The 57,671-nt window shown below is 43.7% G+C and carries 44 protein-coding genes and 1 pseudogene (1 of these 45 running past the window's edge); 38 read left to right on the forward strand and 7 right to left on the reverse strand.

Annotation, left to right across the window (positions count from 1 at the left end):
- The first annotated feature begins 8 nt into the window (after positions 1-8).
- From HW560_RS20340 to HW560_RS20365, 6 genes are all read left to right on the forward strand, one after another.
- Positions 9-836, forward strand: coding sequence for a carbohydrate ABC transporter permease (locus HW560_RS20340; RefSeq protein WP_064637560.1), 828 nt, complete (start codon positions 9-11; stop codon positions 834-836).
- 19 nt (positions 837-855) lie between these two features.
- Positions 856-3,114: an FAD-dependent oxidoreductase gene (locus HW560_RS20345; protein WP_179264475.1), complete on the forward strand. Its 2,259-nt coding sequence runs from the start codon at positions 856-858 to the stop codon at positions 3,112-3,114.
- A gap of 146 nt (positions 3,115-3,260) precedes the next feature.
- Entirely contained in the window at positions 3,261-3,827 is a 567-nt protein-coding gene (locus HW560_RS20350) for a helix-turn-helix domain-containing protein (protein WP_090899203.1), read from the forward strand.
- 218 nt (positions 3,828-4,045) lie between these two features.
- Entirely contained in the window at positions 4,046-5,278 is a 1,233-nt protein-coding gene (locus tag HW560_RS20355) for a CynX/NimT family MFS transporter (protein WP_179264477.1), read from the forward strand.
- 5 nt (positions 5,279-5,283) lie between these two features.
- Entirely contained in the window at positions 5,284-5,715 is a 432-nt protein-coding gene (locus tag HW560_RS20360) for a universal stress protein (protein WP_179264479.1), read from the forward strand.
- Positions 5,716-6,085: 370 nt separating this feature from the next.
- Positions 6,086-7,324, forward strand: coding sequence for a multidrug effflux MFS transporter (locus HW560_RS20365; RefSeq protein WP_090899194.1), 1,239 nt, complete (start codon positions 6,086-6,088; stop codon positions 7,322-7,324).
- A gap of 115 nt (positions 7,325-7,439) precedes the next feature.
- Here HW560_RS20365 and HW560_RS20370 read toward each other — a convergent pair whose 3' ends face one another.
- Positions 7,440-8,336, reverse strand: coding sequence for an AraC family transcriptional regulator (locus HW560_RS20370; protein ID WP_179264481.1), 897 nt, complete (start codon positions 8,334-8,336; stop codon positions 7,440-7,442).
- 127 nt (positions 8,337-8,463) lie between these two features.
- Between HW560_RS20370 and HW560_RS20375 the strand changes: the two genes are divergently transcribed.
- The 12 genes and pseudogenes from HW560_RS20375 to HW560_RS20430 all read left to right on the forward strand — a co-directional run bounded on the left by HW560_RS20375 (position 8,464) and on the right by HW560_RS20430 (position 26,463).
- A complete protein-coding gene (locus HW560_RS20375) occupies positions 8,464-11,859 on the forward strand; it encodes a tetratricopeptide repeat protein (RefSeq protein ID WP_179264483.1) in 3,396 nt (1,131 codons plus the stop codon).
- An 86-nt stretch (positions 11,860-11,945) separates the two neighbouring features.
- Positions 11,946-13,232, forward strand: coding sequence for a cellulase-like family protein (locus HW560_RS20380; protein WP_179265869.1), 1,287 nt, complete (start codon positions 11,946-11,948; stop codon positions 13,230-13,232).
- A gap of 342 nt (positions 13,233-13,574) precedes the next feature.
- On the forward strand, positions 13,575-13,940 hold the full coding sequence (locus HW560_RS20385; RefSeq protein ID WP_179264485.1) for a VOC family protein: 366 nt from the start codon (positions 13,575-13,577) through the stop codon (positions 13,938-13,940).
- 184 nt (positions 13,941-14,124) lie between these two features.
- Complete coding sequence (locus HW560_RS20390; protein ID WP_090899178.1) at positions 14,125-15,651, forward strand: response regulator transcription factor; 1,527 nt, start codon at positions 14,125-14,127, stop codon at positions 15,649-15,651.
- Positions 15,652-15,693: 42 nt separating this feature from the next.
- The gene (locus HW560_RS20395) at positions 15,694-17,517 is read left to right on the forward strand and encodes a sensor histidine kinase (RefSeq protein WP_256222096.1); all 1,824 of its coding nucleotides are present in this window, start codon (positions 15,694-15,696) and stop codon (positions 17,515-17,517) included.
- On the forward strand, positions 17,507-19,045 hold the full coding sequence (locus HW560_RS20400; protein WP_090899172.1) for a response regulator transcription factor: 1,539 nt from the start codon (positions 17,507-17,509) through the stop codon (positions 19,043-19,045). The genes HW560_RS20395 and HW560_RS20400 overlap by 11 nt, the downstream gene beginning before the upstream one ends.
- 226 nt (positions 19,046-19,271) lie before the next feature.
- Positions 19,272-20,945 carry a type 2 periplasmic-binding domain-containing protein gene (locus HW560_RS20405; RefSeq protein WP_090899169.1) on the forward strand — a complete coding sequence of 558 codons (1,674 nt, stop codon included), beginning with the start codon at positions 19,272-19,274 and terminating at the stop codon, positions 20,943-20,945.
- A gap of 105 nt (positions 20,946-21,050) precedes the next feature.
- Positions 21,051-22,016 (forward strand): ABC transporter permease, encoded by a 966-nt coding sequence (locus HW560_RS20410; RefSeq protein WP_090899167.1) that lies wholly within the window; start codon positions 21,051-21,053, stop codon positions 22,014-22,016.
- Positions 22,016-22,969: a carbohydrate ABC transporter permease gene (locus HW560_RS20415; protein ID WP_090899164.1), complete on the forward strand. Its 954-nt coding sequence runs from the start codon at positions 22,016-22,018 to the stop codon at positions 22,967-22,969. The genes HW560_RS20410 and HW560_RS20415 overlap by 1 nt, the downstream gene beginning before the upstream one ends.
- Positions 22,970-24,526 carry a glycoside hydrolase family 43 protein gene (locus HW560_RS20420; protein WP_090899161.1) on the forward strand — a complete coding sequence of 519 codons (1,557 nt, stop codon included), beginning with the start codon at positions 22,970-22,972 and terminating at the stop codon, positions 24,524-24,526.
- 50 nt (positions 24,527-24,576) lie between these two features.
- Positions 24,577-25,599, forward strand: a complete 1,023-nt coding sequence (locus HW560_RS20425; protein ID WP_179264487.1) for an endo-1,4-beta-xylanase — start codon at positions 24,577-24,579, stop codon at positions 25,597-25,599.
- A gap of 83 nt (positions 25,600-25,682) precedes the next feature.
- A pseudogene (locus HW560_RS20430) lies at positions 25,683-26,463 on the forward strand (family 43 glycosylhydrolase).
- A gap of 173 nt (positions 26,464-26,636) precedes the next feature.
- On the opposite strand, the gene HW560_RS20435 reads toward HW560_RS20430, so the two are convergent.
- Positions 26,637-27,947: an amidohydrolase family protein gene (locus HW560_RS20435; protein ID WP_179264489.1), complete on the reverse strand. Its 1,311-nt coding sequence runs from the start codon at positions 27,945-27,947 to the stop codon at positions 26,637-26,639.
- Between the two features lie 157 nt (positions 27,948-28,104).
- On the opposite strand from HW560_RS20435, the gene HW560_RS20440 reads away from it, so the two are divergent.
- On the forward strand, positions 28,105-28,533 hold the full coding sequence (locus HW560_RS20440; protein ID WP_090899152.1) for a MarR family winged helix-turn-helix transcriptional regulator: 429 nt from the start codon (positions 28,105-28,107) through the stop codon (positions 28,531-28,533).
- 243 nt (positions 28,534-28,776) lie between these two features.
- Here the strand turns inward: HW560_RS20440 and HW560_RS20445 are convergent, their stop codons facing one another.
- A complete protein-coding gene (locus HW560_RS20445; protein ID WP_090899149.1) occupies positions 28,777-29,430 on the reverse strand; it encodes a GntR family transcriptional regulator in 654 nt (217 codons plus the stop codon).
- 212 nt (positions 29,431-29,642) lie between these two features.
- On the opposite strand from HW560_RS20445, the gene HW560_RS20450 reads away from it, so the two are divergent.
- The 13 genes from HW560_RS20450 to HW560_RS20510 all read left to right on the forward strand — a co-directional run bounded on the left by HW560_RS20450 (position 29,643) and on the right by HW560_RS20510 (position 45,465).
- Positions 29,643-30,566: a phosphate/phosphite/phosphonate ABC transporter substrate-binding protein gene (locus tag HW560_RS20450; protein ID WP_179264490.1), complete on the forward strand. Its 924-nt coding sequence runs from the start codon at positions 29,643-29,645 to the stop codon at positions 30,564-30,566.
- Between the two features lie 33 nt (positions 30,567-30,599).
- Positions 30,600-31,367, forward strand: a complete 768-nt coding sequence (gene phnC / locus HW560_RS20455; protein WP_179264492.1) for a phosphonate ABC transporter ATP-binding protein — start codon at positions 30,600-30,602, stop codon at positions 31,365-31,367.
- 1 nt (position 31,368) lies between these two features.
- Positions 31,369-32,160, forward strand: a complete 792-nt coding sequence (phnE, locus tag HW560_RS20460; protein ID WP_179264494.1) for a phosphonate ABC transporter, permease protein PhnE — start codon at positions 31,369-31,371, stop codon at positions 32,158-32,160.
- The gene (gene phnE / locus HW560_RS20465; RefSeq protein ID WP_179264496.1) at positions 32,157-32,996 is read left to right on the forward strand and encodes a phosphonate ABC transporter, permease protein PhnE; all 840 of its coding nucleotides are present in this window, start codon (positions 32,157-32,159) and stop codon (positions 32,994-32,996) included. Before phnE (HW560_RS20460) ends, phnE (HW560_RS20465) begins: the two co-directional genes overlap by 4 nt.
- A gap of 44 nt (positions 32,997-33,040) precedes the next feature.
- Complete coding sequence (locus tag HW560_RS20470; RefSeq protein WP_179264498.1) at positions 33,041-34,036, forward strand: tyrosine-protein phosphatase; 996 nt, start codon at positions 33,041-33,043, stop codon at positions 34,034-34,036.
- A gap of 170 nt (positions 34,037-34,206) precedes the next feature.
- Entirely contained in the window at positions 34,207-35,730 is a 1,524-nt protein-coding gene (locus tag HW560_RS20475) for an AcpB/EbpR/MafR family transcriptional regulator (protein WP_257031386.1), read from the forward strand.
- 156 nt (positions 35,731-35,886) lie between these two features.
- The gene (deoD, locus tag HW560_RS20480; RefSeq protein WP_090899132.1) at positions 35,887-36,594 is read left to right on the forward strand and encodes a purine-nucleoside phosphorylase; all 708 of its coding nucleotides are present in this window, start codon (positions 35,887-35,889) and stop codon (positions 36,592-36,594) included.
- Between the two features lie 45 nt (positions 36,595-36,639).
- Complete coding sequence (locus HW560_RS20485) at positions 36,640-37,956, forward strand: purine/pyrimidine permease (RefSeq protein WP_179264500.1); 1,317 nt, start codon at positions 36,640-36,642, stop codon at positions 37,954-37,956.
- A 2-nt stretch (positions 37,957-37,958) separates the two neighbouring features.
- Entirely contained in the window at positions 37,959-39,140 is a 1,182-nt protein-coding gene (locus tag HW560_RS20490; protein WP_090899127.1) for a NupC/NupG family nucleoside CNT transporter, read from the forward strand.
- 515 nt (positions 39,141-39,655) lie between these two features.
- A complete protein-coding gene (locus HW560_RS20495) occupies positions 39,656-40,693 on the forward strand; it encodes a branched-chain amino acid aminotransferase (protein ID WP_090899125.1) in 1,038 nt (345 codons plus the stop codon).
- A gap of 318 nt (positions 40,694-41,011) precedes the next feature.
- Positions 41,012-41,860 carry a BglG family transcription antiterminator LicT gene (licT, locus tag HW560_RS20500; RefSeq protein ID WP_090899122.1) on the forward strand — a complete coding sequence of 283 codons (849 nt, stop codon included), beginning with the start codon at positions 41,012-41,014 and terminating at the stop codon, positions 41,858-41,860.
- Between the two features lie 136 nt (positions 41,861-41,996).
- Entirely contained in the window at positions 41,997-43,919 is a 1,923-nt protein-coding gene (locus HW560_RS20505) for a beta-glucoside-specific PTS transporter subunit IIABC (RefSeq protein ID WP_090899119.1), read from the forward strand.
- A 76-nt stretch (positions 43,920-43,995) separates the two neighbouring features.
- Positions 43,996-45,465, forward strand: coding sequence for a glycoside hydrolase family 1 protein (locus HW560_RS20510; RefSeq protein WP_179264502.1), 1,470 nt, complete (start codon positions 43,996-43,998; stop codon positions 45,463-45,465).
- Positions 45,466-45,632: 167 nt separating this feature from the next.
- Here the strand turns inward: HW560_RS20510 and HW560_RS20515 are convergent, their stop codons facing one another.
- The gene (locus tag HW560_RS20515) at positions 45,633-46,766 is read right to left on the reverse strand and encodes a LuxR C-terminal-related transcriptional regulator (RefSeq protein WP_179264504.1); all 1,134 of its coding nucleotides are present in this window, start codon (positions 46,764-46,766) and stop codon (positions 45,633-45,635) included.
- A gap of 160 nt (positions 46,767-46,926) precedes the next feature.
- Between HW560_RS20515 and HW560_RS20520 the strand changes: the two genes are divergently transcribed.
- Positions 46,927-47,670 (forward strand): SDR family NAD(P)-dependent oxidoreductase, encoded by a 744-nt coding sequence (locus HW560_RS20520; RefSeq protein ID WP_090902403.1) that lies wholly within the window; start codon positions 46,927-46,929, stop codon positions 47,668-47,670.
- Between the two features lie 614 nt (positions 47,671-48,284).
- On the opposite strand, the gene HW560_RS20525 is transcribed toward HW560_RS20520, so the two are convergent.
- Positions 48,285-48,686, reverse strand: a complete 402-nt coding sequence (locus HW560_RS20525) for a VOC family protein (protein WP_090899110.1) — start codon at positions 48,684-48,686, stop codon at positions 48,285-48,287.
- Between the two features lie 330 nt (positions 48,687-49,016).
- Between HW560_RS20525 and HW560_RS20530 the strand changes: the two genes are divergently transcribed.
- Both HW560_RS20530 and HW560_RS20535 read left to right on the forward strand, forming a co-directional pair.
- Positions 49,017-49,817 carry a GNAT family N-acetyltransferase gene (locus HW560_RS20530; protein WP_179264506.1) on the forward strand — a complete coding sequence of 267 codons (801 nt, stop codon included), beginning with the start codon at positions 49,017-49,019 and terminating at the stop codon, positions 49,815-49,817.
- A 353-nt stretch (positions 49,818-50,170) separates the two neighbouring features.
- Entirely contained in the window at positions 50,171-51,469 is a 1,299-nt protein-coding gene (locus tag HW560_RS20535) for an NCS2 family permease (RefSeq protein ID WP_179264508.1), read from the forward strand.
- A gap of 73 nt (positions 51,470-51,542) precedes the next feature.
- Here HW560_RS20535 and HW560_RS20540 read toward each other — a convergent pair whose 3' ends face one another.
- Positions 51,543-52,295: a MerR family transcriptional regulator gene (locus tag HW560_RS20540; protein WP_090899098.1), complete on the reverse strand. Its 753-nt coding sequence runs from the start codon at positions 52,293-52,295 to the stop codon at positions 51,543-51,545.
- Between the two features lie 22 nt (positions 52,296-52,317).
- Positions 52,318-52,929 carry a CPBP family intramembrane glutamic endopeptidase gene (locus tag HW560_RS20545; RefSeq protein WP_090899095.1) on the reverse strand — a complete coding sequence of 204 codons (612 nt, stop codon included), beginning with the start codon at positions 52,927-52,929 and terminating at the stop codon, positions 52,318-52,320.
- Between the two features lie 225 nt (positions 52,930-53,154).
- Here HW560_RS20545 and HW560_RS20550 point away from each other — a divergent pair, with 225 nt between their 5' ends.
- From HW560_RS20550 to HW560_RS20560, 3 genes are all read left to right on the forward strand, one after another.
- Complete coding sequence (locus HW560_RS20550) at positions 53,155-53,694, forward strand: cysteine hydrolase family protein (RefSeq protein WP_090899092.1); 540 nt, start codon at positions 53,155-53,157, stop codon at positions 53,692-53,694.
- A gap of 352 nt (positions 53,695-54,046) precedes the next feature.
- Positions 54,047-56,347, forward strand: coding sequence for a stalk domain-containing protein (locus HW560_RS20555; protein ID WP_179264510.1), 2,301 nt, complete (start codon positions 54,047-54,049; stop codon positions 56,345-56,347).
- A gap of 184 nt (positions 56,348-56,531) precedes the next feature.
- Positions 56,532-57,671 carry the start of a preprotein translocase subunit SecA gene (locus HW560_RS20560; protein ID WP_090899086.1) on the forward strand. Its footprint extends 1,146 nt past the window's final position, so only the first 1,140 of its 2,286 coding nucleotides appear in the window; it begins with the start codon at positions 56,532-56,534; its stop codon lies off the right edge, out of view.

Genomic DNA, 57,671 nt, shown 5'->3' on the forward strand with positions numbered 1-57,671 from the left:
GCTGGCCTATGTTTAGAACAACGAAGACACGCTCGGTTAAGCTTTCTGTCACGATCCTCATGTTAATTGCAGGGTTGTTTATGATTGTTCCTTTTCTATGGATGCTCAGTACTTCCTTCCAGACCCCGAGTGAAGTATTCCGTCAATGGCTTCCTTCGAAGCTCGACTGGACCAGCCATAAGCGAATCTGGACGGGGAACTATAATTTTCTCCCTTATTATTTGAACTCCATTAAGATTGCTGTGATTGGTACAGCTGGTGCTGTTTTTTTGTCGGCCTTTGCTGCTTATGGCTTCGCCCGTACGGAATTTAAAGGACGTAATACTCTCTTCATCGTGTATCTATCCATGATGATGATTCCTCCTCAAGTCGTTTTTGTTCCGAAGTTTATCCTGTTTAACTGGCTTCATATTTATAACACACATTGGGCATTAATTCTGCCAGCCATGTTCTCGATATTTGGTGTATTTATGCTCCGTCAATTCTTTCTCAGTATTCCGAACGAGATTACAGAATCTGCATTACTCGATGGTGCGGGTCATTTTCGGATTTTCTTCAAGCTGGTGTTACCGTTAGCCAAACCAGCGCTTGCAACGTTTGCGATTATCGATTTTTCCTGGCAGTGGAATGATTATGAGAATGCTCTGGTTTTCCTGCAGAGTCCAAAGCTTTATACAATTCCGCTTGGTTTACAAAATTTCGTTCTGGAAAACAACGTTGACTATAACGGCATGATGGCAGCTTCTTCCGCAGCGATTATCCCTATGATTTTAATCTTTCTGCTTGGTCAGAAATATATTATTCAAGGCGTATCCAGTTCAGCTGTAAAAGGCTAATTCAAAGGAGGCTTATATAATGAGACGCGAAAAACTATTATTCGATGTTACGGTCATTGGCGGAGGACTTTCCGGGATTTGTGCCGCTATTGCAGCGGCAAGATTAGGTCAAAAGGTTGCACTTGTGCATAATCGTCCTGTACTTGGCGGCAATTCCAGCTCCGAGGTACGTGTATGGGTATGCGGTGCAACGGGGCATGGCGTGAATCGTTATGCACGGGAGACCGGCATTATGGGTGAATTATTCATTCAGAATCAACAACGGAATCCGGAAGGCAACCCTTATTTGTGGGACGTTACTTTGCTGGAGGCAGTAAGAGCCGAACCTAATCTCACTTTGTTTATGAATACAGATGTTAGAGAAGTAGAAGCAGACGGTGAGAAGGATGCAAGGATAATTCGTAGCGTGAAAGGCTGGATGATGGGCTCCGAGCGTGAGATTACGTTTGAAAGTGAGATGTTCCTTGACTGTACAGGTGACGGACTCGTCGGATTTCTCGCTGGAGCAGCATACCGGATTGGCCGTGAAGCCCGTCATGAGTTCGGGGAAGAATGGGCACCGGAAGTTGCTGATGATATTACGCTTGGCAGCACACTGCTGTTCTATACGAAAGATACCGGAAAACCGGTACGGTTTGTAGCCCCATCGTTTGCTAAAGACATTACGACAACCCCCATTCCGCTAAAGCGTGTGATCCGCAGTGGAGATTCGGGCTGTCATTACTGGTGGATTGAATGGGGCGGAGAGCTGGATACGGTACATGAGAATGAGCAGATTCGGGATGAGTTATGGTCTGTTATTTATGGCGTTTGGGATTATATTAAGAACTCCGGCAAGTTTCAGGCCGAGGAGATGACGTTGGAATGGGTGGGCTCGATTCCAGGCAAACGCGAATACCGCCGCTTCCTTGGTGATACGATTCTGACGCAAAATGATGTTATCTCTCAACGCCCATTCGACGACCGCGTCGCCTTTGGCGGTTGGTCCATCGACCTGCATCCCCCACAAGGGATGTATGCAAGCGAGAGCGGCTCCAAGCATCTGCATGCAGATGGCATTTATCATATTCCGTTTGGGAGCCTGTATTCCCGCAATGTCAGCAATCTGCTGTTTGCGGGACGTAATATCAGTGCATCGCATGTTGCATTCGGAACAACCCGCGTCATGGCAACTTGTGCGGTAATGGGAGAAGCCGCAGGTGTAGGCGCTGCCTTGTCGGTAATTAAAGGTATCACGCCTCGTGAGCTGCGTGAGCAGCATTTAACCGAATTGCAGCAAACGATGTTGCGGACCGATGCCTCAATTATAGGACTGAGAAATATGGATTCCGCTGACATTGCGAGAAAGGGGACCATCACGGCTTCAAGCACGATGACCCGAATTTCGATCAACGAACCTTCGGAGGAGTACCGGCTGGTCGCTGACGTTGGATGGCTGTTCCCGACCGAGGGTGGAATTGAAGGATTTAGGCTGTTGGTCTCTGCCCGAGAAGCGACAAGTTTGACTATTGAACTGTGGGACACAGGTCGCCATGAGAATTATGTACCGGCAAACTTCAAGCAAGCTTTGGACATCCAAGTCGATGTAGGTGAGGAGCAATGGTTGGATGTGCCTGCAGACAGTGCAATGATTGGAGGCGATCCTTGCAATGTATTTGTCATTGTTCGGGCGAATGAAGCAGTTAGTCTCTACACATCAGCTGTCCCGATAAGTGGTGTCCTCGCCTTTGAGAGAGGGGTCAAACCAATAGTCAGCTCCGATCTGGAGGATCATCAGCCAAATCAGCCAATTATCGAATGGTCGATGAAGCGCCTTGTCCGAAAGCCATTTTGTTTTGCAGTTGAGACTGGCGCGTATTCACCTGATAAAGTCATCAACGGCTATGTTCGTCCGTTTGGCGGTCCACAGCTGTGGGTATCAGAACCCATCGCTAATGGCCGTGAAGAATGGGTTGAAGTCAACCTTCCAGAACCAGTGGATATTCGGGAAATTCACCTTACTTTTAATGACGATGTTAATGAGGATTTGATCAATTTGCATCATCATGAAACACCGTTTCTGACCATTCCGGAGTTGGTTAAGAGCTATGAGGTGCAGGCTTATATTAATGGGCAATGGGAACGTATTGCTGGTGATAACCATAACCTTACTCGCAAAAAGATTCATCGTCTTGAGAATCCGATACTATCCAAACGGATTAGGGTCATCATCAAGGAAACGCACGGGGGCGATCGGGCAGAAGTGTACGAAATTCGACTATATGTTTCTCATAGATGACGGCCCCCGTTTTCCGCAGGTAGCATCCATAAATTGATGGTTGGCCGATATCTCGCCTTCTTCTCCTGAATTCTCATCGTATGGAAAAGAATCTTGATAAACGATATACTAGCTTATAATTGCTTTTTTGTTGAGGTGAATATCAAATGGAAGAAGTCGATGAATCCAAACAACTTGTATTACAAATTGGTGCTGCCTTAAAAAGGTACAGAAAAGAAAACAACATGAGCTTAGATGACTTAGCGGAATTGACAGGCGTGAGCAAACTTACTTTGGGAAATATCGAACGTGGAGAGACAAATCCAACTTTGGCGATGATCTGGAAAATTTCCAAAGGCATATCTTTACCACTCTTGGCTTTGTTCAAATCAGAAGAGCCTGTAAGTTTGTATCGAGCCGGCGAAGGACTGCGTTTTTCTAATGAACAAAAAAATTGGGTTATTGAGCCCGTCTTTAAAAATGCTAGCAGCGATATTGAAATGTGTCGGGCTTACATACAGCCCAATAGCTCCTATCACCCTGAAGGACATCATGTGAATACAACTGAAATTGCGACCGTAATGACGGGATCTATTGAAATTCAAGTCAATGAAGAGATTCACACATTGAATCAATACGATACGATTAGTTTCCGTGCTGATTCTCCACACTCTTATACCAATCATACCAATAGTGAAACCGTGCTGCATATAGCCTTGAAGTATGGTTTCTAAAAGTAGCATATTTTCGCTTATGAAAACAACTCCGAATTCCATCACCGGAATTCAGAGTTGTTTTTGTTTTTCAGAAGATTAAATTATAATATAAAATACTTATTGTAAATAATGATATATTATAATATACTTTTGTTGTCCGCGCGGATCATATTACAACATTTTTATAATCAGCAGAGAACAAATAGTACCTGTAATTTCAGGAAGGAGTAATGGAGATGCTGAACAATCAAAATACAAAAGCCCTACCATCCTCTATAGGGTTTATCATTCTTGGCATTATTTTTATTGCTGCTAATTTACGTACTCCCTTAACATCAGTGGGTCCTTTAGTGAGTCTAATAAGGGATGACGTTCATATTTCAAATACATTAGCGGGCTTGATAACGACTTTACCCTTGCTTGCCTTTGCTTTATTATCACCTCTAGTACCCAAATTAGGCCGAAAATATGGGGTGGAACGTATCATTTTGCTTGCCCTAATTTTTTTGACAATTGGTATTGTAATACGTTCTTTATCTGGTGAAGCCAATCTGTATATTGGAACAGCCATTCTCGGATTTGCAATTGCCATATGTAATGTATTATTGCCAAGTATAATCAAAAGAGATTTCCCTAATAAAATTGGCTCTATGACAGGTCTCTACTCTGTTTCAATGTGTTTATGTGGAGCCATCGCATCAGGAATCAGTGTACCGCTAGCAGTGAACGCAGGTCTTAAATGGCAGGGAGCGTTAGGAATATGGGGGATTCTAAGTTTTGTAGCCATTCTCTGTTGGTTACCCCAATTAAGAAATCAATCGAAGCCAACAGTCACGACAAGTCAACAGAGGGCCAGTAACGATGTGAGTGTTTGGCGTTCCCCTCTTGCATGGCAAGTAACCTTGTTTATGGGTATACAGTCTATGGTTTTCTATGTGTTAATCGCATGGTTACCTGAAATTTTAAAGCAGCAAGGAATTGATTCGACCCAATCAGGTTGGTACCTCTCGATAATGCAATTAGCACTGCTTCCATTTACATTTATTGTTCCTGTTATTGCAGGGCGCATGTCTAGCCAACGTTTGTTAGTGGTTATCACTACCATTTTGCTTTTGACGGGAACGCTCGGGCTTCTTTACGGAAGCTCCAATATCATATTATTGTGGATCATATTACTGGGAATTGGTGGGGGCTTCGCCTTTAGTTTATCCATGATGTTTTTCGGGTTACGCACTGAAAATGCACATCAAGCTGCGGAACTGTCTGGCATGGCGCAATCGATCGGATATCTTCTTGCCGCAATTGGTCCTGCCCTTATAGGATATCTGCATGATGCGACAAATAGTTGGGATATGCCGCTTTTCATTTTGCTTGGCGCTTCGGTCTTACTCTTGTTAGCCGGAATGGGGGCAGCAAGAAACCGTTTTGTAGGTAGCGGAAGTAGTTATGAGCTGCCACGGAAAGGATGATAACGATGTTTAACAAAATTATTGTGGCCATTGATCAAGCTGAAATAACGAACAAACTTCTCAATGCAACCGTTGAAATAGCCCGAGACAAACAAAGCCAAGTTACCTTGGTTAATGTTAGTCAGGAATATGTATCGAATGGTATGACCTATTTACCAGAGAATTTCTTGGAAGAAATATTGAACGAAATGAAGAAAGCGAGTCTGGAAAAGTTGCAACAAGCCAAATCCAAATTAAAATCTGTGGGGATTAACTCAGAAACAGTTCTTCTTAAGGGAGATCCTTCACATGAAATATTAAAATATGCAAAGGATACTGAGCAGCAACTTATTATAATTGGAAGCCGGGGGCTAAGTGGCATAAAAGAAATGATGCTTGGAAGTGTCAGCCACAAGGTTTCACAGTTGTCAAAATGCCCAGTCCTCATTGTGCACTAAATCATTAGAAAACTGCAAGGCTGATGCATTAATAGTCTCGCCCCCTACTAGAGCAAAACTATACTTTGTTCTAGTAGGGGGCGATGATTGTTTTTAAACGAACTTTGGTTTCATTATGAAGCGGATAAGCTTATCCAGTGGTTATGCGCCCAACCCCCTTTTTAAAATATATGATTTGACTTACAGTTAACTCTATGTCTTATACTCCGATTAGGAAAGAAAAATAAGTGGCTTTTCTGGAGTAGGGCATTTACAATTTGTTAGGATAAACAGGATGTGGGGTGTGAACAGGGGATAGGTAATGCTAAATGGATTGTAATGACGATTCAAATAAACTAAATCACGTAATGAATTGGAGATTTAATCAACAATGATGAAGAGCAAGAGCAATAATTGGAATGTATTTGGCCTGGCATTGCTGCTGGGTTTATTTTCAACATTAGGTCCATTTACGATTGATATGTATTTACCGGCTTTCCCTGAGATTGCAGGGAATTTCAATACAAGCGCATCACTTGTTCAGTTTAGTCTTACTGCTTGTTTATTAGGGTTAGGTATGGGACAACTCGTTATGGGTCCTTTGAGTGATGCTCACGGTAGACGCAAACCGTTGTTAATCTCCATGGCGGCCTATATTATTTGCTCCTTGGCGTGCGCATATGCTCCTAATATCGGGCTCTTGATTTTGTTTCGTTTCACTCAAGGATTTGCGGCCTCAGCAGGGATTGTCATTTCTCGTGCGATAGCTAGGGACCTTTATAGTGGACATGAACTTACTAAATTCTTCTCTTTGCTGCTGCTTGTAGGGAATTTAGGGCCCTTGGCAGCACCGATCGCTGGAAGTGGTATTCTTTCATTCACGTCATGGATTGGTGTGTTTATCTCACTCTCATTTTTGGGCGTTTTCTTATTAATAATGACCAAATGGAGTTTGAAAGAGTCCAACCCGCCTGAACGACGTATGGCTCCCGACTTCAAGCAGCAGTTGGGGAATTACAAAACGCTTCTACGTGACCGCAAATTTGTTGGTTATATGCTGGCACAGGGAATCATGACGGCTGGCGTCTTTGCATATGTAGCGGGAACACCATTTATTTACCAAAATATTTATGGAGTCACACCAACTGTATTTGCTATATTATTTGCCTCGAACGGGATCAGCTTGATTATCGGTTCTCAAATCGTGGGACGGTTGGCACAACGTATACCGGAGCAGACCCTTCTATTAGCTGGACTCTGGCTTGCTTTGGCGGCAAGCGCTGCTGCATTGGTGGTAACTATAGTTCATGGTCCGCTGTTCGCTTTGGTCATTCCATTGTTCTTCTTCGTTTGCTCCATAGGGATTACGTCTACTGCGGCTTTCCCGCTTGCCATGGAGAGTCAAGCCAAGATGGCTGGAAGTGCAGCAGCACTGCTCGGAGTTGTTCCTTTCCTTCTAGGTGCCCTCGTTGCTCCTCTGGTTGGTATCGCAGGTGAAGACACTGCTGTCCCGTTAGGACTCACTTTATTAATGACGAGTCTTGTTGCGATTCTTACTTACTTCCTACTCGTTAAAAACATCTCGCATCAAACCCCACAACATGCTCAGTCTGATCCTGACTTTAATTGAGAATATGAGGGTTCCACCCTGTTGAATACAGAAAACCGTTGAACTTTAATTTAAAGACTCAACGGTTTTTCTATTGTGTGTAATGAAGGAAAGACGGCAAAGAAATTTCGAAAGGTTAGCCCTTCGGGATCTTCCGATAGCTGGAAGGGGAGTATCCCGATATTTTTTTGAAGAGGCGGGAGAAATAATAGGGATCACTAATGCCCACTGCATAGCTGACTTCCTTAATACTCAGTTCGGTAAGATCCAGAAGATGACCAGCCCGCTGAATCTTGAGCCGGAGGAAATATTCGATCGGAGCGACACCCGTTTCAGAATTAAACAGAAAGATCAGGTGCTGCTTCGATACCCCGACATGCATAGCCAACTCTGTAAGAGAAATAGAGTCGCTCATATGTACATTCATGTATTGAATTGCCTGTTCCAGGTAAGATTCACGTTTCTTCTCTTGTGCTGATTTGACGGCATTTAAGCCAATCCCGGAAAGCAACTGTCTTGTCGTTTGGGCCACATGTATGTGGGTAATCAGAGCATATGTCCGCTCGGCCAGCATTTCATAAGTAGGGACGAACCATTCCATTAAACGGGCTTTGCCGCTTGGCGATAAAGAGAGAGAGGCGTTAGACAAACCAAACATCTTCACCAATCGATTCGCATGGCTGCCTTTGAAATGAAACCAGTAGATACTCCATGGATTCTTCTGCATTGCCCCGTAACAATGTGCAGTTTCGGGTGGGATGATCATCATATCTCCCTGCTGCATCATCATTCGCTCTCCATGATTCAGCTCAACCCATCCTTCTCCCGCTTCACAAAAAATGAAAATATGTGATGGACTGCCTTCCAGACGTTCCCTGAAATGATACTGAGCGTTGGGAAAATAGCCGATATCCGTAATGAATAAGGTAGAGGTCAGTTCTTCTTGTTCCAGTTCTTTCATCCAATATTCCGGAAGTACATATAGCTTCTGCTCTTCAAATCCCTCACGCTTGCGAATATGGGCTGGCCCCATTCCAGTTACCCCCGTAATTCATAATTAGAATAAGAATATAATCCATCAATACCCGCATTTCGTCAATTGGAACCTGCCTTGCCAGCATATACAGTATAACTATCAAGACAAGGGAGGCAGTTCTGACATGAAGCATGAGGCTGTGGATCATAAGCTGGAGGTGGGTCCAACCGGGTCCAATCAGGTACAAGTGTGGGAAACCAGCGTGTTGATACCAACGTATGAGGCGGGTGAAGCTGACCCGAATCCTATGTTTCTGGAGAAAAGAGTTTATCAGGGAAGCTCCGGTCGTGTATATCCGCATCCAGTGATCGAGAGTATCTCGGATGTGAAGCATAATAAAAATTACAAATTGGTTATTCTGGAGAATCCATATATCCGTATTGAGATCATGCCGGAAATCGGCGGCAGAATCTACCGCGCGCTTGACAAGACGAACAATTATGATTTTGTCTATTATAACCGTGTTATTAAGCCTGCGCTGGTGGGCCTTGCTGGTCCTTGGATCTCCGGAGGAATTGAATTTAACTGGCCTCAGCACCACCGCCCTAATACATTTGGTCCGGTTGAATACAAATACGAGGAAAATGACGATGGCAGTGCTACAGTATGGGTAAGTGAGATTGACCGGATGTACGGCACAAAAGTAACGGCAGCCTTCAAGCTCTATCCAGACAAAGCCTACTTGGAGATCCATGCTCAATTATACAACCGGACACCTGAGCCGCAGACCTTCCTGTGGTGGGCGAATCCGGCTGTAGCGGTTAATGAATATACGCAATCCGTGTTTCCTCCAGACGTAACGGCTGTATTTGATCATGGCAAAAGGGATGTCTCGCGTTTCCCAATCGCGACCGGGACCTATTACAAACAGGATTATTCGGAAGGCGTAGATATTTCACGGTATAAAAACATCCCGGTTCCGACTTCGTACATGGCTTATAAATCCGATTATAATTTTGTCGGCGCATACGATCACGGCGTAGAGGCCGGATTGCTGCATGTGGCGAATCATCATATTTCTCCTGGCAAGAAACAATGGACCTGGGGAAATGGGGAGTTCGGTCAGGCGTGGGACCGTCAATTGACCGATGAAGACGGCCCGTACATTGAACTCATGACTGGAGTGTACACAGACAATCAGCCCGACTTTACATGGCTGCATCCCTACGAGGAGAAGACCTTCACCCAGTATTTCATGCCCTACAAAAACATCGGTGTCGTAAAAAATGCCTCCATCGAAGCAGCCATCAATCTGGAAGTGGATGCTGAAGCCGGAGAGGCAGTAATCAAGGTATATGCCACATCTGAACTTGAACATGCCCTTGTGGAGTTAAGCGGAGCAGCAACCCGATATCTACAGGAAACGCTTGAATTGTCCCCGGTAAAGGTTTACCAGAAGGTTATACCGCTGGAGAGCGGGGAGCAGGAGCATGATTTGAAGCTTTCTGTCCGAAATAGGGAAGGCAGGCTGCTGATTTCCTATCAACCGAAACGTAAGGATATTGAGCGCGTCCCTGATGCTGCCAGACCACTGGTGGCACCGGAAGAACTGCATTCAACCGAAGAACTGTACTTGGCTGGTCAGCATCTGGAGCAATATCGTCATGCTACGTTTGAGCCTGAAGCCTACTATCTGGAAGGCTTGAAGCGGGACAACGGAGATATCCGGTTGAATGTAGCTTATGGAACGTTACTGCTTCGCCGTGGATTATATATAGACAGCGAGCCGTATTTCCGTAAAGCGATGGAGCGGTTGACCTGGCGTAATCCGAATCCTTATGACAGCGAGGCATACTACCAGCTGGGGGTAGCACTGCGTGGCCAAGGCCGTTTGGATGAAGCGTTTGCTGCTTTTCACAAATCGGTATGGTCGGCAGCATGGCAGGATGCAGGGTACTTCTCACTTGCTCAGATTTCCACCTTGAAAGGCCAGTACGTCGAGGCAATGGAACAGGTTGAGCGTTCACTCATCCGCAATTCCCGAAACTACAAAGCGCGTAATCTGAAAGCCGCATTGCTACGCAAGCTTGGGTTGTTTGATAAAGCAAAGGGCTATGCACTTGAAACCCTGGAATTGGATGTTGCGGATTTTGGAGCTTATAATGAATTGGCATTGGCTTATTCAGCCTTGGGAGATAAGGATGCTGCACAGGGTATTTTGTCTGAATTACAGCAATTGATGAGAAATGATGCTCACAACTACCTGAATGTCATCGCAGACTATATGAACAGCGGTCTCTACGAAGAAGCCATTGAAGTAGGGGAAAGAATAGTGAATCCGGAGAATTCCGTCTATCCGATGCTGTATTATGCACTCGCTGCATTATATGAACGTACCGGACAACATGAGCATGCTCAAGAAGCTCGCCGTAAGGGACAATGGGCTGATCCAATCTATTGTTTCCCGAACACGTTGTTTGAACATGAGCTGCTGGTAAGTGCAGTTCATGCTAATCCGGAGGACGATAAGGCTCATTACTATCTGGGAAATTTCTATTATGACAAGAAACGGCCTATCGAGGCGATTGCCAGCTGGGAGCGGTCCCGCGAACTCCGCAATGATTATCCGACGGTACACCGCAACTTGGGGTTGGCCTATTACAACAAGCAGAACAACCCGCAAGCGGCCCTAACTTCGCTTGAGATGGCCTTTGCTTGTGCACCGCATGATGGTCGTATCTTCTATGAACTGGATCAGCTGCGTAAGAAGCTCGCATGGTCAATAGACGAACGCCTAAATATGCTTGAAGAGCGGCGAGATCTGGTTGAGAAGCGGGATGATCTGTATGTGGAATACGTAACCTTGCTAAACAATCTTAAACGTTATCAAGAGGCAATCGCTGCCTTGTCTCTGCGCAATTTCCATCCGTGGGAAGGTGGAGAGGGGAAAGTGACCGGGCAATATAAGTTGGCTCATACCGAGCTTGGTAAACAAGCGCTGCAAAACGGTCATTATGAAGCAGCAGCTCAGCATTTACAACAAGCATTAGTCTATCCGTTGAATCTGGGAGAAGGTAAGTTGGAAGGAACTCAGGAGAATAATATTTATTATTATCTCGGCATGGCCTACGAAGGTCTGCAGCGGGAATCAGAAGCCATCGCTAGTTACACCATAGCTTCACAGGGTTTGGCAGAGCCGACAAGTGCGTTGTTCTACAACGATCAGCCGCCAGAAATGATCTTTTACCAAGGGTTGGCCTGGTTGAAGCTCCGTAACGAGAAGGAAGCCAAGCGTCGCTTCAATAAACTAATTGATTATGCTGAAAAGCATATTTTTGACGATATCCAAATGGATTATTTTGCTGTATCCTTGCCGGATTTCCTGGTATTTGAGGATGATTTGAACCAGCGCAATGTAATCCATTGTCGATACATGAGAGGCTTGGGACTTCTGGGGCTTGGCCGTGACGAAGAAGCCGGAACCGAACTTGAGTTGGTTCTGAAAATGGAGCCAGCTCATCAAGGGGCAATGGTTCATAGAGGGTATCCCCGGCAATGGCGTGAAGGATTTCAACCTTGATGATTCCTCAAATAACATTGTCCATTGGTTGGGTCACAGAGGGAAAAATCTGTATTGCTAAAAACTAAAAAGAGGGTGTAATGATAATGGATGTAGCGCTTAGCAAGTTACCAAGCAAACTAACCATCACAATGTGGGATTTCTCCTGGTACACCATGACCTTACCGGGAGAACCATACAGCGACCTAGAGACGAGATTTAAGGAAGCGGTAGAGAGGGGCTACAATACGATCCGAATCTGTGCGATGCCCTTCTTATTGTTTACGGCGGAAGGCAAACGGTCGGGCCCGTTACACTTCGGTAGTCTTGGTGAGATCGGACAGCGGACACGCTGGTACAGCTGTCGGGGCGGCGCCGAGCTGGATGGGCATGCGCATTTGCTGGAGTTGTTCAGACAGGCCAAGGCCCATGGCTGTTATATCATGCTGTCTTCGTGGGAATATCAGCAGAGCCCCAGCTTTCTGGCTTTTCCCGGGTTGCGCGATGAGCTGGCTGCCATAGCTCCGGAGGAGCGATTTATGGCTATTGCGAGATCCATGGATCAGCTTATCCGGTATATAAAAGCAGAAGGATACGATAAGCAGATCGTCTACGCGGAGCTGCATAATGAGGTGGAGTTCGGGCAATTGACCGAGATTGGAACCGCTCAAGGTATTGCCCCGTCCAATGTACCGGCACTAGTGGAAGCCATGCAGCCTTATATTGAAGAGGCCGTAGGTTATCTTAGAAGTGTGCACCCGGATATCCTGATGACAGCAAGCTATACACTAAATGAAGCCTATCCCAAATCCTATGTAGCGGGAAATTTACAGGTTGCACATTTTCATCTCTATATCAAAGGGGTATTGAGTGAATTAACCGAAGCGGCAGGACTTGAGGGTGACCAGGCACCTTTTCCCGGCGCATTCGTCCAATCGCTCCTGCGGGAGGATGCGCCTCCATTTGAAGAGTACTCGCTACCCCGTGGCCAAGAATGGAGGATGGAAGGAAATCCGGTAGGGCTTAGACTGCTTTATCTGCATGACTGGGTGGAGCCAGACCAATGGGATCTTTTTTTATATGACAATTACAGTAAACATAAGCTGGCAATGCTGCAAAAGGCAGATATGCGCTTGGAGGAAGCTCATGAATGGGCGGCTCATTCCGGGTTGCCAGTCGTTATAGGGGAAGGATACGTTGGTTATACGCCGCTGTTAGCGGGATTCGAGGAGGGGCCTGTGGGGAAATTTATTGCAGAGTACGCGCTGCGAAAAGGAATGGCTCTGGGCTTCTGGGGAATGACTCTATGCTCTAACTGTGCACCGCATCATCCATTCTGGGATGATATCGCCTGGCAACAGAAATGGAACCGCTATATTCTTGATTCGAAATAGCAGTTATATTAGGCAGGAACCAAACTTGATCTGCGCCTCTTATCAGAAACGTCGTACATCAGAGGGAATACTTAACTATATTCGTACACTACGACTAAAGGAAGAAAATAAGAAAAAAAAGTCACTCCCCTAGATTTTCATCTGAATTAATTTCTTATTATTGGATTGGCCAAAATTTATGATTTCATAAGGGCTACATCCCACTTTTGCATTATCAGGTTAGCCAGAATCTTCTGGTTAGCCTTTTTGTCGATTGAATAACATGGTACTAGATGATAATGTGAATTAAGGGAGAGGCTTCCTCAATGGAGGGAATATATTATTTGAATCGAGGTTCTGAATATGAAGGTAAAACGAATTGTTACCAATATTCATACGGAGAACGTTGCAGCAGCAAAAAGCTTTTATCAGGACGTGCTTGAACTTGATTCATTGATGAATCAGGGTTGGATTGAAACCTACGGATTACTTGGGGAGGATAACGTTCAAATAAGTATTGCCACACAAGGTGGCTCCAATACACCTACACCTGATCTTTCGATTGAAGTCGATGATGTTGATGTAGTGTACGAACGCATGAAAAGCGCTGGTTATACAATAGAATATGAACTTACGGATGAGCCTTGGGGAGTTCGTCGATTCTATGTCCGTGATCCATTTGGTAAGTTAATCAACATTCTTGCCCATAGACATGGCTGTTCAAATTAAATCATTTTCTTTAAAAAGTATTGTTTATTGGCTTGAAGTATTGGTATTCTTTTCTTGGATGTTATGATTTAATAAATATCTTAATTTCGAGGAGTACGCTGACACATAATTGAAACAGAGAGATTAATGTTTGTGTCCAAGGTAAAAGCAGATTATTCATCACTATTAACGGGGGGAAACAAGAATGATGAATGTTTTGTTGGTGGATGATGAGCCATGGGTACTGGAAGGTCTACGAACAATGGTAAATTGGAACAAATACGGTTTTCAAATTTGTGGAGAGGCCGAGAACGGAAATGCTGCTTGGGCCATTATTGAGGATCTTCAGCCAGACCTGGTATTTACAGATATTCATATGCCTTCCGTTAGTGGACTTGAGCTGATTGGCCGTTCGATGCAAAAACTAGCCAAACCGCCGCGATTTGTCATATTAAGCGGATACGATAGCTTCGATTATGCGAAAACAGCGCTGGAACAGCGTGTGGAGGATTATTTACTCAAACCCATTGATGAGGTTGAGATTGAAAACGTATTAGAACAGATGAGTCTTAAAATTCAGAACGAGCTTGTCTCAGAGAAATTGCATCAACACGAGCGTACTTTATATGTAAATTGTTTGTTCAACCGCCTGTTTCAAGGGGAGGACAGCAGCGAACTGCAAGCCGAAGTGGAAAGTTTATTGCAAATGGAGGGTCATGAGAACATGGCCTGTCTTTTAATTGAGACGGATTCATGCAATGAGGAAATACAGTCACACGTACAGCGTTTTGCAAGCGATCATCACTATGAATTTTTTATGGATGCTGAAGGAAGAATGGGTGTGTTTGCTGCTGAAATTGAAGATTCTTTGAGCTGGCTTGAGAGGTTAGGGGGAAACCTGTTTGAGATGTACTCCGATCATGCATCGATCATTATGGCATTTGGATATCATTCAGGTGGAGTAGGCGCTATGCGGACGGTATATGAAAAAGCATTATCTACGCTAAAATGGAAGCGTTATCAGAAAGGGAGCGGTATTTTTCACGATCAAGATTTGCCACGAAATGGTAGCATCGCAACCGTAAACCAAAAAGCTTTGACTAATCTGTTTAGAACTATTTTAACAGGTGAAGAGGATGGGCTGGAGAGAGGCGTGCAAGAGCTGCTTGCGAATCCAGACCGGGGGTTACCTGTGTCGGATATAGAATATGTTCGTGTACAATTGCTCGCCCTTGAAATGGGAGTTCTCAAGCAGCTGAAGGAGCTGGATGGAGATGTTGACAGGTTTGTGTTGCAGTTGCAACCTATGTTAGGAGGCTTAACTGATATTGACTCTTATCCTGCATTTCGGGAATATGCGCTTATATTAAGTCTCAACGCTTTGAGAGCTCTTCAGGAGCAGCGGAAAGAAAAAGAATGCAGCACGATTTTTCGTGTGGTGCAATATGTTAACCAGGAGTTTCGGGAGAAGCTGCAGCTCCAGGAACTTGCACAGAAATTTCATATGAATGCCAACTATTTGGGGCAAGCCTTCAAACAGCAGACGGGTAAGTCTTTTCGGGAATATCTGAATGATAAACGGATCGAGGAAGCCAAGAGGCTGCTTCGTCAGAGCTGTTCCAGCATAGCCGAAGTTGCGGTCCATTCAGGGTACCCCAATGCCGATTATTTTGTAAGTCAGTTCAAACGAATGACGGGGATGGCTCCTTCTGCATACCGGAAACAACTGTAGATACACTCGACAAGTAACAAATGAAGGATGGCGATGGAAGATATGCTTAAAAAAATCCGATTTCGCGGCATCGTGAACGATATTCCTTTGAACTACAAGTTTATGCTGATCTATGTTTTTGGTATTTTGCTTCCAATCATAGCAAGCAATTATTTGTTCATGGATCGGATGTCGGGGCTAATCAAGGAGCGGGAAGAACAGAATTTGCAAATCTCACTGGGGCGGGCCAGAAAGGATATTCACACCATGATTGACGGGGGGGTAGCTGTCAGTCACGCCTTAATCACGGACAAGCTGTTGTCTGAATCTATGGATCGTGTATACAATGGCCAGCTGGATTTCTACAATACATTCGACGAGCAGCTGCGCCATCGGATGACTTCCTATATTCCCGTGAACAATCAGATTCAGCGAATCGGCATCTACACGGATAACCCAACCATTGTGTCAGGAGGGGACTATTATTATCTGGGCAGCTCAATGAAAACCAGTGCCTGGTACAGACAATGGGAAAAGGCAGGGGAAACACTAAGTGTGCTCGCTTATCGCGATCAGGCGGTGAATGATCGCGCGGCGACCTCGTCTTATTTTAGCGTGATTGAAAAAATGGACTATTACAACGCAGACAACTCTTACAAGAAGTTGGTACGCATTGATTTTTACCTGAATCGGTTCTATGACGTTATTGCAAGAGAGAAAAGTTCGCTGGACCTGTATCTGGTCAACGCCGAGAATCAAATTATCGTGTCCACAGATGACAAGTATCAGGGCGAGGTAGGTAGTGATTATGCGTTATTCGATACGAGCAAGGCGGCAGACCAGGACCTACATATCGTCCCGATTGGCAATGCCAGCTATGTGAAAGGTTGGAAGCTCATTGGCGTGCCTCAGGAAACACGTGTCAAACAAGCAATGCTTTCCATGAAACTATATTACGGCATGCTGGCCGGTATCATTACTTTGGTTACCTCCATCTTCATCTATGTCATGCTGCGTTCATACAATTATCGAGTGAAGCGTCTGTCCAGACATATGCAAAAGGTGGGTAACGAGAAATTTGATCTGATCAACATTGATGGTGGACAGGATGAAATAGGTCATCTGATTCGTAATTTCAATATGATGACCGCACAGATCCATTCCTTGATCAATAATGTGTACAAGCTTGAAATTCAGCAGCGGAGCCAGGAAGCTGAGCGCATTCGCGCTGAGCTGAATTTGCTGCAAAGCCAAATGAATCCCCATTTTTTATTCAATACGCTCAATGCGCTGCTGGTGGTCAGCACCAAAAACAATTATGCGGATGTTAAGGATATTATCAAGGACCTATCCAAGCTGCTTCGCCGTCTGTTGAATTGGAAGGACGATGTGGTCACCCTGGAAGAAGAGATGAGTTTTACGGTCATGTATCTGGGAATTGAAAAATTCCGTTTTCGAGACAAGTTTGAATTTTACATTGATATTAGCGATGAGGCGAGTCAGTATAGAATTCCCAAAATGAGTATCCAGCAATTGGCCGAGAATGCATGTAAACACGGAATTCAGGCTATTGAGGGGCTCGGCTATGTGAAAATTAAAGCGGAAGTTGTGAGCGAGCGCCTGCGCGTCGTTGTATCTGATAATGGTAAGGGCATGAACAAGGAACGGTTACAAGAGGTTCTGTATCATATGCGAAGCAAGGAGGAGAGCGGGGAGAGTAATATTGGCATACGTAACGTATATCGCCGTCTTGAATTGTATTATGACGATAAAGTGAATTTTAACCTGGTGAGCAGAATAGGTGAGGGGACAGAGGTCTCATTCGAAATACCGTTGCAACTGCTAGAGCATCAGGGTAAAGAGGGAGGTAGAGACAATGGCATTTAAAGTGCTGCTGATTGATGATGAACCATGGGCGCTAGAGGGCTTGGAGCTGGTGATTCCATGGGAAAGTCTTGGCTTTGAGGTAGGCGCTTTGTGCGGCAATGGTGCGGAAGGATTAAAACGAATGGAAGAGCTAAAGCCCGATCTTGTTGTGGTGGATATTCATATGCCAATCATGAATGGACTTGAAATGATTGAAGAATGGCGGCGTAGAGGTAACTGGTCGACCAAGTTCATTATTCTTACGGGGTACAGCGATTTTGAGTTTGCGCGAAAAGCGCTTAAATTCAAAGTTTCCGGTTATCTCTTAAAGCCATTGGACGAGGAACAGGCGGAGTCCGAAATTCGTATGATGGGCAAGGAACTGATGAAGGAGCAAGAGCAGCTTTATATTGGGCAGATCGCATTGAGAGAGCAGGAGATTTTGACAATGAAGGAGGCTTTATTAGGCAAAGTGCTGTCAGCAGAAGGGACTCAATTAATGGACTCACTGTCCCGGTCAGCTGAATCCTGGAATGTCTGCCTGGTTCAGGTGTCGGAGAAAGACTTTGGCCAGTGGAGCAGTCTTGCTTCAGAGGTTATGAACGGACGGCATGTTATTTATATCATTCGTATGCGAAATGATCTCGTATCTATTGTGTTCGGCGATGTTTCCCCCGGGCCGCAGAGAACGAGCGACAATTTAAGAAAACAATTAGAAGCACTGGCTCGCCGTCTGGCGGGCTTTCGTACATATATGGCGATTGGCTCAACCGAATCCTCTCTTCATCACATCAGCAACTCCCGTATAACAGCAGAGAAGGCGCTGCTGCACGCCTTTTATGAAGTGGAAGGGAACAGCATATTGGATTATACCGATCTCCAGAACCATGATTTTCAAAGGCATTACCAACAGGTTGAACTGATTGAGCGAGTGCTGGGAGCACTTCAGCTCATTGATTACAATAACTACCAGTCCGCTGTGGAGTTTATAGAGCAATCTTTTCGACAGATGCGGGTCCATCCGGATGAGGCTCGGAAATTTGTAATTTACCTTCTTCATGAAATTCGGGCTTACATGAGGGCGCAAATGGCTGAAGATTCAGAGAATTACCGTTTGTTCGAAATCCCGGATCTGGATGAAGCACTGTTAACCTTTGATGATTTGATCGGCATGCTGCATTCGTGCGGTAGAGTCTGCTTTGAGTTATTGCTTAAAGAGAGCGTATTCGAAGCGCAGGGTATTGTGCAGGATATCAACGACTACATACATGCGCATTTCCGGGAGGCATTGACGATTAAGATGCTGTCTGAACGTTTCTTCCTGCATCCGGCTTACTTAGGGCAACTGTTGATACGCAAAAATGGAATCGGCTTCAATGAACTGCTTCATAACCTGAGGGTTGAGGAGGCATGTCGGTTGCTACAGATGAATCAGTACAAAAATAGCGAGGTCTCGGAAAAGGTTGGATACGCCAATTACCATCATTTTTTAAAACAGTTTGAGAAACGCATGGGAATGTCTCCTACCGAATATAAGAAAAACGTCTAGCAACGTACCTTCTAGGAAGCCAGACCGCGTATCGTAGAAGTTTTTCTTGATATGTCAGGAAGCATTGCTCTGAAGTTTAACCATTTCAAGATATGATAAGAAAACCTGAGCTTTTCTCGGAAAGAGCTATAATTCGAATATAGTTTCCATGTAGATGTAAATTTATAATTAAATTATTCAAATGAAAGGGCTTTCATGCAGTAAGACCAAACTTTGGAGGTGCTTTATGGGGGACAACAAAAAATCATTCTTCCGTATGGGGGCAACGTTGTTATTGTCGTTGAGCGTTGTGCTAGCAGGTTGCTCAAGTGGCAATTCAGGCAGCGGAGAAGAGAGCAGTAAAGGTAGTGAGGTGGGGGCTGACAATCCGTTAGAAATCTCGGTATTCCTGAACGAGGCCGGACAACAGCCAACTGCTGACAACAAAATTTACAAAAAAATCAAAGATGAGCTTGGCGTTACATTCAAATTTGAATTTTTGGCCGGCGACAAAAACCAGAAGCTCGGCGTCATGATTGCAGGAGGAGATTATCCGGATCTCATCTCTGCGGATACCAAGCTGACAGCAGCCGGCTCGGTCATTCCGTTGGAAGACCTGATCGAGGAGCATGCGCCTAATCTGAAGAAGCACTATGAGAAGTACTGGAATCAGATGAAGGACCCTAACGATGGACACATTTACTACCTGCCAAACTACGGCGCATACAACGGCGAAGTGGCGGATACTTACTACAGCGGACCTGCCTTTTGGATTCAAAAAGCCGTGTTGAAAGAGTTCGGTTATCCGACGCCAAAAACACTGGACGAATACTTTGACTTGATCGCGAAATACAAGGAAAAGTATCCAACTATTGACGGCAAACCGACAGTCGGTTTCGAGGTATTGAACTATGATTGGAAAAACTGGGGCTTGCTGAACCCGCCGCAGCATTTGATCGGTCATCCGAATGATGGTGGAGTGGTCGTCAACGATGGCAAGGCAGAGATCTTTGCAGACAAGGATTATGCCAAAAAATACTATCAGAAGCTAAATGAAATCAATGCCCAAGGCTTGCTTGATAAGGAAGCGTTTGCACAGAACTACGACCAATATATGGCCAAATTGTCCAGTGGGGCCGTACTCGGCATGTTCGATCAACACTGGAATTTCCAAAGCGCGGAAGATTCACTTATAACGCAAGACAAAATTGAACGCACTTATGTAGGTTTCCCGCTTGTGTATGACAGCAGCACCAAAGACTATTATCGTGACCGCGCAGCACTGAATCTCAACAATGGTTTCGGTATTACCGTGAGTGCCAAAGACCCTGTAAAAATCCTCAAAGTGCTCGACAAACTGATGGAGGAAGAATGGCAGAAAACACTCACTTGGGGCATTGTGGATGAAGACTATTATGTCAATGAAGAAGGCCGCTTCATGAAGACACAAGAGCAGCGCGACAATGCAGCAGATGCTGCCTGGAAACTGGCCAATAAAGCAGATGCTTTCTATGGAACCGCACCGAAGATGGAAGGTTACTTCAGCGATGGCAACGCGACTTCAGCAAGCAATCAGCCGGAAGAATATCAAGCCAGCTTGAGACCGTTTGATAAGGAAGTTTTGGACGCCTACGGTTTCAAAAGCTATGTCGATTTCTTCAGTGCTCCACCAGAGAATCCGGTGACTTACCCTGCTTGGTCTGTCGATGTGGTAGAGGGATCTCCAGCCAAGATTGCCAATACGAAGTTGAACGAGTTGTCAACCAAATATTTGCCGAAAGCGATTTTGGCTAACACGTCTGAATTCGACAGTGTATGGAGCGAATACGTTTCCGAAATTCAAAAGCTGGATATCAAAACGTATGAAGATCGTATCAATGAAGTATTGCAGTGGAGAATCGATAACTGGTCTGTAAAGTAAGAAATTGCTGTCAGGAAGGAAGGATACCTTCCTTCCTGATTTTTTGAAGAACATATCGCTGGACGTTATTCCTTTCAATATAAAGATGGATAGGAGCCTGATATTATGGAGGAAATTGTAGTGGGTACCAAGCCGCTCCGCCCGAAGAAAAAACCGAAAATTAGGCGGATTACTTGGCAAAATATCAAAGCACAGAGACAGCTCATATGGATGTCGGTTCCTCTGCTTGCGTACATTATCATCTTTGCTTATGTACCTGTCTGGGGTTGGACGATGGCCTTTCAGGATTACAAACCGGCCAGAAGTTTCTCGCAACAAACGTGGGTAGGGTTCAAGCATTTTCAATTTTTGTTCACTGATGACAATTTCTTGCGCGTGCTTCGCAATACGCTTGCCATGAGTATCATCAACATGATTTTAGGTTTCGTTACAGCCATCGTTTTGGCCTTGTTACTCAATGAGATCAAGAAGATCATGTGGAAGCGGACGGTACAAACCATCTCTTATCTTCCTCACTTCTTATCATGGATTATCGTTACCGGCATCGTAGCGACATCGCTTGCTTCTGACGGCATTATCAACGATATCCTCATGAAACTGCACTTAATCAACGAGCCGATCTTGTGGCTGACGGAAGGGAAGTATTTCTGGGGCGTTGTTGCAAGTTCTCATATTTGGAAAGAAGTCGGATGGAGCACCATTATTTATTTGGCGGCCATGGCCTCTATTGATCCGGCACAGTATGAAGCTGCCGATATTGATGGAGCCAATCGATATCAAAAAATGTGGAATGTCACCTTGCCAGGAATCAAGCCTACCATTGTCATCCTGTTGATTATGTCGATTGGACATATTCTAGAAGCTGGCTTCGAGGTTCAGTATTTGCTGGGTAACGGGTTGGTTGTTGACTGGGCAGAAACGATTGATATCTTCGTGCTCAAATACGGGATTGCACAGGGCAACTATTCGCTCGCAACTGCAGGCGGAATATTCAAGACCGTGGTCAGCATTACAATGTTACTTGTAGCGAATTGGACCGCCAAGCGGCTTGGGGAAGAGAGGCTGTTATAATGACGAAAAAAACACCATTGTCTGGTTTAGGAAATACAGCGGCGCTTTCCGTTCGCCGCCCGGGTGGCAGAGGCATTGAACCGTTTCTGTTCAATACCTTTAACACGATCTTCATGGTTCTGTTGGTAATTGTGACGTTGTATCCATTTTTGAACACGATTGTGGTTTCGTTTAATGCAGGGAATGACACCATTCGAGGAGGCTTATATTTGTGGCCCCGCGATTTCACCATGCAGAATTACAAAGCCGTATTTGCATCAGGCACAATCTATAACGCATTTTTGGTTTCCGTTGCACGTACAGTACTATCTACCATTCTGAACATTTTCTTGACCACCATGCTGGCTTACACGCTGAGTCGGCGTGATTATATTTTCCGCAAGCTGATTACGACCATTTTTGTGCTGACGATGTATTTCAATGCAGGGCTAATTCCGGGGTACTTCCTGATGAAGGATCTGCATTTGATTAATTCCTTCTGGGTGTATGTCCTGCCTTCATTGATTAGTGCGTTTAACCTGATCGTCATTCGTACTTATATATACACGATCCCCGAAAGCTTGATTGAATCAGCCAAAATCGACGGAGCAGGAGATTTCAGAATTTTCTGGAGAATTATTTTTCCACTGTGCAAACCTGTGCTGGCGACTATTGCGCTCTTTGTCGCGGTCGGCGCGTGGAATTCCTGGTTCGATGCATTTCTGTACACGTCATCACGTCAAGAGCTCAGCACATTGCAATACGAACTGATGAAGCTGTTGTCTTCCAGTATGAACGCCAACAGTAATCCTTCCGTTGCCAACGGTGTGGGGGTGGAGCATTCAACACAGGTAACGCCAATTTCCATTCGTGCTGCTGTTACAATTGTCGCTTCTGTTCCGATCTTGCTGGTGTATCCGTTTATGCAAAAATACTTTGTCGTTGGACTAAATGTAGGGAGTGTGAAGGAATAGATGTCACAGATTCAATCACAACTGATCCGTTATGCCAATCCGATTCTTCCCGGATTTTATCCGGATCCCAGCATCGTGAAGGCGGAAGAATATTTTTACCTCATATGCAGTTCATTTGAGTACTTTCCCGGAGTGCCGATCTTTCGGAGCCGGGATCTGATTCACTGGGAGCAGATTGGTAATGTATTGGACCGGGTCAGCCAGCTGGATTTGACCGGACAGAAAAGCTCGGACGGGATTTATGCTCCTGCACTGCGTTACCATAAAGGTACATTTTATATGATTACGACAGATGTGAGAGGCATCGGCAATTTCTACGTGACGGCAACCGACCCTGCAGGCCCCTGGTCCGATCCAATTCGCATTCCATTTGGTGGAATCGACCCTTCTCTGTTTTTTGACGACGACGGCAAAGTATACGTGACCGCTCAACAAGGCGCCGATTACGATTCTCATGCCATCCAGTACGAGATTGACATCACCACAGGTGAGGCGCTCTCTGAACCACAAGTTGTCTGGCATGGGGATGGAGGGCCATGGACCGAAGGACCGCATCTATACAAAATCAATGGGTTGTATTATATGATGTCTGCTTCAGGCGGGACGGCGAAGGAGCATCGTGAGATCATCGGTCGAAGCGATCGACCTTATGGTCCGTTCGAACGCTATCCTGAGCCCATCCTGACCCATCGCCATCTGGATCATCCCATTCAGTATTTGGGTCATGCCGATCTGGTGGAGGATCATCAAGGAGACTGGTGGGCCGTTTTCCTTGGCGTGCGTTTGACGGAGGACGGGTATAGCGTGCTTGGACGTGAAACCTTTCTCGCACCGGTCGTCTGGAACGATGGGTGGCCCCACATTGATAACAATGAAGGAATAGTGAGTCTGGATATGAAGGTCCAGCGTTTGCCAATGGCATCACCTTCTTTGTCCCAGAGTCATACAGCCATCGTTGTCGGAAGGGACGAATTCGACGGAGAACTTGGGCCGCAATGGATGTTTGTGCGCAACCCTTCAGAAGGGACATGCTCGCTTACGGAAAAACCAGGTTTCCTAACGCTGTATGGTCAGGCAGGAGGGCTTGGAGACGTAGGTCAGATTACGTTTGTTGGCCGCAGGCAGCAGCATATTCATGCCAGCTTTACGACCTGTCTGACATTCATGCCGGTTGCGGATGGAGAAGAAGCGGGACTGTGCGTTCGACGGGATGAGGATGCACACTATGAGCTTGGCATAAGCAGGTTGGATGGGCGAAACGTACTCTTTGCTCGCTTAACGGTGCGAGGAGAGTCGAACATGGTGCATGAGCGCGAGATTGGGACGGAGCAGTTATGGCTTCGAATTGAATCGACAGAGAAGGAATACAGATTGATATATTCTGAGGATGGACAGGACTGGACATTCTTGTGTGCAGGCTCGGCACGTGCCATATCTCCGGAGGATTTTGTACACAAAATGTGCTTTACCGGATCGGTGGTCGGACTATATGCTACCGGCAATGGTCAGGCAAGCAGCACACCTGCGTATTTTGATTGGTTCGAGTACTCAGTCTGATTCAGTCGCTAATAAACGATGCGAAAAAGGGAATTCAGAGGAGGGAAATCATGAGTTCGTTTCGAGAAGAGGCACCACTGAAGGAATTGTACAAGGATGCGTTCCACATTGGAGCAGCGGTGAATCCGAAGACGATTGAAAGCCAGCGTTCATTGCTTGCCTATCACTTCAACAGCCTGACGGCAGAAAATGAAATGAAATTCTCCAGTGTGCATCCACAGCAGGAACGGTATACGTTTGAGGATGCGGATATCATCGCTTCTTTTGCCAGAGAGCAGGGCATGGCGCTGCGCGGTCACACGCTGGTCTGGCACAACCAGACTCCGGATTGGCTGTTCGAGAATGAAACTGGGGGACAGGTGGAGCGAAGTGTATTGCTGGAGCGATTGAAGGCTCACATTCAAACCGTCGTTGGCAGATATAAGGACGTTATCTATGCTTGGGATGTTGTAAACGAGGTTATATCCGATGATGCGGATGACGAAAACGCATTCCTGCGCCCATCCAAATGGCTGGATATCGCCGGAGAGGATTTTATTGCCAAAGCGTTCGAATTCGCCCATGAAGCAGATCCGCAGGCGCTGTTATTCTATAACGATTATAACGAATCTGATCCGCATAAGCGGGAACGCATCTATCGGCTTGTTCGTTCATTACTCGATCAAGGCGTGCCGATTCATGGCGTTGGTCTGCAGGCACACTGGAATCTGTATGATCCGTCCCTGGAAGATATACGCGCCGCGATTGAGCGGTATGCGCAGCTTGGCCTGCAGCTTCAACTCACCGAACTGGATGTGTCGGTATTTCGCTTTGAAGACAGGCGTACAGATCTCGTTCAGCCATCGCAAGAAATGCTGGAATTGCAAGCTGAGCGATACGAATCTATCTTCCGCCTTCTCCACGAATATAAGGAACATATTAGCGCTGTGACCTTCTGGGGGGCTGCCGATGATTACACCTGGCTCGATAATTTCCCTGTCCGAGGGCGTAAAAACTGGCCATTCCTGTTCGATGAGCTGCATCGTCCGAAGGAAGCCTATCAGCGCGTTGCGCGAATCGCTGTACCCAAGTGAGGTGAACGGATTAATATCGTTTAACCCCTAGCAGTCTCGAAGAACTGTCCGAGGCTGCATATCTTTTGGAAGGAGCTATTTGTATGAGCGAATTGCCTAAACCGCATCAACCTTTAGTTACGCATATATTCACTGCTGATCCTTCAGCGCATGTGTTCGAGGATCGCATTTATATTTATCCATCCCATGATCTGGATCACGACGGTCCGGTGAATGACAACGGAGATCAGTACAAGATGGAGGATTATCATGTGCTGTCTATGGCGGATATAGATTCACCCGTGACGGATCATGGCGAAGCGCTGCATGTGAAGGATGTCCCTTGGGCGTCCAGTCAGATGTGGGCCCCGGATGCTGCGTATAGAAAAGGCACCTATTATTTGTTTTTCCCGGCTCGGGATCATGATGGCATTTTCTGCTCCGGCGATCGGACCAAGAGTTGCGAAGCTGAGTGAAGATATGCTCTCAATGGCGTCGGAGGCGTTGGAGATATCCATCGTGGATCAGGAAGGGCAGCCGCTGACCGCTGGGGACGAGGATCGCAGATATTTTGAAGGACCATGGATGCACAAGTATAACGGGAAATATTATCTGTCTTACTCCACAGGAACGACGCACAAGCTGGTGTACGCCATCGGTGACAATCCCATGGGGCCGTTTACATTCCAAGGCACGATTTTGCCTCCGGTCATGGGCTGGACAACGCATCATTCGATTGTACAATTCCGGGAGAAGTGGTATTTGTTTTATCACGACTGCTCCCTTTCCGGCGGCATCGATTACAAGCGCTGCGTAAAATTTGCCGAGTTGACGTACAACCCGGATGGCACCATTCGCATGATTGAACCATACCCAGAGAAGTGAAATGGGACCCCGTGTCCTTTCACTTAACCGTAGATCCGTGCTGAAACAGCAGTGATATTGTATCGTACCTTACAGTTATAATTGGGAAAGATTCCATAAAGCAATTAAATTAACTAAAACTCCGTGCCAAAGCACGGAGTTTTAGTTTTATTATGAAAGTAGGTTGAATCAGATTAACCTGGTTGCTGCGAACCATTAAACCACACGGATTTGATCGACAAGGTATCCGAGATATCAGTGGTTGGATCACCTTCTACGAGAATAAGATCAGCACGCGCACCTTCGGTAATACGGCCGCGATCGTGAAGACCAAAGCAACGGGCCGGTTTCGAAGTGGCCGACTGAAGAGCTTCGATCGGAGTGAACCCAGCCTTGACCAGCAGCTGCATTTCATGGTGGACACTTGCCCCATGAGCAAGGCCGCCAAGGTTTGGAACGGGAACTGGCGCGACATCCGTCCCTACCAGAATATCAACACCGGCTCGGTGAAGGTCCATCACATTCTGAAAGCTGTTCTCCATATTGCCCTGAGGGAACGTATTGAAGCTTGAGTTCAAAATATCGATCCAGTCTGGGCTTAATTTGGAATGAACACGGGGATCATTGGCCAAGTCGGATGCCGGATTTCCGATAATCGATGAATTCAACACCAAGCACGGTGTAACAAAAGCGCCTGAACCAGCTATGGATTTCACTAACTCGGAGGTGTACTCCGGTCTGTCGATAAACAAGTGGCCCAAACCGTCGACCCCAAAATCAATGGCTTGTTGCGATGAAAGGGCCGTCAAGACGTGGGCGATGACCAGCTTCTCGAACTTGTGGGCTTCGGTCACGGCTGTTTTTAGAATCTCATCGCTTAATACAGGCAGGCCAGGTGCACCCATGACTGTTCCTTCTTCAATCATGATCTTAATATAGTCGGCCCCATTCTCTACTTGGGTATGGACATGTTTAATCGCTTCTTCGACTGTTGTCACTTGCGGTATTTCATCGTGATCGTGAGCGTATGCAGCTAACATTGCTTCGCGATCTTCTTCCGATAACTTCTCTAGTTCCTTTAATACAAATTCAGGTATTTCATCTCCATCCGGAAGTAATTCATCCGGATGTCCGCCCGGAGCGGTGATCGCTGTGCCAGCAGAACGGACATCTGCGATGTCATTCACGTTTTTCAATTGAATTTCGCGCCCTCGTTTAGTAAAATCACCGTTCATTTCGAGTTCAGTGGTAACGCCGAATTTTAGAGCATCTCGTAAACCGCCGATGGAAGTGTGGACATGCGCATCAATCAGACCAGGCATTAAAGTCGCATTTTCTCCATCGATAATCGTTGCATCATCCGGAAGGTCTCCACCGACTGAAACGATAGACTCCCCTTTAATGACGACATGTCTGGGCGCAATGATTTGCTCTCCATCAAAGATACGTACATTTGTAATCGCCGTAACTTGTTCTAACGCAGCATTTTGAGTTACCTTCTCCATTTGAAATCCTCCCAAGTGTTTGTTTGTGAACAATTCGAATCATAACTGTTAGCTTTCTAACTGTCAACAAGCTAATGTTTTTTTGACAAGCCAATAGGATCGCTGTATAGTTTATTTACTTACAATTAGATTCCTAACAATCACTGGGGGGACGATTATGAAATCCCGAAAGGAAACACCTTATCTGGATTTATTTCAGATTATCGGTCTTAAGTTAAAGAAAAGAGCGGACGAGAGTATAAAAGAGCTGGGCTTAAACGCTCAACAAGGGAAAGTAATCGATTATATTTACGAAAACCAAAATAGTCATATTATTCAAATGGATCTCGCAGATCGGTTTCATCTAAGTCGGCCCAGCATTACAAGTATGCTTCAAGCTCTAGAGCAAAAAGGGTTAATCGAGCGTAAAATCCCTGCCAATAATGAACGACAAAAAAACATATACGTACTGCCAAAAGCGGTTGAACTGATTGAAGACTTCCAAGACTCTTTCCAAAAGGTGGAGGAAGAAATCGTCCAAGTCCTTACCGACGAAGAGAGGCAAGTATTAAAGAAATTATTGATCAAAATTAATGAGACGATATAAAGAAGGCGATATTTAATTCGCTTGTATTGCGCTCCAACAACCGTCTCTGGTTATCGTCAATGAAATGATTATCCGCCTATTGATCCCACGACCGGCAAAGTGACCCCAGATAGAACGGGTCGGACTAAACTCAGCCTTAGTGAAAGCTCGTTACTGCATGCAAAAAATGAAAAGGGGCCAAGATGACATTATGGTTTACCATAAAATGTCATCTCGGCCCCTTCTATACGTCTCCCACAGTTATTAAAAATGACCAGATGTGAGCATTCGTTCTCTGGAAAGACGTGTGAGCGATAGCACAACTTCCTGTGCGGAGTCATAATCCTGATTCGACAATGCCTTCAGCGTATCCCTATTAATCCCAATGGCACTATAATGTTTGATATGAGGAGTAAGCTTGAAACGTACGATGGCATACATACACAGCTTATCTTTAAAGGAATCAAATGTACTGAGCATTACGCCGTTTCCGAGTGATGCTAGAATTTCTCGCATAAATAAAAAATGATGCTCTATATAAGAGGCATAGTCATTATTTTGTTCTGCGACCCGTTGTAATTCCACATGGACAGAAAGTGATTCGAGATTGACATTAATGTCTCTTTTCTCATCTTTCATTGCCTGAAAACAGTAAAAGAGCATCGATTGAATTTGTTCATTGAGATCAAGAAATTCAATTACGCTCACTTCCTTGACGAGCACTCCACGATTTTTGAGCGCAACAATATATCCTTCCGATTCAAGACGGGCTATAGCATGACGGACGGGTGTTCGGCTCATTTGAAATTCTTCTGCCAGTTCATTCTCTGAAAGCAATGTTCCCGGCATTAGCTCGCCGCTAACCATTCGTTCACGAAGAAGCAGATAAGCTGTATCTGCCAGCGAGTTTGTTTTCATATATGTATTTCCCTTCTATCCTGACGTAGATTCACTTTACCAGTCTTCTTAAAACTAATCTGTGCTATTCCATAGTAACAGTACATGAAGAGGGGCTGCAACCTATCTGAACATTTTACAAATTTCCTGATATTGTGACACATTCTTCTTACATTCAACTTGTATCCTACTTGTGTACCGATAAATCAAAACATCGATTTTAGGAGGCTCACATGTTGGAAACGAATAAACGCAAAGGTCATCTAGGTTTGATTTTTTCTCTTGTGCTCATGCTTGTCATCCTGTCTGGTTGTGGAACCACCGCAAATTCAAGCGAAGGTGAGGCTGGAATGCCGGAAGTGATTCGAATCGGAATTATGCCAAGCGAAGAAGGCGAGATGAACCGTTCACAGGAACAACTTGCAAAAGATATTACCGAAGCAACCGGTATCCCTGCTGAAATATTTGTAGCTGAAGATTATAACATGGTTATTGAAGCCCTGCGTGCAGGCAAGATCGAAATCGGACTAATCGGACCATTCGGGTACATCATCGCTACGGAACGCGCCAATGCGAAACTGCTCGTTCGGTCTGAGAGTGATCAGCAATCCAATACCGTAATCCTTGTCCGTAATGACTCCCCTTATCAAAGCGTAAAAGATCTTAAAGGAAAGGATTTCTTGTTTGCAGATCCGGCATCAACATCGGGAAATTTGTATCCACGTGCCACACTGATGAAAGAGCTTGGTTTATCGAATAAAGAATTGGATTCCTTTTTTGGCAGTGTAGCGTTCTCAGGTGGACATGACAAATCGCTGCTTGCACTGGCTAACGGCAGTACTGACGCAATCGGTACATCGAGTCTCATGCTGCCAATGATGGCAGAATCGGGACTGGTAAAAGAGGAAGATTTCCGTGTCATTGCTGAATCCGACCCTATCGTTGGAGGAGCACCATTACTATATCGTCAAGACTTGCCAGAGGAATTAGTTAAACAACTGCGTGAGCTTATGCTGGAATATCACACGAAAAATCCTAGTTTCTTGGAAAGTGTGGGGGCCGCCCGTTTTGTAGAAGGAAGTGATAGTGACTTTGATCCGATTCGACAGGTTGCCAAAGATCTCGATATGTCTCCTGAGGAGCTGCTGAGAAAGTAGAGTTCAGAAATGAGAGATAAGGAGGATTTTAGTATGACACTTTTACAAGTGGAAGGGTTATCTAAAGTATATCCCGACGGAACAAAAGCGCTCGATAACATAAACCTGCAGATCAACCAAGGTGAGTTCGTCGTTGTTATTGGACCAAGCGGTGCGGGGAAGAGTACGCTGCTGCGCAGCCTGAACCGCATGATCGAACCAACCAACGGAAAGATCCAGTTTAAAGGCCGTGAAACCGTAGGAATCAAAGGCAAAAAGCTGCGTGAACTGCGTCGCCACATGGGCATGATTTTTCAGGGATACAATCTTGTTACTCGTGTGTCCGTTCTTAAAAACGTACTTCATGGCCGATTAGGATACATGAATGCATTTAAGGGAGCCCTGGGCTTATACTCCAAAGCAGATACGGAGGCCGCAAAGGGGATGCTGCAGCGTGTCGGCCTATTTGAGCAGATGTACAAGCGGGCAGATGAGCTTAGTGGTGGTCAGCAGCAGAGGGTGGGCATAGCCCGGGCTCTCTCCCAAAAACCGGATTTGATTCTGGCGGATGAACCCATAGCGAGTCTGGACCCTGCTTCCTCGGAGACGATTATGCATTATTTGTATACGATCTGCAAAGAGGAAGGGATTGCCTGCCTATGCAATTTGCATCAGGTGGATATCGCCAAGAAATACGCTACTCGTATTATTGGTATCCATAAGGGGACGAAGGTATTTGACGGAACACCCGAAGAGCTTACGGACGATATGATCCGGCTAATCTACAACCAGACCAGTCCCAAAGTGAAGGAGACAGCCTGACATGAATGCGGTACAGATACAATCCGCCCGAAAAATGAAACGTACTCAGACGATATTGTTTTTTATTGTGTTACTGGGTCTCATTATTTGGTCTTCAATAGGTGCAGAATTTTCGTTTGGTGCCCTGTTTTCAGGGATAGGTGAAAGCTTCCGTTTTATATTTTTCGATTTTCTTCCACCTGATTTTTCATCGCTTTCCCAGCTCATTGAACCTGCCTTGCAGACCCTTTATATGAGTGTGGTCGCGATGGTAATTGGATCGGTTATCGCGGGGATGTTGTCTTTTCTTGCAGCGGCAACAACAAGTCCTCATCCTTACCTGCAAATAGGTGTTCGAGCAGCTACCTCGCTGTTTCGGAATATTCCGGTACTCATCTGGACCATTTTGCTGGTGGCAGCATTCGGATTGGGTGCAGTTGTTGGCACGATGTCCCTGATTCTAATCTCAATCGGTATGCTGACTCGTTCCTTTGCCGAGGTGCTTGAAGAGATTGACATGGGGCAGGTGGAAGCAGTTCGGGCAGCTGGTGGGAGTTATTTTCAAGTGTTGTCTCAAGCTGTAGTTCCTCAATTTTTACCCGGATTTATCGGCTGGAGCCTGTACAACTTTGAAATCAACGTACGCGCCTCTACGATTGTCGGAATGGTTGGAGGTGGAGGTCTCGGATTTATTTTGCAATCGAAATTGAAATTGTTCCAGTACCAAGAAGCAAGCATGGCGGTTCTACTCGTGCTCGTTATCGTCCTCATCGTTGAAATGATCACCAATCGCGTAAGGGAGCGAATTATATGAGTATGCAAATGAATGATTTTAAACCGTCCTTTACTGTGCTCACTTCAATGGCAGAACCGCCTAAGCCGAAAAAAAACAAGCTGGTTATGATTGGGCTCCCGCTTATCGCCGTTCTGTTTGTGTTCAGTCTTGTTCAGCTTCATTTCGACTATTCCAAAATCGCACAAGGCTTTACGAAGCTTGGCGGTTACATGGGTACCATGTTTCCTCCTGATGTCTCGGCTTGGCGCCATGTTTTGCTTGCTGCTATAGAATCGTTGCAAGTTGCCATTATCGGATCGGTGCTTGGAATTGTCGTCGCTTTCTTTCTGTCCTTTTTAGCTGCGAGCAATTTGACGCCACATCCAATGATCGCCTGGATCATCCTAAGCGCTGCATCTCTGCTTCGGGCGATTCCTACGATCGTGTGGGCCCTTATATTTATCGTGTCCGTCGGTCTTGGTCCGCTTCCTGGTGTTCTTGCGATTGCCGTTTCTGCATCAGGCATGCTTGTTAAGGTGTTTGCCCAGTCACTTGAAGAAATGGACAAAGGCGTGCTCGAAGCTATGCAGTCTACTGGTGCGAGCTGGCTGCAAATTGTCATGCAAGGCATTTTACCTACAGTAAAAACAGCTTTCATTGCCTGGTGTGTGCTGCAGCTGGAAGGAGGTATCGCTGAATCTACTATTCTAGGCGCAGTTGGTGCGGGCGGTATCGGATATGAAATGACTCATGCGATGAAATCATACAATTTCGCAGCCGCTTTGTTTGTGGGCTTGGTCGTTTTTGTTATGGTATTCAGTGTTGAATTCGTGGCAAACCGCTATAAAATGAAACTCAAAATACGACAGAACTAAGTTGAAATATCATCACAGAAGCGAAAGCTCTACGAGGAGGAAATATGATGTCAACATCTAAACCACTTTTACAAGGTCCACTAGTACAGGCAAAATACAGCGATAATAACGTATTTACCCTTGCTTGGAATACAGCAGAGAATGTAAAAGCAGAGGCGATCTACCATTCCAATCATCCGGAATTCGATGAACTGAGCAGTACGTTGCTGGAGGTACGTATAGAGCCCATTGGAGCAACTTTCACAAGAACACTATCGCCAGGCCGCAGCTATTATCACGTGAAGTTCAAGGACGGTTCTGTGTCTACGATACAAGATCGTATGATTTATACGGATGGCATTATTAATTTCCGTGATATGGGCGGATATCACACAGAAGATGGACGAACTACCCGATGGGGCATGCTGCTGCGTTCTGCTGATCTGCATGAGCTCGGTGACCAGGATCTTCAGACTGCTGAAGCTCTCGGCATAGATTGGATTTGTGATCTGCGTAGCGAATTCGAAGTGGCGAGTCGTCCAAGCCCTGTAATCGGAAAAGCAATGAACTCGAACATTCCTTTTATGGCAGAAGCAAACCCGGAAGAAATGCAGAAGATTGCGTTTGACTTAAACGTAGGCTATAAAGCTATGATTTTAAATACGGAAAAATGTTCGCTTATCCTTCAGGAGCTATTAAAAGAAGGCCGCAGCACCTCCTTGTTCCACTGCGCCGCAGGTAAAGATCGGACAGGTGTAGTATGTGCAGTTATCCTTCTTACCTTGGGCGTACCTCGGGAGGTAGTTATTGAAGACTACGAGCTAACGAATCTAGCGGTGGACGGGCTTATGCAGCGCTTCCTGTCGGATACTAACAAAGTGTATATGGACCAGATGCCTGAATTAGAGGGCAATATTCCGGATATGATGAAAGCAGCCTTTATACAGGCTGCACTTGAAGCCATTGATGAGAACTATGGTTCTTTCGAAAAATATCTTCACGAGGGACTTGGCATCACGGAGCAAGAAAGAACTACGCTTCAAAATAGATATTTAGTTTGATAGTAGATTTAACGCTATGCATACCAGTAGCAGACTTTTCCCCTTCTTACCGAGAAGGGGGGGAAGTCTGCTACTGTTGGATTGAACTAATGAGTGGGATAGTTTAAGCTTATTCACACTGGTTTATTATAGATCGTATTTAAACACATTAAAAAGCCGATTCTTTCCTTATGGAGGAATCGACTTTTCTTTATCAAAAAAACTCTTTATCAAAAAAACATGATGACAATCCAATTAAATTGAAACAGGGTGGGGAAATGGATAAGGGATTTACATTAGCCAGTCAACTATTAACGCTGCTTGATACAGAACAAAGATGGTTTACTTTGGCCGAAGTTGAAAAGAGTCTAGGTATCTCAGATAAAACCATACGTAAGATGGTTGAAGAAATCAGCAAGCAATTACCCCCTACGGTTACCATAGAAGTTTCTAGAGGAAAGGGAATCGTTCTTCGGCGTGATGGACGAAGTGAGACGATGAGTGAAGTCATTTCTACGATGTTCAGACAAACCATTTTTTATCGACTGATGAATGTATTGTTCACGAATATGGATCGACTGTCCGTGGAGGAGCTAGCCGGAGTTATGTTTATGAGTACCTCATCGTTGAAGAAACTGATTGTACAATTAAATAATAATGACCTAAAAGCGTATAAGTTACGCATTACGTATTCAACCCCGACAATTAAAGGGAATGAAATGAATATTCGATATTTCTATTGGAAGTTATATTGTGATGCGTATGAGTTCACAGGATGGCCTTTTGCGAATGTCGATTTTGCATATATCAATCAATTAATTACGAATACAGAGAATGAGAAAAATATTGTGTATTTTATCAATTCCAAACGGAGATTGTCTTTTTTGTTGGCCATTGTTGTGGAAAGAGTAGCTAAAGGGAAATGCTTAAAAATCGACGAAAGTGCTTACCCCTGGGAAAAGGGAATGTTTTATATGCCCGTGAAGACCCTCGCCAAGAGTCTTGGAGATAAGCTTTCCATTGATTTTCCCCATAGTGAAATTTACTTTATGCAATCCCTGGTCAGTCTCAGCCAATATCATTATTATGAAGGATCAGAAATAACGCCGATGAAAGAAGTTGAATTGCATAAGGACAAAGAAGAATATCAAATGGGTAATCTGCTTCTAAGGCTACTAGCCAAAGTATACCCTAACTTGGAGATGGAAGAACGATTTCTATTGGAGATATACGCATTCTTTGACAAGTTATTAATCGATAATGCAATTCCTGAATGGATGATGATATCAAAAAGTAATTTAACGGCGTACGTTCAAAAGGAATGCCAGCAGCTTTATCAAGAACTGCAAACTTGCATGCAAACGTGGAGTAAAGCTTATCCTGCCGTCTTGTATAATCATTTTCATTTAACCAAGCTAACCTTAATTGTTCGTTCAAGTTTACGTTATAAAAGAAAAAGGGCCTTCTTGGTGATTGGAGAAGAATTTTCAATTCGTCATTACATAGCGGATTTGATCAAGAAGGAAATTGGGGATCAGCTGATCATCAATACTTCCATAATGAAAGGGCTCTCCGACGAAATGATGCAGAAACATCAGATTGATTTTGTCATTAGTAATATCCCGGTAACATTGCAGACCGTGCCTGTTGTTATTATTTCTACGATCCCGTCTAAAAGAGATCTGGACAATATTCGTAAAGAACTGCTTTTATAATTTGATCAATTATTTCCCGTATCCTCCGTAAGATTTTGGTCTAGTTTGTTATGCTGAAAAATCTTATGCTCAATGTACTTTCCGAACTGATTTTCTGAAGACAACGGAAGAGATTTCGGTAAGACGGGTTCAACATTGAAAGTAGGAGGCAGAAATATGAGTAGGCATTTAGGCGCAAAAAAAGGAGATATAGCGGACATCGTTTTGCTTCCGGGAGATCCTTTGCGTGCAAAATTTGTAGCAGAACACTTTCTAGATGAGGCCAATTGTTATAACGAAGTAAGAGGAATGTACGGGTACACCGGATTATACGAGGGGAAACGCGTATCGGTTCAAGGGACAGGGATGGGAAATCCATCGATGAGTATCTATGCAACAGAATTAATCGTCGATTATGAAGTGAAGAAATTGATTCGTATTGGTACATGTGGCGCGATGCAGAAAAACATTAATATCCGCGATATTATAATAGCCCAATCCGTGTCTTCGGATAGTAATATGACGGATAAGATCTTCCATGGCTGTAATTATGCACCTACAGCAGATTTCTCATTGTTAATGAAAGCGTATCAACAAGCACAAGCTAAACAAGTAAATGTCTTTGTCGGCAATATCTATAACTCCGATGAATTCTACCGTGAGAGCTTAGATCGACTTCACAAGTTTATGGATTTTGGTGTATTAGGAGTTGAAATGGAAAGCACAGCCTTATATACGTTAGCCGCTAAATATGGTGTGAGAGCGCTATCCATTTTGACAGTAGGCAGTCAACTGTTAACACAGGAGCACTTAACTCATCAAGAAAGTGAACAATCATTTTATGAAATGGTCGAAATCGCTCTTAACACAGCCATTGAGAGCTAATCTATCAATACGAGTACGGGTGCAAGAAAAGAGAGTGAGTAAGAAATGAAGGAAATACTATCTGGATTGCAGTGGATGATGTTTATGATCGCAGGTGCAATTGCTGCGCCAATTGCTATCGCAGATTTATATAACCTAACACCTTTGGAGGCTTCTGGACTCATCCAGAGCACACTGATTACTTTAGGAATAGCTGGATTTTTACAAGGCGTCATCGGCCATAAATTCCCTATTCATGAAGGTCCAGCAGGATTATGGTGGAGCATTTTCACCATTTACGCAAGTTTAGTGGGGGGATTGTATTCTTCGAGTATTGCTGCCCTGCAAGCTTTAAGCGCGGGAATGATCTGTAGTGGAGTTTTATTTATCCTAATCTCAGCATTTAAGCTAATGGATAAAATCGCTCGTCTATTTACGCCAACGGTCACTTTTATATATTTGCTCTTATTGATCTTTCAATTAAGCGGTTCTTTTATGAAAGGTATGATGGGGATCACGTCAAGCCACACCTTGTTAGATGTTAAAGTGTTCGTGCTGAGTGTGATTGTGATTTGCATTACCTTTGGGTTAGGGAACAGTCGCTTTGTTTTGCTGCGCCAATTTTCAGTAATAATCAGTATATCGATAGGCTGCTTATTGTTTATCATATGCGACAAGATGCCGGTGATTTCACCGGCGGATACGCTATTTAAACTGCCCCAAATATTTCCTTTTGGAAGTCCAAGATTTGATAGCGGGACAGCCACAACTGCCTTTCTATTAACACTATTATTAATAACCAATGCGCTTGCGTCTATTCGGTTGATGGAGACCGTTATGAAACAAAAGAAATTGGATTATAACCGTTATTTGCGTGCCGGATTTGCTTCTGGCATTACCCATTTTATTGGTGGCAGTTTCGGAGCGATTGGTTCAGTGCCTATTTCAGGAGCGGCGGGATATGTTGAACAAACAGGAATGAGGGAACAGAAATCGTTTTTAATTGGATGCATCTTAGTCATCTCTGTATCCTTGTTTCCGCCAATAATGAACGTAATATCCGGTATCCCAGCGCCTATAGGTTATGCCGTTACATTCGTCATCTTTGTGAAGATGGTTGGATTATCGCTGAAGGAATTGAAGAAGGTTCTGCATGAAGAACGAACATGTATTGTTAGCGGAGTTTCTCTTCTAGTTGGTGTGGGTTTAATGTTTATTCCTACATCCGCTACGAGCCATTTATCTCCGATTGTAATAGCCATTTTGAATAATGGGTTAATTTGCGGAAGTCTATTGGCGATTATTTTGGAACAAGCGTTAATGTGGAAAGATGCAAATCGATATGAGGATTGCAAAAAAAGTATCGATAATTTGGAGGGTTAATTATGCATTATCTAATTTCTGTTGTTGGTCTGGTTATTGTTCTATTATTGGCCTGGCTTGCGAGTAATAATAAGCGGAAAATCAAATATCGTCCAATCATCATAATGATTGTTATTCAGTTAGCTTTGGGATTAATTATACTAAAAACGAGTATAGGCGAATTCTTAATCAAAGGGTTTGCCGATAGTTTTTCGAAATTACTCGGATATGCCAACGAAGGAACGAACTTTGTTTTTGGTGGGATTGCCAATGAAGGAGCTCATACCTTTTTCCTGTTTGTGTTGATGCCAATTGTCTTCATGTCAGCATTAATAGGAATCCTGCAACATTACAAAATACTGCCGTTCATTATCAAGTATATTGGTCTGGTGCTAAGTAAAGTAAATGGCATGGGAAAATTGGAATCTTATAATGCGGTTGCAGCCGCAATTGTAGGACAAAATGAAGTATTTATTTCTGTGAAAAATCAACTTGGATTATTGCCAAAACATCGCTTGTATACATTATGTGCATCTGCAATGTCGACGGTATCGATGTCCATTGTTGGTTCATATATGACGATGCTGGAACCTAAATATGTAGTAGCTGCATTAATATTAAACCTATTTGGCGGCTTTATCATTGCATCCATCATTAACCCGTATGAAGTTACAGCTAAAGAAGATATTGTTGAAGTTCAGGAAGAGGGCAAACAAACGTTTTTTGAAATGCTGGGCGAATATATTATGGACGGCTTTAAAGTAGCCATTGTAGTGGGAGTAATGTTAGTTGGTTTTGTTGGAATCATTGCTTTAATTAACGGGGTCTTCAGCGGCATATTTGGTATCTCGTTTCAAGGAGTTCTAGGGTATGTCTTTGCACCAATTGCCTTTATGATCGGAGTGCCATGGCATGAAGCGGTTCATGCGGGGAGTATTATGGCAACGAAGCTGGTTGCGAATGAATTTGTTGCGATGCTTGACTTTGTTAAGATTCAAGACGGTTTAAGCGGGCGTACTACTGCCATTGTTTCCGTTTTTCTAATCTCATTTGCTAACTTTGGGTCCATTGGTACTATCGTGGGTGCAGTAAAAGGGCTGAATGAAAAACAGGGGAATATTGTTGCACGTTTTGGATTGAAGCTGTTATATGGAGCCACACTTGTAAGCGTTTTATCTGCTATAATTATCGGAATTATATTTTAAGGTAAATCATTTTTCTTTTGAATACAAGTGAACTCGAAATAAGATTGTTCCAAAAGGACGGTTGATGTCGAGGGACACAAAAATTATCACATTACTTAAAAGCCGCGTAACTGCGGCTTTTTTATATATTGATGTTAAACCGTAGGACAAGAACATGAATCGTTAGCCGGGGGGATTATAGAATATGACTCTGGGTTTCAAGACAGGGCATGAAAGAAATGAAACGTGATATTCTCTTCATGGAGCATGATTTGCGAGAAGAGGCAATGGTTTAGAAATTTGATGAAGTAAGCTAAGTGTACAACATTTTACTCGTTGGAGTATAAATTAACAATTATGTAAAATAGCTAGAAAAACTGTTTTATCTAAGAATGTTCGAATAAGGACATCTGGTGAGCAAACAGTAATTTTTATTTCGATTTTTATAAAACTGCTCTATACTTAATATTATTTTGAATTTATTATGAATTGAGAAGAGATTACATTATTCGATAAAATAAAGGTATGGTGACAAAATGGAAAAGCAAAACTTGGACTGGAGTAACCTCGGATTCAATTACAGAAAGACTGAGAAACGATATGTGTCAAATTTTATAGACGGAAAATGGGATGATGGAATTTTAACAGAGGATACCAATGTAGTCCTCAACGAATCGGCAGGCGTTCTTCAATATGCGCAGACATGTTTTGAAGGTTTAAAAGCCTACACCACCCAAGACGGACAAATTGCAATTTTTCGTCCCGATTTAAATGCACAGCGCATGGAGGATTCCGCCACAAGACTTCATATGCAGCCCTTTCCAAAGGATAGGTTTATAGATGCTATTGTCGAGACCGTAAAAGCAAATGCATCATATGTACCACCGTATGGCTCTGGTGCCACACTATACATACGGCCTTCTCTATTCGGAAGTGGCCCTGTAATTGGGATTAAACCTTCTGAAGAGTATCAGTTTAGAGTGTTTACTACACCAGTAGGTCCTTATTTTAAAGGAGGAGCTAAGCCCCTTACCCTCTGTGTTAGTGATTATGATCGTGCTGCGCCATATGGTACAGGACATATCAAAGCAGGATTGAATTATGCCATGAGTCTTCATGCGCTAAGAACAGCCCAACAAAATGGCTTTGATGAAAATATGTATTTGGATGCTGCAACCAGAACCAAGGTTGAAGAAACAGGCGGGGCCAATTTTATCTTTATAACCAAAGACAATAAAGTTGTTACACCCAAGTCGGAAAGTATTCTTCCGTCCATCACCAGACGTTCTTTGATGGTAGTTGCTGAGAAATATCTTGGCCTTGAAGTGGAGGAAAGGGAAGTTCTTTTCGAAGAGGTAAAAGATTTTGCAGAATGTGGTTTGTGTGGAACAGCAGCTGTTATTTCTCCTGTCGGTAAAATAGATGACCATGGTAAAGAAATTTATTTCCCAAGTGGGATGTCCGAAATGGGGCCTATTTCAAAGAAACTGCTTGAAACTCTTACTGGTATCCAGATGGGAGTTCTCCCGGCACCAGAAGGCTGGATTAAAAACATTACTATTGGCGGGGCTTGATTCCCTGCTTTTTTCCATTTAAAGGTAGGGGGCGTAGAAGAATTGCTGAGTGCTGCACATGACGTGAAAACTGTACATGTACACATTGAAGCAAAATCGTGTAAAAGGATGTAAACCAGTGGGATTGTCATGTATTCAATACTTATTTTGAGTTACACGTATTATTTATTTGACAACGATTACATGATTCGTTACAATACAGCTAAATAAGGAGTGTCACTGATTCGATCAGGCACCACCTCAGTCTCCATTTCACAAGTGTATACTTGTGTTCGAAGACGATGGTGGTGCTTTTCTCATATAGGGGGTGAAGGCAGCATGAAATTCAAAAAGTCACTGAACAACAATATCGCCCTTGCAGAAGATGACGAAGGTTGCGAAGTCATTGTAATAGGTACTGGCATTGGTTTCAAAAAAGCGAAAGGGCAACCCCTTGATCGCGACAAGATCCAAAAAATGTTCAGAATTGGAGCCAATGACAAATACCAGCGGATCGAGCAGTTTTTTAACGACATTCCTCTGCAAGTCATTGATATAACCGATCAGATTATAGAAATGGGTCAAGAGAAGATTGGGAAAAAGCTTAACGATTCATTGCTGTTGACCCTTGCGGATCATATACATTTTGCACTGGAACGCCATAAAAGCGGGATGGATGTTCAGAATCCCCTTCACTGGGACATTCGGCATCTGTATCCTGTGGAATATCTTGTAGGTGAACAAGCCGTTAACCGGATAAACGAAGCTTTTTGCGTGACGATGTCCCATAGCGAAGCAAGTTCCATTGCATTGCACTTCGTGAATTCGCAGATCGATTCAGGCGGCATGAACCAAACGATCAAGATTACTAAAATGATTAATGACAGCCTGGAGATTATGTCCCATCATTTCGGCATCGCGCTGGATCAGAAATCTGTGAACTATTCCAGATTCATCACTCATTTGCGCTACTTCATCGTCCGCCAAATGAATCGGGAGGTACTTTCGTTCAAAGATCAGCATTTCTTGTATGCCGTGCTATCGGAAAGGTACCCTTCAAGCTTCCAATGTGCGCAAAAAATAAAGGAGTTTATGGAACGGCAGCATGAGTTCACGATTACTCCTGATGAGATGGTTTACCTAATGATTCACATCGAGAGAGTGACGTCGCATTCCGATGCGGACTGAACATCACGTTTGAATAAATAGAATATGGAGTGTTACTGATTCGATCAGGCACCACCAAATGTTACCGACTCTGCACATGCAGAGGACAGGTTTAGCATTTGGTTTTTTTTTCGCCAAAAACAGAGGAGGAATCAGCATGAACCACAGGGAGTTGTCCGCGGAGATCATCCAGTTAACAGGAGGAGAAGAAAACATCATACAGGCCTGGCACTGCATCACCAGACTCCGCTTCAATGTTAAGGATGAGAAGAAGGTTCAACTGGAGCAGATTAAAAAACTGAATGGTGTCCTGGGTGCCCAGTTTCAGAACGATCAATTCCAGGTCGTCATCGGAAATAACGTCGCTGCGGTATATGCGGAATTGGAGGGTCAACTGAAGCAGGACACCTCTACCGAGAAGGACAAACAGGCTCCGCGCTCCAGAGGCATCAACGCCGTTCTGGATACCATCTCGGGCATATTCACACCGATTCTGCCGGCTATTGTAGGCACTGGTATGCTCAAAGGAATTCTGGCATTGCTGGTGACCTTGGGACTGTTGCACGAAACCAGTGGCGAATATCAGATCTTGTCCTCCATTGGCAATGCTGCTTTTTATTTCTTGCCTTTCCTGCTAGCGGTGTCATCCGCACGCAAATTCAAGGTGAACGAGTATATCGCTCTGACGCTTGCAGGGACGCTGTTATATCCGACCATTCTGGATGCTTTCAATGCCAATCATCTTGAACCGATTCGTTTCCTTTCGCTCCCGGTTTCGATCGTGAATTATACGCAGTCCGTCATACCGATTATTCTGGGTGTGTGGTTGCTTAGCTACGTGTATCGCTGGGTGGACAAGGTTATTCCAGGGCCGGTAAAAGTTATTTTTACATCGATGATTGTTCTGGTCATTACGGTGCCGGTTCTGTTGATTGCCATCGGCCCGTTAGGTACTTACATCGGTACTTATTTGGAAATGGGTACATCGTGGCTCTTCGCCCATTCCGGTCCTTTGACGGGAATTATCCTTGGCGGTTTGATGCCATTAATCGTCATGACAGGCATGCACTATGCATTTTTTCCGAGCACACTGCAAAATTTGAGCAAACTTGGTTATGACGTGCTTTTGTTGCCCATCAACCTCGTCACCAACATGAGTCAGGCTGGCGCGGTAATGGCGGTGTTTCTCAAAACGAAAAATCCAAACATGAAGTCGATTGCACTGTCGAGTGGCATTTCCGCTTTACTGGGCATTACGGAACCTGCGTTGTACGGAGTTACGCTAAAGTTGAAAAAACCGTTCTACGCATCACTCGTTGGTGGAGCCGCAGGCGGTGGGTTTATAACAGCAGTTGGCCTGAAATGTTTTGGATTTGCTGTTCCGGGATTGCTGTCACTGCCGTTATACATCGACCCGAAGGGTGGGATGTCCAACTTGTGGTATGCGTTAATTGGAGTCGCTATCAGTTTCGTCATTTCGTTTATCTTGACTCTGATGCTGAAATGGGATGATTCTGAGCCACAGCCTTCGGTATCGTTAGACCCCCCATCGATGGAAGTGAAACCTGAAACCTCGCCGAAGGAAAACAAATTGCCTGTCACGGTTCACTCCATTGAAGAGAAGAAAGGTGAGGTACAGAGTCCGCTGACCGGGGAACTTGTCCCACTTGCAGAGCTTCCAGACAAAACATTTGCAGATGAGTTGACAGGTAAAGGAATTGCGATCAGACCGACAGAAGGCAAAGTGACCGCACCTTTTGACGGAATAGTCACGATGGTAGCCAAAAGCAAACATGCGATTATGCTTCAATCCATGGATGGGATTGATATACTCATCCACGTTGGACTAAACACGGTCTCGCTCAAAGGCAAGTTCTTTGATGTCAAAGTAGAAGCTGGACAAGAAGTCCGCTTGGGCGATCCGCTTATTGAATTCGATCTGGAGAGCATCAAAGCAGCGGGACTGGACATTGTTTCACCAGTTATTGTGACGAATACGCCGGATTATCTGGATGTTGTGCCAGTGCATGTGAAGGGGGTGATTTCAATGAATGAATTGCTTCTAGTCACGGTTCGCTAAATGTTTTATCACATTTATCATATGAAGTCATCTTAATTTCAAACTCAAACTATTATATCAAAGGAGCACAACCATCATGACAAAACAAGAAACTAAACAAGCATTCCCAGCAGGCTTTTTGTGGGGAGGCGCTACAGCAGCCAATCAGTTGGAGGGAGCATTTGATGCTGATGGGAAAGGGCTGTCCACTTCGGACATGGCTCCATTCGTACCCAAGGAACTTCGCAATGGCAAGGATTTTACCTTTGATGTCAATTCTGTTGAGCTTGAAGAGTTCCTGGGAGGAAACACAGATGTGTATTTCCCGAAGCGCAACGGGGTAGATTTCTATCATCGTTATAAAGAAGACATTGCCATGTTCGCCGAGATGGGATTCAAGGTATTACGGATCTCTATGGCATGGACACGCATTTTCCCTACAGGGGAGGAAGAGGTTCCTAATGAAGCAGGTCTGGCGTTCTATGACAATGTGCTGGAAGAACTCTTGAAGCATAATATCGAACCGCTCGTGACCATCTCCCATTACGAAATGCCTGTACATCTCACTCAGAAATACAATGGTTGGGAAGACCGCAGACTCATTGACCTGTATCTGAAATTCGCCAACACCCTGTTTGACCGTTATAAAGACAAAGTAAAATATTGGATTACGTTTAATGAAATGAACATGATCCTTACAAGCCTGTATACGGGTGGCGGTATCCTTGAGGATAAAATCAAAGGCAGCAAAGAGCAGGTTGCCTATCAAGCGACGCATCACCAGTTTGTAGCGAGCGCACTCGCTGTAAAAAGCGGTAAAGAGAAGATGCCAAACGCCCAAATCGGCTGCATGATTTGCCGTCTGGAAACGTACGCTGCATCAAGCAAACCGGAGGACGTTCTGCAAACGCTGAAGGAAGATCAGATGAATCTGTTCTATCCAGAGGTTCAGGCACGGGGCGAATACCCATCTTACATGAATCGATATTTTGAGGAGAACGGGATTAAGCTGGTGAAGGAACCTGAGGATGATGCGATTATTAAAGATAACACGGTCGATTTCATTGCATTCAGCTATTATATGACTTATATCGGAAAATACGATCCGAATGACAACAGCAATTCCGGCATGCTGGTTAGTCAAGTGAAAAACCCTCACCTGGAAGTGACTGAATGGGGTTGGCCAATCGATCCAATCGGTCTTCGTGTTGCACTGAACCGTTTGTACGATCGTTATCGGATGCCTTTATTTATCGTTGAGAATGGCCTTGGTGCTACCGACAAACTGGAGGAAGACGGCTCCATTCATGACACATACCGGATCGACTATCTGCGTCGCCACATCGAGCAAATGAGAGAAGCGGTAGCAGATGGTGTAGATTTGATGGGCTTCACAAGCTGGGGACCCATCGACATTATTAGCTGTTCCACATCTGAAATGGGTAAACGTTATGGCTTCATTTATGTAGATCAAGACAATGCCGGGAATGGTACGCTGCAAAGATACCGCAAAGACTCGTTTGACTGGTATAAACAAGTTATTGAAAGTAATGGACAAATCTTATAACAAGCATAAAACATCTGTGCAAGACAGCCGATCCATGGACCGGCTGTCTTTGGTTTAAGGGCTATTATTTTTTCTGAAACGAATGAATAATTAATATCATATGTGTAAGTTTAGTAAATTTCTTGATCAAATCGGTTGATTCGTTGACCGAGGCATGACCAAATGTACTAACTCAATAACCCCCAACGAAAAGCATAAGCAACGACCTGTGTCCGATTTTTTGCACGCAGCTTGGACATCAAGCTGCTTACATAATCTCTCACAGTATATTCGCTGAGGAACAACAAGGAAGCGATTTTTTTGTTGTCGTATCCTTCCGCCAGAAGTTCGAGAACGGTGGACTCCCTTTCTGTTAAGGCGATGGCCATCGTTTTGGCGGTGTTTTCCTTCTCTTTTCTGGATAAAAACAAACCAATTCTCTTTCCCGCTTGTTCAAGCAAATCGAGTTCGCCCTTCGTACAATCAAATGAATCCCCCATTTGGTCAAAAGTGACCCAGCCATACAATTGCTGCTCGTGGGCAATCGGTATAAATATGATCGAAGACAACTGAAATAACTGGATATGCTCGTCCCTTAGATAAGGTTTTGGATTTTTCAAGTAGATCGGTCTCTTGGAGTTAAAGATTAGATTTTGCTCGGTCAATTGTCCTTTCATACTCTGAATTTTCGGAAGTTCTTCACCAATGACCCCATAGAACTGGTTGGACCAAGGTACATAGGCATAGAAGACACAACGTTTATAATTGAAATACTTCTCACATTTTTTCAGGATAAAGGCTAAATCTGAAGCTCCGGAAGAACTGACTAGGAGTTGGTTTAACTGATCCAGCAAGCGCAGGTTTCTTAATTCGTCATTTTCCTCCGTTCCTTGATTAACAGACTCCGTATCAGCCCACTTATGAAAGCTATGCATCAGATAAGAAAAGACAGATAACAGGAACATTAGAGGGTCCAACATCCGTTGATGTTTCAGTTGTATTAATAGTGTTAGTAAAGCTTTTTCCAATATAATTTGAAGCCATTGTAAGCTTGCCATATTTAAAATAGTTAGCTGGGATTGAACCCAGGTATCCAAATAAGAAGAATAATGATTATCCAAATGATCCAAGTCTGAATAAGTAAACATTTGAAAAAAGGATCTCATCAGTACTTCCGTTTCGTTCCGATGTATTTCAGGGATGTTAGCTTCCGAAATCAAGTAAATGTTTGTATTTTCTTCGAGCTGTTTGCTGTGCGTTTTGAAAAATAATACAAATTCCTGAAAAGTCATTTCACCATATGGATGAAAATGTTGGGTCATAATAAGCCGTTCCCTTCCAATGAAATACCCTACAAATGGAGGGTATACAATCCATTATTACACAGAACCTTATAGGATAGTATTTCAAAATTAAAGGAGTAAGATTGAAGAGTACTGATTATTGAATCTTACTAATGATGAAACGGAGCGGTTGAATCTTATGAAATTACATGCAAAAGTAGCTATTGTTACAGGCGGTGCCAGTGGAATTGGTGAGGCCACGGTTCGCCTTTTCGCAAAAGAAGGAGCAAAAGTGGTCATTGCTGACTATTCTGAACATGGTAAAGAGCTAGCTGCCGAACTTAATGGAGAAGGTCATGATACGTTATTTGTCAAAACAGATGTGACTAAAGAAGAAGATATTAAACACATGATTAAGGAAACTGTTGAGAAATATGGCAAGCTGGATATTATGTATGCAAATGCAGGGGTTGCCGATGACGAAATCGCTGATGTATTGTCTTATGATAAATGGAAACGCACAATCGATATTAACTTGTCGGGTGTATTTCTTTCCGATAAATATGCTATTGAGCAGTTCCTTAAGCAGGGAAATGGCGGAATTATTGTTAATGCTGGCTCGATCCACAGCTTTGTTGCATTGCCTAAAACGACAGCTTATGCTTCAGCAAAAGGAGGCGTTAAACTGTTAACTCAGAATTTATGTACTGCTTATGCAAGCGAGGGAATTCGTGTCAACGCGGTATGTCCTGGATACATTGAAACGCCTTTGTTGAAAAACGTAGATGCAAAGAGCAAAGAATATTTAACTTCACTTCATCCACAGGGCAGACTTGGAAGACCAGAAGAAGTAGCTAAAGCTGTGTTGTTCCTAGCCAGCGATGATGCTAGCTTCGTGAATGGTACGACCTTGCTTGTTGATGGCGGCTATACCGCGCATTAATTTAGTTGAGATGTAGGATGAATTTATCTGAAAACAGATGATCAAATCGAAATAAACCTCTAATCATTGAAAAATTCATTCATGATTAGAGGTTTTCTTTTACATACGGCGGAGGCTATAGAAGCTTCCTAAATTACCCTTTGACAGAGCATTAAGGTTTGCTGCATACTGACTTTATAAAGTTATTTTATAAAGAGGGTTACAAAACGCACTGGATACATTTAGAAAGGATCAATGGAGATACAGGAGGTGAGCGTTATGGTATATATAATTTTAGCAGCTATCATTTGGATTGGAGCATATGCGGCTTTGAAATTGTCGAGTCAGCCTATAGAAGTGAAGCCCATTCGATCCATTAATGATTTCTTTGAATAACTAAAGGAATTTCCATAGATACTTAATAAGTTTTCTTTATAAAGAAAAGTGAACGGACCCTGATGTGACTAAGAGCAGGCAGAAGTGACTGGCAGCAAATGTTGTGAATTTAGCAGAATCCCTAAAACAATACTTCATTTGGGGGATTTGTTCTTTTGAATTCTGGTTCGAACATGTTTTCATTCAGAAGCACCCTATGAATAAACGCCGGCGACCTTAACAGGTGACCGGCGCTTCACTTATTTTTTCGGCATTTTACTCTCATCCATGTATAGCAGGTTCCAGCGGTGACCGTCCAGGTCGGCAAATCCTGCGCCGTACATCCAGCCGTCGCTTTCACTCGGTTTGCCAAAGATGCTTCCTCCGGCAAACTCCACTTTTTGAATAAAGGTATCTATTTCTTCTCTGCTTTCAGCGCCAATGGAGAATATTACTTCTGCGCTATGGGAAGTATCTGCTGTTTTTGAACCTGTAAATTTCTCAAACGCTGACTCCGGGAACAATAGAATCGCTGTTTGACCTATGGAAAGCTTGGCTCTTTCGTTCCCAACGCTCACCGCTTGGAATCCAATTTCATTGAAAAAGGCAGTTGACCTCTCAACATCTTTGACCGGCAGGTTAATCCAGATCTCTTGTGGCATGGTTATAGCCTCCTAAAATAAAATTAACTAAGCTTAATATACTCTACTTCTGGTAGCAGATGCGAATCTTATCAAAGAAATAAATGAATGTTATTATTATGAATATTGAACAAATGGAGGGATGGACATAGATAAGAAGAAGTACTTTATCCTGATGCCACCGATGTTAATCATTGGACTGTTTATAATTTACTTTCTTACAGCAAATCAGAGAGCTTATGTATTCTTAGTTCCTATTGTATTTTGGTTGACATACTATATCTGGGTATTTGTTGAAAGAAAACAAGATAAAAAAATAGAATAAGAAATTATAGGTTGAGAGGTGTTAAAATGTTTTCGCATCGCTTGCTTACTCACGATACAATTATTGAATTATTGCCCAACATTAATACAGAACAGAATCTGCTTTTTTATAGTTATTTAACGCAACGTAAGGATAAGGCTCAATATGTTGGTCAATTTATGAATAGCCAACTTACAGCTGTATTAGCTTATTTTAGCGAACTATCTTTTCCTGCATTTTCTTTCTTCCGAGTGGAAGATCAGGACATCTTTTTGCCAGAACTAATTGCTTTTACAAGAGAAACTATCCAACTTGACGAAAGTGCTGTATGTGGCACGATACTCTGTCAACGAGACCTTGAACTTTTTCAATCCTGCGGACTCATCAAAGGAATTCCTCAGCGTTTTTTAACTATGAAACATCAGGATGAATCGAAACTCCTTGAAGCTCACATTGCAAAAAAGATAAATGAAAATGAATATTCTAAGGTAATTGATTTTTTACATAGTGGGGAAATGAGTTTTTTTACAAGGAGTGAGTTAGAGAATTACCCTTTTCTTGGAATTAAGGAAGGGGAGGATTTCATCGCTGTTGGCGGCTACCATTTTTATGACTCTCAGCTAGTAGAGCTTGGGAACATTGTTACCAGGTTAGATTACAGAGGCAGAGGATTAGCTAAACGCCTAACAAGTGAATTGACACACCTCGGTAAAAAACGGTCACCAGATGTTTATCTGGGCGTTTTAGCAAATAACGTGCCTGCTGTTCGCTTATATAAAGGCTTGGGGTATCAAACAACAATGGAACTTTATATTGTCAATTTTACTTTATTCACAACAAAAATATAATTCGATGTATAGTCGCTACTTTAGCGGCTTTTTTTGTTTGATTGGTACAAGAACTAAATTCATTGTAACTTACTCTAAAAAACGAATGAATATTCCCTATCATCTCTATATAGTTCGTAAATAACTGTGAACAATACGTTAATTCATTGACAATGAGTGATATATTTATTAAAATTCGAAAGGGCATCAGGGTAAAGCAGATATGAGTATCCTTATCATTGGTTTAGAATCTTAGCTTTTTAATCCTAATGACGAATATAGGAGCGGTAATATTACAATCCTATGACGATGATTAGGATTTTTTTATTTTTAGCTTTGGTGAATAATTTGAAAGTTGGAGGCTGGCTTTAATCATGGACAATTGGTTCAAACTAAAAGAAAGAGGCACGACCGTTTCAACAGAGATCATCGCAGGGATTACAACATTTTTCACGATGGTATACATCGTAATCGTAAACCCAGGAATACTCAGCAGCACGGGCATGGACTTTAACGGAGTATTCATTGCTACAGTGTTGGCGAGTATTGTGGCGACGTTGATCATGGGAATCGGGTCCAATTATCCGATCGTTATAGCGCCTGGTATGGGTCTGAATGCATTCTTTGCTTATAGTGTAGTTGCTGGATATGGCGTGTCTTGGCAGGTTGCACTGGGAGCGGTATTTATAGCAGGGCTTTTGTTTATTATTTTATCGCTTACTTCATTTCGTTACATGCTGCTTGATGCCATTCCTGCGAACCTTAAGCACGCGATAACAGCAGGGATTGGATTGTTTATTACAACGGTAGGCCTGCAAAATTCCGGGATTATTGCTGATTCCGAATCCAATTTGATTACGATCGGGAACTTGGCAGAACCTATGACTTACTTGACCATAATCGGATTAATTATCACTGTTGTGCTTATGGCTTACAATGTAAAAGGTTATCTGTTCATCGGAATGGTGGTAACAGCGATTCTTGCCTGGATCATGGGGCTGTTTCAAATGCCGGAGTCGATTGTATCCTTGCCACAAGGCCTCACGTCAACGGCTTTCCAATTGGATTTGGCAGGCGTATTCTCTAATGGTTTGTATACCATCATATTTACGTTCCTGTTGATTACGCTGTTTGATACGACGGGGACGATGCTCGGCGTTGCTGAACAAGCAGGGCTGCTGAAGGAAGGTAAATTTCCGCGCTCACGCGGCGCCCTATTGGCAGATGCCGTTGGGACTACCACTGGCGCTTTGCTTGGAACGAGCCCAACATCGGCTTATATCGAGTCCAGCACAGGGGTGGCTGCAGGAGGAAGAACAGGACTGACGGCGGTAACGGTAAGTGTACTACTTGCTCTTACTTTGTTCTTTACACCAATCGTAAGTGTCATATCAGGTATCCCGGCGATCACTTCTCCGGCACTGATTATTGTTGGTTACTTTATGATTAGCGTAATCAGCAAAATCAATTGGAAGGATCTCGAAGAAACATTTCCTGCCTTTTTGATTATCATCCTTACTCCGTTGACGCACAGTATTGCGACAGGCATCGGTGTTGGCTTCATTTTCTATCCGGTACTCAAGCTGCTTCGCGGAAAGGGCAAGGATGTTCATCCGATATTCTACATTTTTGCGGTATTGTTCTTCATCCAGCTTGTATTCCTGGACCACTAAGAAACGGTTTAATCACAAAAAGGAGAACTGCTTATATAAAGGCAGCTCTCCTTTTTTATATGAAACCCTCTTTTCAATCCTGTAGAGAAGAATTATTCTTCGTATTTAATACCTCAAATGCTTCCTTTAAAAAATCCATGGTATGCTTAGGCACCAACGCCTCATAGGGTTTTACGCTTTTATTCAGTTCTTCGTTATTTACCTCGTCATTGAACATGAGATTACGTAATGGAGTATCTGCACATATGCCATGCAACTGCTGCTGTATGATAGGATGATCTGGTGTAAGATCATTTACGATAGCCCGATGGACAAGCAATAACAAATTGTAAAATCGTCCATCCATATGGGTTTGCTTAGAGATATCCTCTGGAAACACCTGATCAATAATATCTATAGAGACATACTTTTGAAGCAGCTTTTTTTGAGCCTCCTCAACACGCATGGAATTCATAAGTAACATGAGTATTTCAGAGTTTGATTCATTGAGTTGATCTTGCTCGGTTAACAATTGGACTCGTTCAATGAGTGCTAAAGAACAATCAATGGCTTCCCTCCGCTGTCGAAGTAATTGTTCTTGAACTCTAATGATTTCATGGAAAGAATATTTCGGATTTTCCAAACAGACTTTAATCTCGTTTAAGGAAAGACCTAGACTTTGCAATAGTTGGATTTCATGAAGCCTTTTAAAGTCCGCATCCACATATATATAATGATCTTTTTCATTTTTCTGTGAGGGGACTAATATTCCAAGTTGTCGATAATGTCGTAAGGTACGAACCGTCGTATCTGCCAGCTTTGCAAATTTACTTGCCGTTAATCTCATCTAAAATTCCTCTTTTCCAAAATCATTTCTTGTATTTTTTCGCCAGAATCATTCCAATACAGGTATTATAAATCCCATGGGCAAGCATTGACGGGATTAACGAGCCGGTAAAATAAAAGAGTAGTGCAAAAATCAAACCATTTACAAATACACCTGTGAGGATACCAGTGGCTCCTTTATATTGGGGAACATGTATTACCCAAAATAGAAAAGTGCTTATTAGGATAACGAGCCAATCCACAATTATAGAGTATCCAATACATAATCCGATCAGGACACCTCTAAAAAAGAATTCTTCAAACACCCCACCACCTATTGCAGATAAAGCTATACCACTTGGTTGGATCATTATTTTTTTGATCAGATCTGATCCCTCGGTTTTGGGGAGTTCTGTTCTGGTTTTGATGAATGCAACTAGAACAATAGTTGTTATAACCAAACTAGAAATAAGACCAATGAGTACTGCGGATAAAATACTAATCTCGTTTGGTATAAATAGGTCAGCTATAAATGGTAACATATCTCCCCGTTTGAATATCCAAATAAAAACCAATCCGATAAAAAGAAATGATGTTAGCGTTAGTGATGCTCTCAACAGTATTTTGTACTGTTCCTTTGCCGTGGTGTCAGTCATAATTAAACTCCTTTTATCTGTTTTTTTTCATTATAGATTGTGACGTAGCGTCCCCCGCAACATTTGCTTTTTGTTTAAAAAAACAAAGTTCCTGTCCCAAATGGAGGGCAAAACTTGGGGTCATAACTGATTAGGTGTAAAAAATAATGAATATAATTATGCTTACGGGCAATTCTAACCTCTAGAAATGAATGAAGAAGTATCCAGGATGAGGAGGGGATAGTTATGACCTACACGCCAGCTTTATTGATCATAGATATACAGATCGGATCATTTATGGATCCTCTCTTTATACATAACAGTGAAAAATTATTAGATAATATCAAACAACTTATTACGTGGGCCCACATAAGTAAGATTCCAGTCATACTTACGCAGCATAATGGGAAATTAGGGACGCTTACCTCAAAAAATTCCTCAGGGTGGAGTCTTCATCCCGCCTTACCCTTGATCGCTCAAGATGTGAAAATTGAAAAGAACTTTCCAGATTCATTTCAAGATACCACCCTTGAATCCCATTTAACTCATCTAGGGGTTAATCAACTGGTTGTCGCGGGAATTCAGACTGAGATATGTGTTGATGCGACATGTCGTAGAGCATTTAGCTTGGGATATGACGTTATTTTAGCAAAAGATGCTCACAGTACCGCGGACTCTTCCGTTTTAATTGCAGATCAAATCATTACACATCATAATATTCTTCTACAAAACTGGTTTGTTTCTTTAAGCGATACCCAGGATATCATAATGTCGGTTTCAAGATAAACAAGGAATCAACCCGGTCTCTGGATGTCCAATTAAATAAAAGTGACTTGAAAAGAATTGAAGCCGAAATTCCGGAGAATGAAAAAGCAGGTGGGAGTTTTCCGTAGATAAATTTTAAAAATGGTGTTGTGGTCCGTCCATAAGTTAATAGATAATTCAAGACCTTGAGGGTGCTAAACTCTCAAGGTCTTTCTTATTTTCTCTCTCCCAGCATCGAATGAATAAAAACCACGCTGAAATCGATCCATAATTTACAAGTTTACTAGAAACTTTTTCCTGAATCTAGCGTCTATACTATGACTTTTTGAGAGTATAACAATTACTTGGGAGCAGAAGGAGATAAAGACAACGCATGAATATGAAAAAGAAATTATCCATTTTTACCGCTTTAGCCGTTTTACAAGCATTTGCAGTCGGTTCAGTGAATGCGCAGTCAGCACCGCAGGATGACACATCGTCAGTAAATACGGCCAAAGTAGAATCGGTTGAGGTATTAAAGCAGGAGCAGCCGATTGCTGAGCGTGAAGTAAAGACAGGGAGCAGTAATGCATCTGCCATTACACCGTCTTCTGAAGGGAAGAAAACTGAAAATCCAACAGACACTGAGGCAACACGTACAACAGATATCGAGAAACCCGCTATAGATGGGGGAGAGACGACTACAAACGAAACAAGCACGAAACCTGTAACTCAAGAGGGAACTCCTGAGGATGCTGAAACGCCAGCTACGCCTGCTCAAATAGAGCAGCCATCCATTGATGGAAATTCTGCTGTAGCAGCAGGCGGCAATCTGACGTTGTACATGAATAGTAACAAGATGGAGCAGGATGGGAAAACGTATCTGGCTGGCCAGCCAATGACTGTAAAAAACGGCGTATCCTATGTTGCGATCCGTGCACTGGTGGACCGTGTGGGATACGGGGTCAAATACGATAACAAGACCAAAGAAACGATCATCATTAGTGGTGATAATGAGCTCCGATTCAAAACCAACAGCACGGTCTATACCGTAAATGGAGAGTCCAGAACGATGAAAGGCCCTGCTTATCAGCAAAAAAATACGTTCATGGTGCCGTTAACTTCCATTACTCAAGCTCTGAACATCACCTATAAAGTGAATCAGTCGGCTAAAACGGTTGTGCTGAATCTCAATACTAAACCCGTTGCAAGCTTTGTGATTACACAAAAGGAAATTTTTGCTGGCGATAAGGTGGACTATGTGACTTCTTCCAGTTCTCCAAATGGCTTGGATATCCTAGACGAACGCTGGACAGGTCGTCAGGATTCGTTTGATCAAGCGGGTACATATACGATTTCATATCAAGTACAGGATTCAAACGGCCAATGGAGCGATCCCTATTCGATGACGATTCAAGTTTTGAGTCCTAATCTTCCTCCTGTAGCCATGTTCACCACAGACAAGGAACAGTATAAAATGGGTGAGAAAATAACATACATCGACCAAAGTACAGATGATGAAAACAGTATTGATAAAACGGTATGGGAGAATAATTCGCTGGCTTTCTTTGAACCCGGTCCAAAAACGGTGACACTCACCGTTACTGACAATCACGGCGCGACGAACACGTACTCCAAAGTTATAACTATAACCAATGAGACATTATATTCATTTTCCGATTTCAATTTACTCTTCACGCCGGTAGGACAGAAATTTACCTTTAACGGTGGCGAAGTAACTTCCATGGAAAAAGTGTCTTATACGTACACGGATGAGCCAAGTTTGTTGATCCGCAGCAACAGTCCGGAAACGGTTAATACGGAAGGAATCGTGTATAAAGAATCATCTTCAGGGCAGACCCGTTTCATGATTCACCACGTGAACAATACGGGAAAAAGAGTGAAGATGTATGTAATTGCAACAAATAACAACCTAAATCCGGCAGTATTCGAACAACAAAATATGGGCTTTGCTGGGCCTACACCGTATGCTACCGTAGCTGGGAAATTGTCGATTGATAAATGGTTCAAGTCAATTCAGACCCGGGCGGATCAAAAGAAAGAAGTTATTCAACCTGGAGAAAGCAAACTGATTTTGACCGAACTAAATAAAACTCCAATCAAAGAAGGACAAGTGATCTCACTCTATTCGGATGCTTATAGTGATTATACCCTTGACTATAACGTTATCCTGGTCGAAGAAAATAAAGATCCGTTCGAGACTTTACCAATGCTGCCTGTGCTTGATCGTGACGGTGTGCACAACCGTGGAACGTATCCGAATGCGACTCGTATCATTACGTATGATCAGCTAGTGGGAGCCGAACCTGCTCGTCTGCCACTGGGTGATAACGCAAGCGATCCCAATCTGGTTGGAACAGATCCAATGGCTTACACAGACGCATCCAACGCGGGTAATTTTGGCGTATTGTACAAAATCACGCTGAATAATGTGGCTCCGCGTACGTTAATCTCATTTAACCCTCGTGGAGGGAAGTACTCAGGAGTGGCTCTAGTAAACAATCAGGTTGTATCCATTGCCGATGGTAACGTTGCTGTTAGCAATTCAAGTGAACAAAGCGTTCTTTACCGCACAGGGGCATATGGAGAGAGCGTAACGATTCTTTTCTCTGCCGCGCCAGGAAGCAACCTGCCGGTTAATCTACTCTTTACACCGCTCCCATCGGAGAAGTGATGAAGTTGTTTCACATAAGCTAGAGCGGGAACGAATGATTTGGCTGGTGTGTTAATGATCGAAAGAAGGGACTCCATATGGAGTCCCTTCTTATCACGGGGCAATAAGAGGACATACGGAATGGATACCGCTTAAAAAGTTACGATAGAACCGCTTATTTCTACTGAGGAGGAATCAAATTCCGATGAATGTAGTCGTCAAGTTGATACGTGAATTCAAAGAGCGCGATACCCGGCGTTTGTTGAAAGATTATCGAGACAAAGTGGAGCTTATCAGGAAACGGAGTTTGGAAGCTTGGGACAATCAGCGGCTGCAAGCGGAATCCCTTCGGCTGCAAAATGAGGCAAAATCAGGCACGTCTTTGGATGAGCTGCTTGTTGATGCTTATGCGCTAGTCTGCGAGGCTGCGAAGAGAACACTCAGATTACAGCCTTACGATGTCCAGATTATGGCTGCTATCGCTTTGCACGAGAGATTTTTGATCGAACAGCATACCGGTGAAGGAAAAACACTCTCTGCTGTTATGCCTGCTTATCTAAACGCATTGACCGGCAAAGGCGTTCATGTGCTCACATTTAACGACTACTTGGCAAATCGAGATGCAGAGTGGATGGGCCCAATCTACCGCTTCCTTGGGTTAACGGTAAGCTCGGTTCAAGCGGGCATGAGTTTGCTCGAAAAACGGGAAGCTTACGCCAAGGATATAACCTATGTTACGGCTAAAGAAGCAGGGTTTGATTATTTGCGCGACACAATCGCATTCAATGAAGCTGATACCGTACACCGTCCTTTCCACTACGTCATCGTCGACGAAGCGGATTCACTGCTTCTTGATGAAGCGCGGGTGCCGCTAGTCATTAGTGGCGATTCGAGTGCTTCCAAGAATGACGGCATTCTTTTCGCAGAAGTGGCCCGGCAGCTGCAGCCAGCAGAGCATTACGATTTTGACGAGTTCAAGCGGAACGTTTACTTGAATGATGCGGGTGCTGCAAAAGCGGAGTTGCTGCTGGGATGCGGTAATTTGTACGATAGCCATAATAGTCATTTGTTAACGTCATTGAATTGTGCGCTGCATGTGGAATCGTTATTAAAAAAAGACGTCGATTACATCGTCCGGCACGGTGAAATTGAGCTAATCGAAGAACATACCGGCCGTGTGGCCGAGAACAGGTATTTGCCGGACGGGCTTCAAGCTGCACTGGTGGCGAAAGAAGGGTTGCAGTGGAAGGCTGGTGGTAGAATCCTCGGTACGATCACCATTCAACACTTCATTAGCCTGTATTCGGGAATTTGCGGAATGACGGCTACGGCGCACGCTTCAGCA

It is taken from the genome of Paenibacillus sp. E222 (assembly GCF_013401555.1).
In the GTDB taxonomy this organism is placed as follows: domain Bacteria; phylum Bacillota; class Bacilli; order Paenibacillales; family Paenibacillaceae; genus Paenibacillus.

Excerpts from the sequence above, each read along its gene's own strand:
- HW560_RS20440 (WP_090899152.1), top strand. The coding sequence starts at position 28,105 with ATGAAATCCCGAAAGGAAACACCTTATCTGGATTTATTTCAGATTATC.
- HW560_RS20525 (WP_090899110.1), bottom strand. The coding sequence starts at position 48,686 with ATGCCACAAGAGATCTGGATTAACCTGCCGGTCAAAGATGTTGAGAGG.
- HW560_RS20435 (WP_179264489.1), bottom strand. The coding sequence starts at position 27,947 with ATGGAGAAGGTAACTCAAAATGCTGCGTTAGAACAAGTTACGGCGATT.
- HW560_RS20405 (WP_090899169.1), top strand. The coding sequence starts at position 19,272 with ATGGGGGACAACAAAAAATCATTCTTCCGTATGGGGGCAACGTTGTTA.
- HW560_RS20410 (WP_090899167.1), top strand. The coding sequence starts at position 21,051 with ATGGAGGAAATTGTAGTGGGTACCAAGCCGCTCCGCCCGAAGAAAAAA.
- HW560_RS20380 (WP_179265869.1), top strand. The coding sequence starts at position 11,946 with ATGGATGTAGCGCTTAGCAAGTTACCAAGCAAACTAACCATCACAATG.
- HW560_RS20545 (WP_090899095.1), bottom strand. The coding sequence starts at position 52,929 with ATGACTGACACCACGGCAAAGGAACAGTACAAAATACTGTTGAGAGCA.
- HW560_RS20350 (WP_090899203.1), top strand. The coding sequence starts at position 3,261 with ATGGAAGAAGTCGATGAATCCAAACAACTTGTATTACAAATTGGTGCT.
- phnE (WP_179264494.1), top strand. The coding sequence starts at position 31,369 with ATGAATGCGGTACAGATACAATCCGCCCGAAAAATGAAACGTACTCAG.
- HW560_RS20505 (WP_090899119.1), top strand. The coding sequence starts at position 41,997 with ATGAACCACAGGGAGTTGTCCGCGGAGATCATCCAGTTAACAGGAGGA.
- HW560_RS20425 (WP_179264487.1), top strand. The coding sequence starts at position 24,577 with ATGAGTTCGTTTCGAGAAGAGGCACCACTGAAGGAATTGTACAAGGAT.
- HW560_RS20355 (WP_179264477.1), top strand. The coding sequence starts at position 4,046 with ATGCTGAACAATCAAAATACAAAAGCCCTACCATCCTCTATAGGGTTT.
- HW560_RS20550 (WP_090899092.1), top strand. The coding sequence starts at position 53,155 with ATGACCTACACGCCAGCTTTATTGATCATAGATATACAGATCGGATCA.
- HW560_RS20540 (WP_090899098.1), bottom strand. The coding sequence starts at position 52,295 with ATGAGATTAACGGCAAGTAAATTTGCAAAGCTGGCAGATACGACGGTT.
- phnE (WP_179264496.1), top strand. The coding sequence starts at position 32,157 with ATGAGTATGCAAATGAATGATTTTAAACCGTCCTTTACTGTGCTCACT.
- HW560_RS20470 (WP_179264498.1), top strand. The coding sequence starts at position 33,041 with ATGATGTCAACATCTAAACCACTTTTACAAGGTCCACTAGTACAGGCA.
- HW560_RS20385 (WP_179264485.1), top strand. The coding sequence starts at position 13,575 with ATGAAGGTAAAACGAATTGTTACCAATATTCATACGGAGAACGTTGCA.
- HW560_RS20340 (WP_064637560.1), top strand. The coding sequence starts at position 9 with ATGTTTAGAACAACGAAGACACGCTCGGTTAAGCTTTCTGTCACGATC.
- HW560_RS20475 (WP_257031386.1), top strand. The coding sequence starts at position 34,207 with ATGGAGGAATCGACTTTTCTTTATCAAAAAAACTCTTTATCAAAAAAA.
- HW560_RS20450 (WP_179264490.1), top strand. The coding sequence starts at position 29,643 with ATGTTGGAAACGAATAAACGCAAAGGTCATCTAGGTTTGATTTTTTCT.
- HW560_RS20530 (WP_179264506.1), top strand. The coding sequence starts at position 49,017 with ATGTTTTCGCATCGCTTGCTTACTCACGATACAATTATTGAATTATTG.
- licT (WP_090899122.1), top strand. The coding sequence starts at position 41,012 with ATGAAATTCAAAAAGTCACTGAACAACAATATCGCCCTTGCAGAAGAT.
- HW560_RS20390 (WP_090899178.1), top strand. The coding sequence starts at position 14,125 with ATGATGAATGTTTTGTTGGTGGATGATGAGCCATGGGTACTGGAAGGT.
- HW560_RS20555 (WP_179264510.1), top strand. The coding sequence starts at position 54,047 with ATGAATATGAAAAAGAAATTATCCATTTTTACCGCTTTAGCCGTTTTA.
- HW560_RS20345 (WP_179264475.1), top strand. The coding sequence starts at position 856 with ATGAGACGCGAAAAACTATTATTCGATGTTACGGTCATTGGCGGAGGA.
- HW560_RS20400 (WP_090899172.1), top strand. The coding sequence starts at position 17,507 with ATGGCATTTAAAGTGCTGCTGATTGATGATGAACCATGGGCGCTAGAG.
- deoD (WP_090899132.1), top strand. The coding sequence starts at position 35,887 with ATGAGTAGGCATTTAGGCGCAAAAAAAGGAGATATAGCGGACATCGTT.
- HW560_RS20420 (WP_090899161.1), top strand. The coding sequence starts at position 22,970 with ATGTCACAGATTCAATCACAACTGATCCGTTATGCCAATCCGATTCTT.
- HW560_RS20490 (WP_090899127.1), top strand. The coding sequence starts at position 37,959 with ATGCATTATCTAATTTCTGTTGTTGGTCTGGTTATTGTTCTATTATTG.
- HW560_RS20535 (WP_179264508.1), top strand. The coding sequence starts at position 50,171 with ATGGACAATTGGTTCAAACTAAAAGAAAGAGGCACGACCGTTTCAACA.
- HW560_RS20510 (WP_179264502.1), top strand. The coding sequence starts at position 43,996 with ATGACAAAACAAGAAACTAAACAAGCATTCCCAGCAGGCTTTTTGTGG.
- HW560_RS20415 (WP_090899164.1), top strand. The coding sequence starts at position 22,016 with ATGACGAAAAAAACACCATTGTCTGGTTTAGGAAATACAGCGGCGCTT.
- HW560_RS20375 (WP_179264483.1), top strand. The coding sequence starts at position 8,464 with ATGAAGCATGAGGCTGTGGATCATAAGCTGGAGGTGGGTCCAACCGGG.
- HW560_RS20445 (WP_090899149.1), bottom strand. The coding sequence starts at position 29,430 with ATGAAAACAAACTCGCTGGCAGATACAGCTTATCTGCTTCTTCGTGAA.
- HW560_RS20360 (WP_179264479.1), top strand. The coding sequence starts at position 5,284 with ATGTTTAACAAAATTATTGTGGCCATTGATCAAGCTGAAATAACGAAC.
- HW560_RS20520 (WP_090902403.1), top strand. The coding sequence starts at position 46,927 with ATGAAATTACATGCAAAAGTAGCTATTGTTACAGGCGGTGCCAGTGGA.
- HW560_RS20395 (WP_256222096.1), top strand. The coding sequence starts at position 15,694 with ATGCTTAAAAAAATCCGATTTCGCGGCATCGTGAACGATATTCCTTTG.
- HW560_RS20495 (WP_090899125.1), top strand. The coding sequence starts at position 39,656 with ATGGAAAAGCAAAACTTGGACTGGAGTAACCTCGGATTCAATTACAGA.
- HW560_RS20485 (WP_179264500.1), top strand. The coding sequence starts at position 36,640 with ATGAAGGAAATACTATCTGGATTGCAGTGGATGATGTTTATGATCGCA.
- HW560_RS20365 (WP_090899194.1), top strand. The coding sequence starts at position 6,086 with ATGATGAAGAGCAAGAGCAATAATTGGAATGTATTTGGCCTGGCATTG.
- HW560_RS20370 (WP_179264481.1), bottom strand. The coding sequence starts at position 8,336 with ATGGGGCCAGCCCATATTCGCAAGCGTGAGGGATTTGAAGAGCAGAAG.
- phnC (WP_179264492.1), top strand. The coding sequence starts at position 30,600 with ATGACACTTTTACAAGTGGAAGGGTTATCTAAAGTATATCCCGACGGA.
- HW560_RS20515 (WP_179264504.1), bottom strand. The coding sequence starts at position 46,766 with ATGACCCAACATTTTCATCCATATGGTGAAATGACTTTTCAGGAATTT.